The sequence below is a fragment of the Paenibacillus glycanilyticus NBRC 16618 genome (assembly GCF_004000805.1).
Taxonomy (GTDB): Bacteria; Bacillota; Bacilli; order Paenibacillales; family Paenibacillaceae; genus Pristimantibacillus; species Pristimantibacillus glycanilyticus.
The window spans coordinates 1-57,671 of record NZ_BILY01000026.1 but is presented as its reverse complement, the minus strand read 5'-3'; the positions used below and the strand labels follow the sequence as shown (position 1 = coordinate 57,671).

The following is a 57,671-nucleotide window of genomic DNA, read 5'->3' as shown; positions in this document are numbered from 1 at the left end:
CCATTTTTACCGATTGTTCCGGGAAAGCTTTGGCCAGTCGCCTTCTTCATTCGTGGAACGTTCACGCGTAGAGTATGCCGCTCAGCTATTGGCGCATTCAGATACTCCCATTACGAGCCTTGCTTTAAGTCTTGAATTCAAGACCAGCCAGCATTTCAGCACAGTGTTCAAAAAAGTGACCGGCATGACTCCCAGCAAATGGCGGGCTGCGCATCATAAACCAACCTAGCATTAAATGAATTTGATCAGCATGAGAATGGGACCGATTCCTTAATGACATGTCCAGGAGCGGGCTCAAACGGAACGAAGCCGGCCATATCCCGCGCCCGGCATTCGATTCGGCCATTCCGCCCTGCAAGCAGCACGTTCCGCGTTTCGGACGCCCGGTCAGTCGGCAGCATGTAAGCCGATACGTGAGTGAAAGATTCACGCAGCGTTGCGTGAAGGGCGCCAATCAGCCGGTCGCTAGGTCCTTTGCCGGTCACGTTCAGCAAAATCATCCCTCCGGAGTCGAGCTTCTCCGCGGCTGTCGCAAAGAAACGGTCCGTTGTCAAATGCCTCGGTACGCCAGTGTCCGTGAAGGCGTCCACGATGATGCCGTTGTACAACTCCGCTTCCTCGCCTTCCAAAATACGGCGTCCGTCACCGATCGCGATCAATTCCCCGGCGGAACCAAAATATTGTCGGCTGGCTTGGACAATTCGTTCGTCGAGCTCCGCGGTCTTGAACCGTTCGCCCCGGCAATGCCGGGCGATCGTCCCGATCCCGTGTCCGATTTGAAATACGTTCTCCAGCCCCGGTTGGTTATGTTCCAGCAGATGGAGGATCGCCCGTGGATATTCGAATACGATCCGCTGTGGATCGTCCAGATCTAGCGCTCCCTGCACGGCCGCATCCGAAAATTGCAGCACCCGGAAGTTTCCCTTTTTTCCAAAGAGCTCGTCTACGTCGCCCACGACAAATCCGTCGCGCTCTTCATCCATGGCTGCTTCATAAAGCACGCGCATGCCGCTGGCCTCCTTTCGTTATAACTTGCGGTACAATCCGATTACTCATTGCAGACTTGTTCCTATATTCTTTACTTCGTTAATACAAACTGGTCTAATAGCTTGCCGTCCACGTCATAAGCCTTGTAGCTCAAATTGTCCCCGCTTACACGGATGCCTGCAAACATCTGTTTATAGTTTTGGAAATGAACCTTCTGGTAGAACAGGTCTTCCTTCTTCTCGTTGAATTTTTGACCGGAAGTATTTGTCACCACATACACGGTTCCTTCGTTTTCGCTTACGATCTTGTTGTTTCTTAACGGATAAGAACGGGCATATTCATGATTATGGCCTTGCAGGACGAGATCAACCTTGTATTTGTCGAATAGCGGGACGAACTGCTTCAGCACCGACTCCTTCTGATTTCCCGCGTAAGGCCCTCGATGGAGGGAGACGATAAGCCACTTTTTGTTCGCAGCCTCAAGATCTTGCTCCAGCCACTTAGCCTGGTCTTTAAGTTTCGATTCCGTGTTTAACATGACGAAATGAGCTTCGCCATAATCGAAGGAATACGTTGTTCCGGCGATGGAGCTTTCCGAGCCGTTGTCGGGTACATTGAAATGGGAAACAAAGCGCTCAGCTTTATCATCAACTTCGTCATGGTTTCCGGTTACGGGCATGAACGGAAATGAAGCGACCCATTGTCCAGCTTCGCCGAATAGATTTTCCCAACCCGTTTCATCGTCGGGATTCTCTGTCAGATCCCCATTATGAACAATAAAGGAGGAATCGGGAAACGTTTGAAATGCTTTATTGAGCGTTTTACCCCATGCCTGGAAATCACTAAGGGTGATGCCCTGAGAGTCCGCTACGTTGATAAATGTAAAATCAGTTGTCCCCTCTTGCTCTGTCGTGAATTTATAGACTTCGCTCCAGTGCTCCTGCTTGCCATCCCCTACCCGATAAGCATACGTTGTTCCCGGAACTAGTCCTGTTGCTTCCGCTTTATGAACTCCTTGAATTCCGGTATCCCCGGTATCTATGGAGTCGCTTGTTCCCTTAAATGCAAGCACACCGGCCTCCTCGAAAGTAGGCGTATCTGTAGACAGGGACGGTACCACTTGGAGCACGGTCCCGAATCGGGGCTTTGCGTGTACCAGGTGAATGCCCGGCTTGTATGAGGATCCGACTTGAATGTCGTCACGAGCGAGACAGGCGACCAAGCGGAGGATGACGTTTTCGCCCCGCCTTCTCTTTGCTGACCGATCAATATCCCGAAACCAATGGCCGATAAAAGAATGATGAAAAAGATGGATATTTGCCGGATTTTTCGAGGTGGAATCATTGCAATATCCTCCTTTCCCGTAAAAAATAAAAAAGCCTAAAGTATACTTAAAGGTTAAGCATACGCAGGCCTAAATCCTATTTGTTGATCGGCAGACTCATTTCAACCATCGTTCCTTTCCCGACTTCACTCTCGATTCGCATCGTTCCTTTATGATTTTGGATAATCCTCATCGAAACCATTAATCCCAACCCTGTTCCTGTTTCTTTCGTAGTGAAAAATGGATTGCCGATCTTGGCTATGTCATCATTCGGTATTCCATACCCCGTGTCTTTAATTCGAATGTTTATATGATTCCCCATTTGCTTAGCTTGCAGAGTTACTTCTCCGCCTTTAGGCATGGATTCGATGGCATTTTTAAAAACATTAATAAAGACTTGATTGATACTGCTTTGACATTGAATCAACGGCAGATTGGCGTCGAATTCCTGCTTTATTTGAACATTGTATAGGTTGGCTTGTCCCTCGAATAATCTTGTAACGTGAGTTAATAGATGCACCAGGTCCCTTAACTCATAGACCTCATTCGACGGCTTGGCTAACACAAGAAGCTCGCTTACGATCTCATTGATTCGGTCGATTTCCGATATCATGACATCATTACGCAATTTCTTTGAACCATCCCTATCCTCTTTCAAATACATTTGCATAAATCCTCGCAGGCTGGTTAGCGGATTTCTAATTTCATGAGCGATCCCGGCCGCAAGCTCGCCGATTAAGGAGAGCTTCTCCGATCTCCGGATTAATTCTTCCGAATGAACCCGTTCGGTTACGTCGCGTCCCATGCTGATCACATGCTGAATTTCTCCCGCGGCATTTCTAATTTTTTTAGAGTGAGCTTCTTGCCAGATGTAATGGCCGCTTTTATGCCGAAGACGGTACACGAATATTCTGCTATCCGAATGGTCGGGATTGCCCCGCCTTAACCAGCCGCCGTTCAAATCATCCGGATGCCAATACTCATAGGCGTGCTTCCCTATTAGTTCTTCCGGTTCGTATCCGATCTGGTAACGGGCAGCTGGCGAGACATACGAGATAATTCCGTCGGGAGTTAATCGTAATATCACGTCTTGCGAGTGCTCCGAAATAAGCATGTGCAGCTCTTCAATCCTCTTGTACTCTTCTTCCTTCTTTTTTTGCTCCGATATATCTACGATTTGGGAAATGAAAACATGATTGCCATCAATCCCTTGTACATCCCTCTCGACAGTCACATTTAGAAGTCCCCAAATGATGGTCCCGGATTTATGAATATACCTTTTTTCGATTTGATCACCATCGATCTCACCCTGTACCATTCTACGCCATAATTCCAGATCTGCTTCTAAATCGTCAGGATGGGTGCCGGAAAAAGCGGTTTGATTTATTAATTCACTTTCGTTATATCCTAACATGCTGCATAAAGAAGGATTAGCTTTTAAATAACGTCCATCAAACGATAACAAAGCCATCCCAATTGGAGATTTCTCGAATGCATGCAAAAAAAGATTATGGCCGTTAAAATTTGGATACATCTAATCCTCCGTTGAAAAGCAGTTGATCCTCAATAAGGCATTATACCAGCCAATCTCATTTGCTTCCATATCTCTTGCTTTTCCATGCACGGATATTAGCCGGCAATATGAACGGAGCATTCCGCAAAACAGGAAAATTGTACCTGAAAGCGCTTAACTGTACCTTGTCCGGGACTCCTCGCAGCCACTATGATCGGAGCAAAGAAAGCGCTGTCTTGCAGGGTTTCTCCAACCGGAGAGCTACGTTTTCTTGACGACAATTTATCAATGCGAAGGAGAGGAATTCATGAAGGTACAGTACAAAGCAAGGTATGCCGCAAGGTTGTCCGAAGCATTCAAACCGGCTGGCGCGATTATCCTGGGACTCGCCCTGCTGCTGACCGCCGTCTTCGGCGGTTACGGCTTTCTGCCACCCCGAGTCGCGGAGGCTGCGAACAACGGATTGGCTCTAAAGCCGCTTATGGGCTGGAGCAGCTACAGCATGCAGGTGTATTCCGGCAACGGCGCTTGGATCACGGCGGCGCAGATCAAAGCGCAGTCGGACGCGATGCATCAGAAGCTGCAGTCGCATGGGTACGAGTATATTAACGTGGACGCGGGATGGAATGGCGGCCTTGACGGCTACGGACGGCCCGTGCCAAGCACGACGCTTTATCCGAACGGATTGACTGACGTCATTAATTACGTGCATGCCAACGGACAAAAATTCGGCCTCTATTTCATTCCGGGTCTCTCCCCTCAAGCTTATGACGCCGATCTGCCGATCTACGGCGCCCCGGGCTGCTCGATGCAGGACATCGCCGTCCAACCGCTGACAACCGCGGATTATTGGGGGTTGGACTACAAAATCAACTTCGGAAACGCATGCGCCCAAAAGTACATTGATTCTATCGCGGATCTTATCGATTCCTGGGGCGTCGATTTCGTGAAATTCGATAGCGTTACCCCCGGTTCCGGTCATAACGATACGTCGATTGACGCTCGCGGCGACGTGGCAGCCTGGTCGCAGGCGCTCAGCTCGCGCGGCATCTGGTTCGAGATCTCGTGGGCGCTCGACCATAACTACGTCGATTATTGGAAGCAATACGCCAACGGCTGGCGCGTTGACTGGGACGTAGAATGCTACTGCGTCAATACGGCGCTCACGAGCTGGCCGAACATCGCTCGACTCTTCCCGGACGCCGCTGTCTGGTGGCGGGATGCCGGGCCGGGCGGCTGGAACGACTTCGACTCGCTTAACGTTGGCAACGGAGCGATGGACGGCTTGACGCAGGATGAGCGGCAGACGGCAATGTCGCTGTGGGCGATGTCCTCGGCACAGCTGTATACGGGCAACGATCTGACCAACCTGGACGCTTTTGGTTTGTCGCTTTTAACGAACGATGAAGTCATTGCCGTCAATCAGGCCGGCCGGCCAGCCCATCCCGTATCGACCGCGTCTAATCAACAAGTCTGGTACGCCAATAACGGCGACGGAACGTATACCGTCGGATTGTTCAACCTTGGGTCCTCCGCCGCTACCGTGACGGTGAATTGGAACGACATAGGTCTGAACGGCGCCGCTGCAGTGCGCGATCTGTGGAGTCACAACGACCTTGGATCGTTCAACGCGGGATACAGCTCCGTTAATTTGCCGCCCCATGCATCGCGGCTGCTCAAGGTGACTGCTTCCGGCGGTTCCGTAACCGCAAACGACGATGATACCGGTGTCAAATACACAGGCTCCTGGCAGCGCAGTTACAACCGCGGGCTAGGCGACTATCAGGACGATGTGCATTTCACCCAGGCGAACAATGATTCTTTCGAATATACCTTCCAAGGTACCGGTATCGATCTGATTACCGAGAAATCTCCCGACCAAGGAAATGTGGATATCTATCTCGACAACGTATTAAAAGGAACAGTCAGTACGTATAACAGCGTGAGGCAGCTGCAGCAGACCGTGTACAGCGTCAGCGGATTGACGAACGGTACGCATACGCTAAAGGCAGTCAAAAAATCCGGTTCTTATATGCTGCTGGACAAGTTGCGCTTCTTTGTAGCATCACCACTCGCTGTAAACGATACGGACCCGGGTATTTCCTATTCGGGAGCATGGTCACTTAACAGCGCCAGGGGCTTCGGCGATTATCAGGATGACGTCCACTTCACGCAGACCAACAACGATTTCGTGCAATACACGTTCAATGGGACGGGAATAGACCTCGTCACGGAGAAGGATTCTGCCCAAGGCGACGTCGATATTTACATTGATAACGTGTTCAAGCAAACCGTAAACACCTACAGCCCTTCGCGCCTCGTCCAGCAAACCGTGTATAGCATAATGGGGCTGACAAGCGGTACTCATACGATCAAAGCCGTAAAAAAATCCGGCACGTACATGCTGATCGATCAATTCAAAATCAAAAGCCCGCGCATCCAGTATAACGATACCGATCCCGGCATCGTCTACACCGGTTCATGGTCGCTGAACGGCAATCGCGGCTTCGGCGATTACAACAACGACGTGCATTTCAGCCAGACGAACAACGATTCCTTGCAGTTCGCGTTCACGGGCACCGGCGTCGAGCTCATTACGGAGAAGGACGCGTCCCAAGGCAACGTTGATATCTACATCGACAACGTCTTGCAGGCAACGGTTAACACGGCGAGTACCACTCGGCAAGTTAACCAAGTCGTGTACCAGGCGACGGGCTTGACGAGCGGAAGCCATACGCTTAAGGCCGTTAAGAAGTCCGGCACGTATATGCTGCTGGATTCCATTCGGGTTACGCCGTAATCGTTTGCAACAAAAATAATAAGGCTGCCGGAATTGTCGGCAGCCTTGTCTGTTGTCTTATGCTTCTTTTATTTTTGTCCATCGGTAATATGTTTCTCCGTCGAAGCTTAACATTGCCACATATTTCTTGCTTTCCTTTCCCTTGATGCTGTAAAAGGTATTCCCGGGAGGTGCTGCACATTCCGGTACACTGCAGTCTACGGGGATATTTCCAATTTTCTCGCCAATTTGTTCTTTGGGTACTTGTACATCAGTAAGACCGTATGTTTTATCTTTAATGGTTACAGTGTATACGTAACGTACACGATCAGTGGAGTTTGCTTGGAATGAACATCCCGTTATGATGGACAAAGCCAATAGGACCACTAGCATTTTCTTCAAATCGTATCCCCCTTTCATTCGTATCTCCTTAAAAAATAGTATGACATGAATACGTTACCTACTTTTGGAAGTTGCGCTGTTCCCGGATCAAACTATTCACAACCTTCATATAAAATTAACTCTCCCGGTTTGAAGGAATTGACAGTTCTTCTCTCGAAAACAATGGCAAGCACTCACGAAAGGAACATCTCATGATCTCTCATTCCGACTTCATCCTCAACGCTTTTATTATTTTCCTGCCTTTGATTTTTTACGGACCTTTCAATAAACGTAAACACCCGCTTTTCGTTTACGTTTTATTTTTGATTCCCCTGATTATTACAATGACCTTTCCCGTCAAAATCTTCGATTCGGTGCTTGATCTCAGAGCTATTCCTCTCGTCATCGGTTCGCTCTACGGCGGCATTTATACGACCTTGCTTCTATTTGGCAGCATGCTGACGTACAGGCAGATCTTGGGCGGCATCGAGCTTTTTCATTACTTCCTTTCGCTGCTGCCGACAATCGTTCTGCTGCTGCTTCTCATCAGGACATACGAGAAAAGCGGCGCCAAAAAAAGAATGCTGCTTGCTTCCGGTATATGCTTTTTTTTGCGCGTGACGGTCGTCAATTTTTATGCCCTGCTCGAGGGCAAGGAGACTTTCTTTATGGCTTCGTTCATACCAAGTCTGCCTATTATCCTCGTTCAATGCGTCATGGCGGTCATGCTGGTATTCATGATTGAAACGATCCGCTCGCAGAATCGGATGCAAGAAGAAATTATCCAAGCGGAGAAAATGAAGGTTGTCAGCGAAATCGCAGCTTCGGTCGCGCATGAAGTCCGCAACCCGTTAACGTCCGTCCGCGGTTTCATCCAACTGCTGTCCAATCCGGCACTAAGCGAACATAAACGCAAAGAATTCTCCGCTATTACACTCGAGGAGCTGGACCGGGCGGAATCAATCATTTCCGATTATTTATCTCTTGCTAAACCTCAGATCGAGAGATTCGAATCCATCTGCCTGGATGAGGCACTCTCCAAGGCGGCACAAATCCTGAGCTCCTACGCGAATATGCAGAACGTAGAGATCATCACGAACATAAAGCATCCCGCAACGGTATACGGCAGCAAGTCCAAGTTCAGGCAGGCCATCATCAATATCGGCAAGAACGCAATCGAGGCGATGCCCGCCGGGGGGAAGCTATCTTTGTCTTATACGGTCAACGAACCCAGCAACAACGTCATCATTTCAATTTCCGATACCGGCATCGGCATGAACGAGGAGCAGCTTAACCGTCTGGGGGCGCCCTATTATACCACCAAAGACAAGGGTACCGGTCTTGGGACCATGGTTATCTTCAGCGTCATTCGGGGAATGAACGGCAAGATCGAGGTCCATAGCAAGGAAGGCGCCGGAACCACGTATCACATCACGCTTCCGTTGAATGAACAGGTATGATTTTTCGGAAAATCAAAAACCGGAAACGAATGTCGTTTCCGGTTTTTGATGACTTGTCATAAAAAAATGAATTAAAGTATGCTTTATTGAACCTAATTTATATCGTTGGCATGACGTTGCCGCCGCTAACCGGGATATAAGCCCCCGTAATGAAGCTGGCCAAATCCGAGGCAAGGAATGCGACCGCATTTGCGATCTCCTGGTCGGTGCCGCGTCTCTTGAGCGGAACGTTCTTGATGTAATTGGCGCTTTCATCCAAGCCATTCGTGCGCTCGCGCTCGCTGATTGTCCAGCCTGGAGCGACTTGATTGACCGTAATTTGATGTTCGCCTACTTCCTTCGCGAGCACCCGGTATACGCCATCCATGCCCCTTTTTCCGGCTACATAAGCCGATTGCGTTGGGAAGTTCTGCATTGAACACTCTGTGTTGATGCCGATGAAACGCCCGGACTTCTTCTCGATCATGGACGGAATGAAAGCTTTAGCTAAATATACGCTTTGCATGACGCAGGATTCGAATTGGCTCGCATAGTCCTCGGCCGGCTGCTCAAGTACGGAAGTCCATTTGTACTGCACGACCGCATTCGCTACAACGATATCCACATGACCCAAGCTCGATTCGACGGATTGCTTAAGCGCGCCAATGGAGTCCTGCTTCGTTACGTCTGCTTTAATAGCAACCGCACGCCTTCCGAGCGCTTCAATCGTGCTTTTTAGTTCAGCTGCCTTGGCTTCGTTGCTATGGTAATGCAAGGCGATATCCGCCCCGCACTCTGCGAGTGAACGTGCGATGACGCGGCCTAGTTCGCCTGTCGCCCCTGTGATCAAGGCTACTTTTCCAGATAGATCAATCCTCATGTTTCGCTCTCCTTGTCCATTAACTTGTTCATACGATAATATAATTCTTTGTTATCGAACAAATGCCTTCTTCTTTTTTATAAAAGACCATTCATGTTGCCGTCCCGGTCCGTATGTCCTTTGGATTGAAATAAAAGATTTTATTCGGCCGTATCCTTTAACTGTAGATGCAGGCCTTTCTCCTCCGTCCATTCAGCGTAATAGACGGCTTTTATGCGATTGATGCCATGCTCCTCCAGTTGAGTTAACAGCCATTCTTCGCTTCGGCCAATCTCCTTAAGCTCGCCGCTCTGCAGCTTGCCCTGCTCGATAAGAATGCGCGGAAGTGCTGCCTTAGGCTCCTCCACCTGAAGCTCTGCCCGAGTCGGAGATTCATGACTTGGCTTTTTCATTACGCTGAGACTTCCGTTGGGCTCGAATACCGCAAATGCTACTTCGCGAACGGAAAAGACGCCCTGCTCTCTTAGCAGCATGCCAACCTGATGCATATCCAGCCGATTCCGTTTCATTGCCTTCACGTCGATTTCGCCGTCGCGAATAATGATATCCGGTCTGCCGTTAAGAGGTATCGATAGGGCGGGTATAAGCTGAACTGCCTTCTCCAAGGCCAGCGATAACGCCATCCATAACGCGAGGGCATAGATGAGCATCGAAAAATGCGCATCGCGGTCATAGACCGTATTCCCCACAAGCTCGCTCAACATAAGCGATGAAACGAAATCGAACGGAGTAAGCTGCGATATTTCCTTCTTGCCGAGCAGCTTGGTCATGAACCACAGACCAAAGAAACCCGTGACGAGCTTCACCGATATCATTGCGTAATCCATAGAAAATCACACTCGCATTCTATTAAACGTGAATTTTTAGGATATATACCCTGCTCATGATAGAGTGAAGCACGTTTCAGGAAAATTAAAAAGCCGCGTTATACGCGGCATCAGATATGCAATCAAGGAGCAGCTATGATTTTATGATCTTTCATCGCGTAACTTCCATCGGGGCTATCATTTTTTAATAAGAGTTGAACACGTTCGCCGTCCGTCTTGCACAGCTCTACCGCTATTTCAAAATATTGAGCTCCGTGAATGGCGTCAACCGGGAGCGCGCGGCTTCTGTTCTTTTTAAGCGTAAAATGTTCATTGATCGAAATAATCCTCTCGCAATTAAACTGAGGATATTTTTCGTTGTAAATCATCTGCAGCGAGCTCTTGATCACGGGGTTTAATTCCTGCAGCATCGCTTTCTCAAGGACATCCGTACGTGGATTCGGATCAGCATTTGCATAAGCCCTTGAATAAACAATCAGGAAACAAACTAAAGGGATAACCACAATACGACGAAAATTCATCTTATTTCTCTCCTAGTCGTCAATTATTCAAGTAAAGTATTTCTTAACGTCTGGAAAAGAATGCAGAAAAACCCCCACCGTATGGTGAGGGCCTCCCTGTTGTAAATTCAATTATTTTGAAAAAGTTTCGGCACCGCGCATAATAGCGGCTACTCAAATTAATTAACGGGATTAACGAAGGTGGTCAGTGGCCTTTCTTGCGGATTTGCTTATCGTGATGCTCTCCCCATTCCTTGGCTTTGGCGGTAGCGATGGAAATCGCGCGGCCTTCGGAATAGCCATCCTTCAACAGCTCGTTAGCGATATCAATCGCCTTGTTGCGGATCGGAGCCATGAAGTTTTTGAGAGAATCCGGATAGTCGTCTTTGTTCCAGGGCATGTCCATTCCTCCTTGAACGTTGTTACTCCCTTTTAGACATTCAAGATGGGTTTGAAACAAGGATTTGAGCGGCTGATTCTCTCTTTTGCTGCGGTTGTATGGATGCCTTAAAGATCAGTAACCGCTCCTTTTGAAGCAGAGGACACCAGTCTGGCATACTTCACTAATACGCCTGAGCTTACTTTAAGCGGAGGCTGCACCCATGCTTTCGCTCGTGCGGACAATTCCTCTTCCGTCACTTGGAACATGATCTGCTGGGTTTCGCTGTCAATCGTGACGATATCCCCGTTCCTAAGCAGCGCAATTGGCCCGCCTACTTGCGCTTCCGGCGATACATGGCCAACTACGAACCCGTGTGAACCGCCGGAGAACCGACCATCCGTCAGCAGAGCAACCTCCCCTCCAAGGCCTTTGCCTACAATCAATGCGGTAACCGACAGCATTTCCGGCATGCCCGGCCCGCCTTTAGGTCCGCAATAGCGAATCACCAGCACGTCGCCTTTATGGATTTCATTTTTCAAAATAGCCTCGGTTGCTTCATCCTCGCTATCATACACCTTGGCCGGTCCAACAAACCGCAGCTTCTTCATGCCGGACATCTTGGCAACGGCGCCTTCCGGGGCTAGGTTTCCTTTAAGCACGACTAGAGGTCCATTTGGCTTCAGCGGATTGTCCAATGGACGAATAACGTCCTGGTCCTGTTGCAGCGGAGCAATGTCGTTTAAATTTTCCGCCAAGGTCTTACCGGTAACGGTTAAGCAATCCCCGTGAAGAAGGCCTTCGGCAAGCAATAACTTCATAACGCCCGGAACCCCGCCGATATCGTTTAAATCCTGCATCGCGTATCTGCCGCTTGGCTTCAGGTCTGCCAGATGAGGTACGCGAAGCCGGATCTGCTCAAAATCATCCAAGGTTAAATCAACGCCTACCGAGTGCGCAATGGCGAGCAAATGCAGGAAGGCATTGGTGGAACCACCCAAAGCCATAACAACCGTAATCGCATTCTCGAACGCTTTTCTTGTCATAATATCCTTAGGGTAAATTTCCTGTTCCAGCAGCGAAATAACCTGTTTCCCGGCTGCAGCGCATTCCGCAGCTTTGTCAGGCGATATAGCAGGCGTGGAAGATGAACCTGGGAGACACATGCCCATTGCTTCCGCCGCTGCAGCCATCGTATTAGCGGTATACATCCCGCCGCAAGAGCCCGGGCCCGGACATACGCTGCATTCGACCTTGTGAAGCTGCTCATCCGTCATTCTTCCGTCATGATATTGACCAACCGCTTCAAAAGCCGTAACGATATCAACTTGCTTCCCGTCCAGATTACCGGGTTGAATGGTCCCTCCATACACGTAAACGGCCGGGAGATTCATTCGACCGATTGCCATAAGACAAGCCGGAGTGTTTTTATCGCAGCCGCCGATCGCTACGATTCCGTCAAACCGCTCTGCTCCGGTTACAATTTCAATGGAATCCGCAATTGCTTCCCTGCTTGGCAGGGAAAACAACATGCCGCCATGACCCATGGATATACCGTCTGATACGGTGATGGTATTAAAAATCAAGGGAGCGCCGCCATGGTTGCGTACTCCTTGCTTAGCTTGGGCGGCTAAGTCGTTGATATGCATATTGCAAGGGGTAACTTCACTCCATGTACTGGCTACGCCAATCATTGGCTTCTTGAAATCCTCATCCGTAAAACCTACAGCGCGCAGCATCGCCCTGTTTGGTACCCGATTAACTCCCTCGCTAATTACCTTGCTGCGAATTCGAAGATCTTTTCCATTTGCCATGTTTCTCGCTCCTATCTCTTAAAGTAATTCATATAATTCCTGCATCGGGCGAATGAAGTTTTGCTTCATCACGTTATGAGCAAGCTCACTGTCCTTTTTCTCAAAGGCCGAAATAATTCGTGCATGCTCATCGACTGACGTTTGCGCAGCAGTAATCGGCTGTTTTAAGAACACATATTTAAAGCGCCGGATATGAATCTGAAGGGATGCGCTGAAGGTAGCGATATAAGGATTGTCCGACAGCTCCACGATTAAATTATGGAACTGTTCATCCGCCTCCATCGCTTGATAAGCTTGACCGCTCTTAATGGAATCAGCAAATTCCAGATTGATTGCTCTTAACTGCTCAATTTGATCGGGAACAATAATTTTCGCCGTAATGTCGGCTGCTAAAGCCTGGAGAACGGCCATCGTAGAATACATTTTAAAAATGTCGTCCTTCTCGATTTCCGTTACTTTCGTTTCTTTTCCCGGATGCGTGGATACAAGCCCTTGTACTTCGAGCAGCTGAAAGGCTTCACGTATCGGCGTGCGGCTGACGCCAAGCGATTCCGCCAATTCGGCGTCGATCAGTTTTTCTCCTGGCTGCAAAGTACCGTCGATAATCCATCGTTGGATTTGGGAAAAAGCTCTTTCTTTTGCGGACATTCGCGCAGGCGAGACGAAATTTTTAGGTACGGGCATGGCTTTAATCATCCTTACTCTTTATTATCGATTATCAATCTTATATGCAATATATCGCATACCTATATTTAATGCAAGCAACATATCCCATTTTTATCAGAATAAAAAAAGACGCCCCCTGCTGGGTTCGTCTTCCTACTCGGATTTGTTTGTCTCTTGCCTACTCCATTCCCGCGGCAAAAGCCTGGCATATTGGGGTTGCGCGTAACGGTCGTCAATCAGCATGAGCATTCCCCGGTCGCTTTCCGAACGGATCAGCCGCCCGCCGGCCTGCAGCACTTTGTTCATGCCGGGAAAGACGTATGCATATTCGAAGCCGTTTTTCCCTTGCCGGTCGAAATAGTCTTTAATAATGTTCCTTTCCAGCCCGACCTGAGGCAATCCTACTCCAACGACGGCCACGCCGGTAAGACGGTCCCCCACCAAATCGATCCCCTCCGAGAAAATGCCGCCCATAACGGCGAAGCCGACAAGCGTCTTTTTATTGTCCGGTGCAAAGGCGGCCAGATAGGCATCCCGCTCCTCCTCGGACATAGAAGGCTTTTGGACAATCGTCGTATAGGTTGTCGTCTCTTCGGAGGACGGCGACAGTTCCATTAAACGTTCATACACTCCGTTCATGTAGGCATATGACGGAAAAAACACAAAATTATTGCCCCGTCGCCGTTCGGCCATCGAATGCAGCAAACCCGCGACCCGGTCCATTGTCCGTACGCGATCCTGATAACGGGTCGACAGCTTTTCGATCCGGACATCAAGCTGCTCGGACGAGAATGGCGAGGGAATGGCGACCGAGTAATCCGTTTCAGCATCTCCGCCAAGCATGTCCATAAAATAATGAAGCGGAGACAGCGTAGCGGAAAACAGTATCTGTGCTTTGTAGCCTTTGGCAAATTGCCGAAGCAGATACGATGGATCGAGGCAGAACAGCTTGATGCGAACGTCATTCCTTTCCTTCTCGGCGTAGGTGACGTATCGCTCGTCATAAAGCTTGGCTATGCGCAAGAAATGCTGGCAACCGAAATAGACGTCCAGCAATAACGGATCTTGATCCCCTTGAGCCAATTGCTCTTCCGCCGCTTGGACAAGCGATTCCAATTGTTCAATCAATTGCTCAGGCAGGTAACGCTCCATGTTTGTGCCGGTTGCTTCTTTGCCGCTTTCCTCAATGGATTTGCGCAAAGCAATAAAATATTGGTTAACTGCTTTCGCCGATTGGTACACGAGCGGACGAATCGTTTTGCTTGCGCGCTGAAGCTCGAGGAAATCGGCTTTTTTAAGCTCCGCCGAATACATTTCCCGTGCCCGGTCGACAAGGTTATGCGCTTCGTCTACCAATAATGCCGTCTTCCGCTTCTGCTCCTCAAACAGTCTCTTCAGGTTTACGCGAGGATCAAAAATATAGTTATAATCGCAAATGACCGCATCCGCCGCATAAGCGGCATCAAGCGAAAACTCGAACGGGCAGACATGGTGCTTGTAAGCATACCGTTCAATGACTTCGCGCGTCATGGACGTCTCGCTGCCCAGCATGTCCAGGATGGCTCCATTTACGCGGTCGTAATACCCTTTTGCGAATTCGCAGTACTCGGGAGAACAGCGAACTTCGTCTTTCAGGCATACCTTTTCCTTTGCCGTCAACGTAACCGCATGCAGATGCAGACCGCCATCGCCGAGCATCTTAAGCGCGTCTTCGGCAGCCGTGCGCGTTGTCGTTCGGGCTGTTAAATAAAAGAGCCGCTCCAGCCGTTCCTCCCCAATCGCTTTCACAGCCGGAAAAAGTGTCGACATCGTCTTGCCTATTCCGGTTGGCGCCTTCGCAAACAGCTTGCGCCCATCCACGATCGTCTGGTACACGGAAGCTGCCAGCTTGCGCTGGCCAGCCCGATACGAGGAGAACGGGAAAGCCAGTTTCTTGATGCTGGCATCCCGTTTTGCGGCTTGAAGAATTTTCATAGCGGCATACGGATAATAGCTGCTAACCGTATCGAGCAAAAACTGCTCGAGTTCCGTTACTGTCATCGTCCGCACGAAGCGGCGGCATTCCCCGGTGTCTATATGCATGTAGGTGAGCTGAACGTTAATCGAAGCTAATTCCCGCTCCTTTGCTACCATATAGGCATAACAATACGCCTGCGCCCAATGTACGAAGTGCGTCTCTTCCATAAGGGCGGGGAGTCTGCCGGAGGTGGATTTGATCTCGTCGACCGTTAACCCGCCATCGGTCTGAAGAAGGCCGTCGCAACGGCCGTCAATGACAAACAGCAGATCCCGGAAAGCCATTTCTGCCGATACGTATACCTCTTTGGCATCCTGCTCGCCATATTGCCGCTGTATTTGCTGATGCGCCTTCGTTCCTTCCGTAAGCGCAACGGCCGATCGGAAAGCTGTATCGATATCCCCGCTCCTATAAGCGTATTCCACGAGCGCACGCACGGATAATTGCACAGTATTTGTCATAACGTTCTCCTCGCTCCTCGCTCTTCGCCGTTCAAGATTCCTTATTGAATCGACTATACCAAACGGATGTTCGGGAGTAAATAGAGCGATGCTGTTTCAATGATCGTTTTCCTGTTTATTTACTAACCAGAGTTCAATATTAATCTCGAGAGGAATGAATGTAGCATGACTACCAAAACAACCAAAACCGTCCAACAACACTTGAACCGCCAAATCGCCAACTGGAGCGTTCTCTATACGAAGCTTCACAACTATCACTGGTACGTCAAAGGCTCGCAGTTCTTTACGCTGCACGTTAAGTTCCAGGAGCTCTATGAAGAAGCGGCACTGCATGTCGACGAAATCGCGGAACGCTTACTCGCGGTAAAAGGCCAGCCGATCGCCACAATGAGCGACCACCTGAAGGAGTCCACCCTTAAGGAGGCCAGCGGCAAGGAGACAGCCGAACAAATGGTTGACCAGCTTATTAAAGATTTCTCGTTAGTGATAGATGAACTTAAGGAAGGAATGGGAGAAGCCGAGGAAGCCGGCGACGAAACAACGGCGGACATGCTGCTTGCCATCCATACCAAGCTCGAAAAACATGTTTGGATGCTTAGCGCGTTTAACGGTAAATAAGAAGTTTGCCCATTTAACAACAACAGCCCGCTTCTAATGAAGCGGGCTGTTTACATTTAACGCAATTGCAGCCATCCGGGAATAACCCTCACGTAATCCATCGTATCTTCCCATTCGATGAAGCGCTCCTCGCGCAATTTCTCAAGCGCCTTTCGGATCTGCCCCGTTTCCCTTTGAGCGAATCGCGCTAATTCCGGAATAACGATACGCGTATTCTGATGGCCATTTCGATTAAATAGAATCCTGAGCAATTTCCGCTCCGTATCGTTCAACAGGTTAAGCCCCTTCTTTCTTTCGCGCGATTTCAACATCTACGATTCCTTCGAGATTGAAAATACGAATGGCTTGAGCCTGAAAACAATACGCCTTCAGCCGACCGGCTTTAACCGATATAACGCGAACATCGCGTATGCTTACCTCGCGCTTTCGATCAATATAAATGAGCTGTACCACTTTGCCGATAAACCTCTCCATTCGAATTCACCCCGCCAGGAACATTTGTTCTTATTTATTATATACCAAACATACGTTCCCGATGCAAGATACCAAACGTAAAATGGAATAATTTAAGCGCCTGGCTAGCCCGCAACAAAAAACAGCAGCCGATTTGGCTGCTGTTCCCGTTATTTTTTCCGTCTCGAGGCTTATAGTTCTTTTTCGCTTAAAAATTCGTTTTGCACTTCTTCGCCATTCGGATTGCTATTTTTAATCTGGCTTAGACGTCCATTGCGGTTCTCTCCGCCGTGAACGCTATTTTGCCGCTGATCATTATTGTCGGTATGATCATGCTGGTTATGGTTGTAGTTACTGTTATCGGACATTTCCGGGCTCATCCTTTCTGCAAAAGCTAAATCTAGATTGTGTATTTCCGGTCAGATTTATGCAGTTCAATCGTTAGGACAAGATTTCGATATACCCTTCCGTTCCGTGCACCCGGATCCGCTGCCCGTCTTTAATCAAAGTCGTGGCATTCTCTACGGCAACTACCGCGGGTATCCCGTATTCGCGGGCAATAACCGCGCCATGCGTCATTAGTCCGCCTACTTCAGTGACCAAACCTTTGATGGATACAAACAAAGGGGTCCAGCTCGGGTCCGTAAAAGAGGTAACTAATATATCCCCTTCCTCCAAATTTGCTTCCCCCATGTCCAGAATGACGCGTGCCCGGCCCTCGATAACGCCGGAGGAAACCGCTAAACCCGCTATAGCCTCGGCGGGCAGATTTTCGCGTCTGTACTCGCCTGCAATGATTTCGCCGTCAGATGTAATGACGCGTGGCGGTGTTAGCTTTTCGTACCGCTTATAATCGTCTTTTCGTTTAATGATGAGCTGCTCATCCAACTGGTTCGAGCGTATAACCTCTTTAAGCTCTTCAAAAGCGAGATAGAACACATCTTCTTTTTCTTGTATGACGTTCTTGTGCACGAGTTGTTCGGCTTCCTTCAGAATGGCCTGCTTATAAACAAAATAACGGCTGACCATCCCGTATTTCGGATACTCCCGGTAACCGGCATAATTCCGGATCAGATCAATTCTTTTCTTAGTTTCGCTTGCTTTTTCCTCGCCATCGGGCAATTGCCTTAACCTTGCTAATATCTCTTGTTCCTTATCCAGAGCTTCCTGGCGTCTTTGCTCGAATTTAAGGGTGCTGGCATTGGGCTCGAAGTTTTTAATGTTTGTAAGTATAACGGGAATAAGCGCAGCCGGATTTTCGCTCCAGCGGGTTCTGGTCAAATCGATCTCTCCGGGACAACGCATGCCGTATTTCTCGAGATAATGATGAATCGCAGTTAGGGCTTGCTGTCCTCCCTCCACCGTGATTAGTCCCTCCAAATCATCTTTACCATTCTGCAAATATTCAATGACTTGCGGATATGGACGAATGACATCCGCGACATCCATAAGCGCTAATCCCATCTCCGAGGTAACGTTATTCGGAACCGATTGGGATAACGTATCCGCTGCGTTTTTCTCGCCTAACCATTCGTAAAGCTTCTCGTTGATCCAGGTTAAAGCATTCATGGAAGCCATAATCATTTGAATGCTTTGCGGGTTAAATAATACCCTTCCTCAGCTGCTGGATATCCTCCACGATAAAATCAAATAGCTCCGTGCTCGATTTCGTTAGGATCGTTCGTTTTAATTCCTCGATCGATGCTTCGCTATTCTTAATTAAATCAGCAACCATATGAGGCTCAAGCTCCGGTTCTGCTTGTGCATTTGCAGGCGGAGAAGCTTTTGGGCTGCGGTCGGGATGAGGTTCGCAAGCTTCCGTGGATACGGGCTGGATATAATCTCCACGCTTGATTACGGTCGTTAAGGCGTCCTTGATCAGCGGTTCGGATTGTCCGATTGTATTTAAAAGCCGTTCCCTGCTTTCCGGAGAAGCAAGCATTTGGGTAACATCAACAAACAACCATCCGCCTGCCCTCCGCATGGGTGCGGGAGTCGTCATTAGGTAGAAGGATAGACCGAGCGGTTTGATAGGGTCGGTCATCATTTGCTGGTGGGCAACGGATACGTAAACATGATTTCCTGCATCATTCGATTCTGGAATCGGGAACAAGGTTGTGATCGGCCGGCTCTGAACGATATGGAAAGTATCCTCCGCCAGGCACCATTCGATATCTTGCGGACAGCCAAAATAGGCTTCAATTCGTCTTCCGATCCGTGCCAGTCGCAAAATCTGTTCTTCCGTCAGCACTTGATTGTTCTGCCGGTCAGGATCCATTGGCTGCGTTACGGTTCCGCCATTTTCTTGGCTATAGATCGCGAGCTTTTTGGCTGCTATCCTCTTGTCGACAATGATTTCATCCCGCACTTTATAGCAATCGGCCGATACCACGCCGGAGACCAGCGCTTCTCCGAGTCCAAAGCCGGCATCAATGGACAACACCTTGCGGTTAGCCGTGACGGGATCCGCGGTAAATAAAATGCCCGATGCGTAAGGGAAGACCATCTTTTGGATGATGACGGATAAATGAACTTGACCGTGGTCGAATCCGTTCTGCATCCGGTAGATGACCGCGCGGTCCGTGAACAAGGATGCCCAGCATTTGCTGATATGCCTGAGTATCTCTTCCTTGCCGACGATATTGAGATAGGTATCCTGTTGTCCGGCAAAAGAGGCATGCGGCAAGTCCTCCGCCGTTGCGCTGGAGCGTACGGCATAGGCAGACTGCTCGCCATACCGCGAAAGGTAATGAGCAACGGCTGCTACAACCTCCGCCGGAATCTCGAGTCGTCTGATAGTCTGACGGATTTCGCTGCTGATTGAGCCGATCTCCCCTCGGTTCTCGGGCTTCAGCGACGTTAACCGGTTCACCAGAGCATGAAACGTTTGACTTGATTCAATGGCTTTTCGATAGCCTTCGGTGGTCACGCAAAATCCCTCAGGCACGTGTATGCCATTCATTTTTATTAATTCGCCAAGATTGGATCCTTTTCCGCCAACAAGCGAAATCTGAGTTTGGTCGGCTTCCTTCAAATCAAGCACCAATGAATTCATTCCGCATCTCTCCCGATCGTAAATTTAATAAAAACATTTGACAAGATTTGAATCGGCATGCTACAATTAAATTGTAAGATAAGATAACTATGACTTTTACCTATAAGACAGTCGTAAACCGATTATAACATTGCGTTTACGGATGCGCAATATAAAGAACCCGGGCTTTTGCCCAGGTTCTTTTTTTGTATATATATATATTTATTTATATACGTTCATCACAACAGGTGTAAATTGTCAGCCAGCTGCCGGAGCGCGGAAGGATCTATCGGCGACAGGTTGGATTTGTTGTACCGGACAGCCGATCCAAAGTGAACCTCCCCTACTCCGGTCCGCATTATAAAGTCTGCAACGCCTTCCGTCGTAAGACCGCTTCCCGCCAAAATCGCAAGATGGCTTCGTGTGGCTGCTGAAACAAGATCGGCCATTTCCTTCACCGATTCTATCGCCGGTCTTGGCCCGGCAGAAGTTAAGACTCGCGTAATTTGCGGATACTTCATCAAGGTTCGAAGTCCTTCATGCTGATCGGCCAGCTCGTCAAACGCTCGGTGAAACGTTACTTGCAAACCGCCGGTAAGCGGCAGAAGCCTCTCAAGCGCCTGTTCGTCGATTTTCCCCTCAGGCGTTAAAGCGCCTAGCACAATGCCTGCCGCTCCGGCATTTACAATCGCTTTTATTTCCGAAGCCATCGTATCGATATCATGCTCCGCGTACACAAACGAACGGCTGTGTGGACGCACCATTACAAATACCGGAATCCGGACGGCTTGTACCACCCGCTCCACTAGACCGATTCCTGGCGTTAAGCCTCCTTCCGTAATCGCCGTTATTAGCTCAAGACGGTCCGCTCCGTTCGCTTCCGCCGTCAAGGCATCGTCCATGCACGTTGCTATAACTTCCAATCTCATACCTATACCTTCTCTCTCCGGATGCTTATTTACCAGCCCGATCTTTTGAATGATTATGAATCGGCAGTCTGATTTCGATTCGGGTACCTATGTCTACTTTGCTGTCATAAATGATACGGCCGTGATATTGCTTAATTATTTTGTGACTAATCATGAGTCCTAGTCCCGTTCCCTTCTCTTTCAAGCTGTAGAAGGGCTGTCCCAAACGGTGAAGATGTTCCTCCGGAATGCCGCAGCCTTGATCTTGAATGGAAATTAAACACTCACCTGCTTCGTCCAATTGCATGCCGATATGAATTTTCCCTCCGTTAGACATGGATTCGATCGCATTTTTTAAAACATTGAGGAACACCTGCTTTAATTGATGTTTGGCGCATGTAACCGGGAAATAATCTCCTTCGTATTCGCGAATGAATTCAATATTGCTTAACAGCGTCTGCGGCGTCAGAAATTCAAGCGTTTGCTCAATGACGTCCTTGACGTTCACGACGGTATACATCGCCGCCTGCGGCTTAGCCATCGACAGAAGCTCGCTTGTAATGATTTCGATGCGTTCCAGCTCGTCCCGGAGCAAATCCCCATATTTCATAGTAGGGTTCTCTATTTTATATAATTGGAGAAATCCTTTGAGCGTAGTCAGCGGATTGCGAATCTCGTGGGCAACACCGGCGGCCAATTCCCCGACAATCGAGAGTTTCTCGGATTGCAGCAGAAACTCCTCTGCCTTTTTGCGTTCGGAGATATCCCGGCTGATAATGACGATATGCTCGATCCGGCCATCCTTGCCCTCAACCGGCTTGCATAACGAATCAAATGGTATCAATCGGCCGTCCGTATGCCTGAACCAAATTTCCATCGACAGCGATTTTTTCTGATTTATTATTTTCATTATCATCTGGTTAAACATCTTTGCATCATCCGGACTTATGATCCGGTCCAGCTCCGCGCGGTTCAAGGACAGACTAGAATATCCAAGCACAAACGCGTGGGACGGCGAGAAATACCGTATCGAGTGATCAGGATCCATCACCACAATGAGGTCGGACGTATTCTCGGCAATTAACCGGTACTGGTATTCACTCTCGAGAAGCGACAGCTCCATTTCGTTGCGTTCGGCGATGGTGCGGCGCAGACGTTCATGGGATTCAATTAACAGCGCGCCTAACAATACGCCCAATATGACAAAACAGACGTACTGCAGATGAAAGAGCGGTTCGTTCACCAGGATCCGGAAGGTAAATACCACGCATGCGTACAGCAGGACATAGGCGCCCGAAAATGCAAGGCTTCTCTTAATAGGCGGCAGCTGCCGGCGGGAGAAGTAAATATGCAGAAGGGAAAAAGCCAGCATAATAAAAGCCCAGCCTTCAATGGCGGGCATCCAATTGCCGCTTGAAAGCAAACGGACGGACAACGCGAATAACCCGGTGATAATGCCCGGTATGGGGCCGAGATAGGCAAACATCAAAATAACGGGAGAATATCGAATGTCGTAGACATAGCCTTGCTGCTTAACCGCTAATAAAACGAGGATGACGGAAACAACTCCCGCATAAAGACCTCCCCAGAGCGGATGCTTCAGCGGCTTGAAATTTATAAATGAACGGAAAATGAATGGAACGCTAACCAGCAGCGAAAAGATCGATAGATTCACAATATAATCAATAAGAAACAAAAAGGATCACCTACGCCTCTTAGTCTTGCTAAACGCCATCCTTCTAACCAAATAAATCCTACTGTGTAAATGAATACTATACGAATGTTCGAAATCCTTGTTACCTTCATCTAAAAGTTTTATTTGGTTTGGCAACAATCGATTTCCTACCCTTAGAAACACTCTATAGACGTTGGTATTATCGATTTGTTGCATCAACAAAAAAGAGATTGCCCTCTCATAAGCGGACAATCTCTTTTAAAGCAACATTAGAATAACTTCTCCGCAAACGGCTTAACGAGCGATTGATAAGCAGCTTGGCGTCCCTCTTCCAGCTTGCCGATATACCCTTCCCGCCATGCCGCGGCGGCTTGAACTTTCTGCGTCAGTTTGTCGGCCAATTGTCGGTCGTCCGAAGCAACAATCCAATCGGCCAAGTCCAGACCGTTCATCAGATCGAAGCCTTTGAACCGGTAGCCGATACATACAAAGGGAACGTTAGCCGCCGCAGATAGCAGATTGGCATGCAGCTTGAGGTTGATCGTCGTTTCGAATCCCGACAACTGCCGTACATAATCGGCAGCCGAATACACTTTAGGATCGAATGTTACGCGCTCGTCATGGCCTAACTTGCAGCAGACGGGCAAGCCCGTCGAAATATTCCTTCAGTTATTTCTCGTTTACGATAATTTTCATCGCTCCATCCTCCTTTTCCCTCTCTCGGAAACTATCAATCTCCATACTTACTAGCGTATACAGTTAGAGGGTTGAACGATTGAGTCATATCACCAGTCCTCTTGAAAATTTTTTCATAGAATGACAAAAAAGGACATCTTCTCCGACTGGGAAGATGTCCTTTTAATTAATCATGTGGCTAACGCAATAAAAAAACCTTATCTGCGATAAGCAAAATACAAGGTTTCATGCTCGATCTATGTAATTAAATTAAGAAACGAATCAACTTTCGTCCCTAAAAAAATTAAAAATCAATATTTTCCAATTCAGAGATATCCTCGATCTCCATAATAGTATTATAACCTGGATTTTATTATAAGTCTATACTTTATTAGAAAATATCGGTATATTTCTTTTCTGGACTTAAAATTCATTTAAGGAGGCGTCATTCCATGATTGCGCTGCAAGGTATTAATAAGTCATTTAAGGTTGCACGGCGGACAGCCGGGGTCCGGCAAGCGGTTAAAGCCCTGTTCGCCCGGGAGCATACGATTGTCGAGGCGCTCCACAATATCTCTTTTGAAATCTCCCCGGGTGAAATCGTAGGTTATATCGGCCCGAACGGTGCCGGTAAATCAACCACCATTAAAGTCATGAGCGGTATTCTCGTACCGGACAATGGAACATGCAAAATTTTAGGCTACACGCCTTGGCAAGACCGCGCGGCGTATGTCCGGAATATCGGCGTTGTTTTCGGTCAGCGAACCCAGCTGTGGTGGGATGTCCCCGTCATCGATTCCTTTGGACTCTTGCGCGATATTTACAAAATTCCCGGCGATGTATACCACGCCAACCTTGCAATGCTGACGGAATCGCTTGCGCTAACGGACATTGTGCAGACGCCTGTCCGGCAGCTTAGCCTGGGCCAGCGCATGCGCTGCGAAATTGCCGCTTCCCTTCTTCACGATCCTAAAATTCTATTCCTCGATGAACCGACAATCGGTCTTGATGCCGCCAGCAAAATCGCCGTTCGACAGTTTATCAAGCGAATCAATAAGGAGCGTGGCGTCACGGTCATCTTGACTACGCATGACATGAACGATATTGAAGCGCTCGCCGACCGGATCCTAATGATTGGCAAAGGTACTCTTCTCTATGATGGAACGTTGAACGATCTGCGCAGCCGATTCGGATCGAAGCGGATTGTTACGGTCGATTACCGCGAGCATTACGAACCGGTACCTATCGACGGGGTAACTTGTCTGTCGTGGTCGCCGGAGCGTGCCGTGTACAGCATGGATATCGAAGTCACTCCGGTAGCCAGCGTAATTGCCAGGCTATCCGAGCAAGTTGAGGTCGTTGACCTCGAGGTTGGCACAACGCCAGTCGAGGAGCTTGTGCTCGAGCTCTACAAGGAGCACCGGATATGAATACGTACCTGTCCGTCTGGAAGCTGCGTTTTGTAAGCGGACTGCAATATCGGACTGCCGCAATTGCCGGTATGGCTACCCAGCTGTTTTTCGGCTTTGTTTTTATCATGGTGTATGTCGCTTTCTATGCACACAGCTCGGCTCAGCCCTCTATGTCGCTTGAGCAATTGGCTACTTATATATGGCTGCAACAAATTTTCCTCGCTTTTGTCATGCTCTGGTTCAGAGACAATGAGATCTTTAATCTGATTACAAGCGGCAATATCGCGTATGAATTATGCAGGCCATGCGGGATCTACTCCTTTTGGTATGCCAAGCTGCTTGCCCAGCGTTTAGCGAGCGCTATCCTGCGTTGTATCCCAATTCTTCTGGTAGCTTTCCTGCTGCCGAAACCGTATAACTTAACCATGCCGCCTACGGCAGCAACCTTTGCCCTGTTTGTGGTGACTCTTCTGCTAGGACTCGCGGTCAATATCGCCATCTCCATGTTTATCTACATTTCCGTCTTTTGGACGATGTCCCCCGTCGGATCCACCCTGGTAATCGCCGTGATCGGAGAATTTCTGGCCGGGATGATTATTCCGGTTCCCTTGATGCCGTCTTGGATGCAGGCCATTACTTATGCGCTCCCCTTTCGCTGGACGGCCGATTTTCCGTTTCGCGTCTATTCCGGGCAAATTCCGCAATCCGAGGCGGTTTGGGGCATTCTCATTCAATTCGTGTGGCTTGCCGCATTAATCCTGCTTGGCCGATGGTGCTTGAAGCGGGCTCTTCGCCAGGTCGTTGTACAAGGAGGTTAATTCGCATGTATCTGTATCTGAAGTATATATCCATCTTATTCAAATCGCAGGCGCAATATCGTCTCTCCTTCTGGCTGCTGACTGTGGGGCAAGCGCTTACTCCGCTAACCGTGCTGGCCGGATTATACTTTATGTTCGCGCAGTTTGGACAGGTAAAGGGCTGGACTTTCTACGAAGCGGCTTTATGTTACGCGGTTATTGGACTTAGCTATGCCCTTAGCGAGACGTTCGCCCGCGGTTTCGATATGTTCTCAAGCCTGGTTGGCAGCGGCGACTTCGACCGTCTGCTTGTCCGGCCCAGAAGCACCATTCTGCAGGTGCTGGGTTCCAAATTCGAATTCGCCAGGCTTGGCCGGATGCTGCAGAGCTTGATCGTATTGTTCTGGTCGCTGAGCAAACTGCCGATTGAGCTTACTTTTCCGAAGCTTTTTACGCTTATGCTGATGATTGTTTGCGGGGTGCTGATCTTCTCGGGATTATTCGTTGCGACCGCCTCGCTGAGTTTCTGGACGATTCAAGGTATAGAAGTAGCCAACGTCTTTACCGATGGTGGCCGGGAGATGGCGAAATACCCGCTGTCGATCTACGAGAAATGGGTAACGAATTTCTTCACCTATGTCATTCCGTTAGGCTGCGTCAATTATTTGCCGCTCCTCTACGTGCTTGGCCGAACCGACGGACATCAGCTCCGGTATATGCTGTCTCCGCTCGCAGGCGTAGTCTTCATTCTCCCTTGCCTGCTGCTATGGCATATTGGCGTCCGGCATTATCGCTCGACGGGTTCGTAACTAGCGGACCTCCCTCTCTTCTTCCTCCTATATGATGAAACAGCCTCCGCGCAACATTGGGCGGAGGCTGTTTGGCATAAGGAACAAATCAGTGACGGAGTGTAGGGAGCAAACGGTTTGGGTATAGTATCAAGAAACACAAAACTTTTCCAGTGGCAGGTGCTGCAACTCCAATGTCATCCCATAACGAACGCACCGTTTCGCAAAGAAATGCCGCTAAAGCGGTTAGTCCTTCCCTCACGGAAAATGAACAAACGCTCCGTTCCATATTCGAGAACTGTTCCGATGTAGTCTTTCGGCGCATGACTATGCAAGGCAACATCTTCCTGCTGCTTGTGTACGTCGACGGCATGATCGATAAAGATCTCGTTCAAAACACGATCCTTAAGCCATTGCTGTATGAGGGAATTCCCCAAGGTCTCGGGACGCTTGGCAGCCTGGCGCAAATGCTGGATATGGAGCTTATTGCGGCTTTGCAGACCCAGAGGATTACCAAATTCGAAGAGGCCGCCGACCTTATTTTAAAAGGAAATGTTGCGTTTCTCGCAGACGGCGATCCCTTCGTTCTTCTTGCGGATGTCTCCCAATACGAGACGCGTTCCATTGAAGAGCCTTCCACCGAAGCGGCTCTGCGCGGCACCCGCGAAAGCTTCACCGAACTTCTTCGAACGAATACAACGCTGCTTAGACGGATTATCGTGACGCCCGATCTGAAGATGGAATCTTTTCAAATCGGCAAATTGACGAAAACCGAGGTTGTTCTTGCGTATATCGATGGTCTTTCCACCCCTGCTCTCGTTAATGAAGTAAGGACCAGAATCGGCGCAATCGACATTCAGAGCGTCCTGGAATCCGGTTATATCGAAGAATATATCGAAGACACAAGTTATTCTCCATTCCCTCAAATGCAAAGCACGGAACGGGCCGATGTTGTGTCCGCGGGTCTGCTGGAAGGAAGAATTGCCGTCTTCGTTAACGGATCACCGATCGTGCTTGTCGTTCCAATGACGTTCTGGGACGGTCTTCAGGCCCCGGATGATTATTACGAACGATTCCTGTATGTAACGATGAACCGGTGGATCCGCTATTTGTTCGCTCTTTTTTCGATTCTCTTCCCATCCATTTATATCGCGCTGACTACTTATCATCCCGAGATGATGCCTCCGAAACTTATGCTGAGCATAACGGGACTTAGGGAACAATCTCCTTTTCCAACGGTGATCGAGGTGTTCCTGATGGAATTCATGTTCGAAGGATTAAGGGAAGCCGGGATTCGCCTGCCGCAGCAAATCGGTCCGCTCGTCAGCATCGTTGGAGCTTTGGTTATCGGTCAAGCGGCCGTGCAAGCGGGAATCATTTCGGCTCCTATTGTTATCGTCGTATCGGCAGCCGGTATCTCGTCCTTTGTTATTCCGCGATACCGGTTTGGTTATCCGCTTCGAATGCTGAGATTCCCGCTGCTCGTTCTGTCCGGATTATTTGGTCTCTTTGGCGTTGCGCTTGGATTGATCATGATCCTGTCCCACCTGATTCAATTAAGCCCGCTTGGAACGCCGTATCTTGAACCGATCGCGCCGACCAGTAAAAGCAAGCTGAAAAATGTTTTTTTGAGAAGGCCCAGAAAGCGCATGAATTAAGGCGGGATCCATTCAATGAAAAAATACTTGATAACCATATGCTTATTGATTCTGTCAGCGGCAACGGCCGGCTGCTGGAATCTTAAAGAGCCTGACCAGCTGGCGATTGTTATCGGCGGAGGGCTGGATATAAATGCGGAAGGAAGGCTGGATGTCAGCTCCCAGATTGCCGTTCCGGCTGGTTTGGGAGGTCCGGATACCGGACCCAGCAAGAAAAAAAGCTTCGTAGTAGTCAGCGCTACCGGCAAGGACTTTATGGATGCGGGTCAGAATCTGCAGACGCAGCTATCCCGCACCTTGTTCTACGCGCATCGCCAGACGCTGCTGATTGGCCAGCGTATGGCCGAGCAAGGAATGGACAAATATTTGGATATGGTCGTGCGAAATCCGAAATCGGAGATGAGATCCGTCATTTTTGTCGTAAAAGACGGAACGGCGAAGGAAATCCTTGCCACGGAGCCTGTCTTTGATCCGTTGATCAGCACGGCATTGGGAAGCGTTCAGTTGGCGCTCGGGATGAAACCTTATTACTATAGGGAATTTCTGTGCGACTCGCGGACAAAAGGCGGAGCCGTATTGTTGCCGGCCATTAGTTACAATGCGAGTACAAAAAGGTTCATCTACGCGGGAGCAGCGATTCTGAATAAGGAAAATTCGCATAGGCTGGGCGGATTTCTGAAGCCGGACGAATCGTATTATGCGAATTGGATTAAGGGAAGGCAAAGAGCCCTTACCGTTTCAACCTCGGGAACTCAAAGCAATGGCAGTATCAGCTTAAGGGCGCAAGCTCTCAAGAGCCGGATCGGAGTGGTCAAAGACTCGAAAGGCATGCGCATACATATTCAATTAAGCGGAAAAGGAAACCTTGTGGAAAACAATACAATGCGGGACCCTTCCCAAGGCAAGGAGCTCCGAAAAATCGAAGAAAGCTTAAGCCGTGAAGCTGAACAGGCCGTAAACAAGCTGGTCCGTAAAGCTCAGGGGCAATATAAAGCAGATATTTTCGGAATCGGCAAACATGTGCACCGCAAGTTCCCCGGTGAATGGAAATCTTTGCAGAATAACTGGAACGAGACGTTCAGCAGGCTTCCAATCACGGTAGAGGTACAGCTTCGGTACGAGGATCCGGGACAAACGAATTCTTCGATATGATGTTCAGCAGGCATGCGGGAAAGGACGAAGGAAATGAAAATTACGGGATGGCAATTATTCTGGATTGTGGCAACCGCGGAAGTGGTGATGGCTGTCTGGCTTCGCATATCGCCTGCCGTGAAGATAGCCGAACAAGATGCTTGGCTGTCCATGCTCCTTGCATGCCTGCTAGGCGGGGCGATCACCGTTCTGGTTGTCAAAGTTGGCATGCTGCATCCTGGCCAAAGTCTGGCCCAATTCAGCCGGGAGCTTTTTGGGCCATGGCTGGGCAAAATTGTCATTCTTCCGTATTTTACGGCCTGGTTTATTTTATCCGGAGATGTCCTTCGTTCTTTTGCGGATTTCCTTCATCTGGTCCTCTTGGACAAAACGCCGGTATGGGTGCTGATGGCCATGATTCTGATTGCCGCCATTTACTTGGCGGGTACAAGCGGAATTAAGGGGATCGGTCGTTTTTGCGAAATCGCGGGACCTCTAACGATTCTTACCCTCTTGGTGAGTTTTCTTCTGAATGCAACAAACGCGAAATGGATTAATTTGCTGCCGGTGGTTGGCGATGCAAGCCTGACGGAAATCGTAAGCGCCTCCTTCGCGCCCACTTCGTTTCTGGCTGAATCTTTTATGGTGCTTGTTCTGTTGTCGTTTGTATCCAATCCCAAGCATATTGTGAGGAAGGCCTTGGCAAGCGTCTGGTTAACCGGGGGCATGCTTATCCTGTCAACGCTGATGGTTCTTATGGTGTTTGGTCCAACGGTTGCCCAAGAGCTTCGATTCCCTTATTTCATGCTGGTTCGGTCGATCAACATTTTGAATTTCATTCAGAATGTCGATATTCTTGTCATTTTTATTTGGATATTCGGAGTGTTTGCGAAAATGTCGCTTTACTTGTTCATTACCAGCTATGAAATGGCTCAGTCCTTCCGGATCAAGTCCTGGAAACGCCTATTCTGGTTCACCGCTCCTCTCATTTATATCATTGCGTTGGCCATCCCTAATGAAGCAGCCATAATGACGCTCCAGAAATTGTGGGAAACGATCGTTATTCCGGTATGCGCGATAGGTATACCGATAGGTCTGTGGATTATGACTTCCGCCAAAAGAAAATTAGTCAACACCAAATAAACAGAGTGAAGTTTAAAAAGAGCGTTCTATCCGCCAAATCGCGGAGAGAACGCTCTTGCTTCGCCTATACCTCTTATTTTTTGAAAGTCGAGGCGTCGTATGCTTTCTGCAAAATTTCCAGGTAACGGTCAAGCTTCAGATCTTTCAGGCCTTTCAAGTAGCTGTCCCAGTCCTTGTCAAGGCTCTTATGACCGGTAATGAATTGCAATTCGTTCTCGTCAATGTAAGTTTTGATGTTGGTTTGAAGCATGGTTGCTTCGTCTACTTCGGCAGGATCAAGCCAAATCGCCCACAGCGGGAACAATTCTTTCGGCTCATGTCCTTGGTAGAGCAGCGTTGCTTGATACAGACGACGTTCGTAGTTCGCGGAATCATAGATGTCCGAGCCTTGTACCCAGCTGTCGCGGTATTCTTTCGGCATATAGAAGTGCGCCATGCCGCTCCAGCCAGCGTTGCGCGGTGCTTCGCCTTCCGTCGTAGGAATTGGCGCTACCATCGGCTTGACGTTCTCTCCAAGCGCAAGATCGCCTTCCTTCGGATCTGTCCAGTCAATGCCTTTCATGCCGGATGCGCCGTTCGTTTGACCTTCAGGCGTAAACATGTAGTCTACCAGTTTGATGAGTGCGATTTGTTTTTCTTCGCTTGCTTTGCTCGTGATCGCGAACTTGGCTCCGGGAGATACGCCGCCGCCGTCATGCGTTGCCAGCGATACGCCGTTAGGACCGGTAAGCGGAGGAACCGGATTGTAGTCCTTCGAATTTTTGTTGCCATGGTCAATGTTCAGGAAGATCGCAGGGTGCATGCCGGCGCCGGCGCCAAGAATTTGAGCATCGCCGTTTTCGCCGATTTTTTTGAACGCTTCGGCATTTTGCGTAAACGCGCCCGGATCAATCAAGCCTTCGTCATACAACGATTTAATGTACGCCAGGCCTTGCTTCCATTCGTCCGTAACAGCGGCCGAGCCAACTTTGCCGTCTTGCAGCATCAGATGGTTGCGGTCGTCGTCGTAGACGAAAGCATTCATCAGGTAAGGAACAACGTGAACGCCGAACTCTTCGGTCGAACCGCTCAGAGGAACCTCGTCTTTTTTGCCGTTGCCGTTAGGATCCTGGTTTTTAAACGCTTCGAGTACCTTTTTGAAATCCTCGGTTGTTTTCGGCATTTCCAGGTTCAGCTTTTCCAGCCAGCCCGTATTCAGCCACAATTTGTTCGGGTACGAACAGTGGAAGCATTGCGAGTAAGCGGGAAGGCCGTAAATGTTGCCATCCGGCGCCACGCTGAACGCTTTGAAGTCCGCGTTGGTTTCAAGGGCTTGCTTGATGTTTGGCGCGTATTTATCGATCAAGTCGTTCAGCGGGATAAGTACGCCTTGCTTGCCGTATTTGATCAGGTCCGCTTGCGAGAACTGATCGATGTAGGCTGTCAGCATGTAGGCATCCGGGAAATCGCCGCTCGCCAGGGAAATTTGGCGTTTTTCCTTGGCGCCGTCCGATGGGATAGCTTCAAAATTAAACTTGATGTTGAATTTCTCTTCTACGAATTTCGTAAATTTGTTCGTTGCCAGGTCGATGTTAGGCTCTTGTACCGCGAACAGCTTAATATCTACCGGTGCGGCTGGTTTTTCGGTTTCGGTGTTTGTTGAAGCGCTGTTAGCGGGTTTGTTGCTGGCTGGCGCATTGCTGCCTGCATTGTTTTTCGAGCAGGCCGATACGACCAAGCTGACCATTAAGACTGTCACGAGCAGAATGACCATTCTCTGTTTTAACACGTGCAATCGCTCCCTTTTAATGAATTCCGGTAAGTTTTGCTAGCTGTATTGAAGATGTGCTTCATGCTGCGCTTTGAACGGCATTCCCCCTTTCCATGTCCACGGAATTACCCCTTGACGGAACCAACAAGCATCCCTTGCACGAAATACCGCTGCACGAACGGGTAGATAATGAGCACGGGAAGCGTTGCCACCACAATCAAAGAGTATTTGAGAAGCTCCGCCAGCTGCTGGCGCTCAACCTGCTTCAAGGCGTCCATATTGGCGCTGCCGCTGTTATTCTGGATAATGATGCTGCGCAAAATAAGCTGCAGCGGATACTTGGTGTCCGATTTCAAATAAATCAAGGCATCGAAGTAGGCGTTCCACTGCCCTACCGCATACATGATGATAAGTACGGCGATAATCGGCTTGGACAGCGACAACACGACGCTGCGCATGAAGCGCAGATCGCTGCAGCCGTCGATTTCGCTTGCCTCAACAAGCTCGGACGGAATCGATTGCTGGAAGAACGACCTTGCGATAATAACCTGCCACACCCAGACCGCATTCGGGATAATGAGCGCCCATCTTGTATCGATGAGGCCCAGGCTCTTCACAACCATGTAGGTTGGAATCAAGCCGCCGCTGAACAGCATCGTAAACGTGATAATCATCATAATGGCGTTTCTTCCGAAGAAGGTTGACCGCGACAGCGGATACGCCAGCATAATGGTCAACGTGACGCTGACGAGCGTGCCCGATACCGTATACAGCAGCGAGTTGCCGTAACCCGTCAACACCTGCGAGTTTTTGAATAATGCTTCGTATCCCTTCAGCGAGACGTCAACCGGCCACAACCAGACCTTGCCTGCCGAAACGGCGGACGGACTGCTGAATGAGCTGCTCAAAATATAGATAAGCGGATAGAGTACGGCGACAAGCACAAGCGCAAGAATGATATAAATGGTGATGAGAAATACTTTATCGCCCGATGATTCTCTGATTTTATTCCTTACCTTCGCTACATTAGCCATGCAAACACCTCTTCATTACCAGATGCTGGATTTCAAAAACCGTCGTGCCAGTGCGTTAACCGTAAATAGGAGAACAAGATTGATAACCGAGTTGAACAAGCCGACAGCCGTTGCGAAGCTGTAATTCGCGTTCAGCAAGCCGATCTTATACACGTAAGTAGCGATAATCTCCGAGTTGGCGATATTCAGCTTGTTCTGGAGCAAGTACACTTTCTCGAAGCCAATCGCCATAACGTTCCCGACGTTCAGAATGAGAATGATGGAGATCGTTGGCAGAATACCGGGCAGATCAACGTTCCAAATCTTCTGGTAACGCGAAGCGCCATCCACTCTTGCGGCTTCGTACAGGGTTGGGTCGATACCCGATAATGCGGCCAAATAAATGACGGCGGAATAGCCGGCCGTCTGCCAAATGTCGGACCAGACATAGATCGACGAGAACATGCCGGGATTACCGAGAAAATTGACCGATTCCATCCCCAGATGATTCATAAGCACATTTACGAAACCAAGCCTTGGCGCCAGGAACAGCATGATAATCGACACCATAACAACCGTGGAGATAAAGTAAGGCGCGAAGGTCACGAGCTGCACGAACCGTTTGAATTTCTGGGCTCGCACTTCGTTCAGCATCAATGCGAGCAGAATCGGAATCGGGAATCCGGCAAGCAGCAGATAGAAGCTGAGCATCAGCGTGTTTTTCACAAGCGAGCCGAATATCGGATTCTCGAAAAACAACCTGAAGTTGTGGAATCCGACCCAAGGGCTTCCCCATATGCCTTTCGTGACGTAATAGTCTTTGAAGGCCAGCACCGCGTTCAGCATCGGGTAGTATTTGAAAATGATAAAGAACAACAGCGGCGGTGCTACGATAAGATACAATTGCCAGTGTCTAGCGAAGCTCTTTCTTGCGCTGAGACGTTTGCCGGCGGCTTCCAAACGAATCCCCCCTATTAAATTGAGTAAACCGCGTCTTGATGGATGACAGCGCTTTCTACAGGTTTGATCATAGGGGATTTCAAGGGTGCCGGAATAGGTACAATTGCGTCATTCAGCGTACAAATCTCCCGAAAATCGAGGGACAATTCCGCGTGGTACGGCCATTTAGGCCTTGCGGCACCGTACAATTACATCAAAAAGGCCGGCCGCGTGCGCCGCGGCCGGCCTAAAGCTTTATTTTGTATTTTTTTCCTGCAGCCATGTATCGTACGCTTGCTGCATGATCTCGATATAGCGGTCGGATCCAAGTGATTCCAATCGGGTTACATAGGAAGTCCAATCCTTATCCAGATCCATCTGGCCGGTAATGAACTCCATGGCGCTCTCATCGATCTCGTTTTTAAGATTGGACTGCAAGAGACTTGCTTCATCCGCGCTTTCGGGATCAAGCCATACGGACCACATCGGAAAGTATTCCTCCGGTTCATGCCCTTCGTATAATTTCGTCGCTTGAAACAGCCTTCTCTCATAACCGCCGGGAGCGTAAATATCCATGTCCTGAACCCAGCTGTTCCGGTAGGATTTCGGCATATAGAAATGCCCCATCCCGCTCCATCTCGTATTATGCGGAGGATCCCCTTCTTTGGGCGCAATGCTGGCGAACGCTGCCGGGATATCCGGATCGAGCGCTTGCTCCCCTTGCACGGGCTTCCTCCAGTCCACGCCTTCCTTGCCAATCTCCGCATTCGCCTGACCTTCCGGCGTGAAGAGATAATCGGCCATGCGGATGAGCGCGATTCGCGCCTCGGGACTAGCTTTGTCCGTAATGACGAATTTGGCGCCCGGCATGATGCCGGACGGATAATATACCGCGTAGGAGGCATGCGGTCCACTTATAGGCGGAACCGGCACGTAATCGCTCCCTCTCTTGTTGCCAGGCCCGGTATTTACGAATATCGCCGGGTGCATGGCCGTACCCGCCCCCAATATCTGAGCTTCGGCATTCTCGCCAAGCTTGTAGAACGCGTCGGAATTTTGCGTAAAAGCGCCTACGTCGATAAGCCCTTGATCATACAAGGACTTGACGTACCTCAATCCTTCCTGCCATTCGGGCTTGACTGCCGCCAGACTGACTTTTCCGTTAGCCACGTTCAAATAGGTCCGGTCGTCATCGTACACGAATCCGTTCATTAAATAAGGAAGCACGCGTACGCCAAACTCCTCGGTAGAACCGCTGAGCGGTATTTCATCCGGCAAGCCGTTGCCGTTCGGATCGCCATCCTTGAATGCCAGAAGCACCTCGCGCAGCTGCTCCGTTGTTGCCGGCATTTCCAGTCCAAGCTTTTTGAGCCACTTAACGTTTATCCAAAGCTTGTACGGATACGAGCAATGGAAGCAATCGCTATAGGCGCCAAGACCGTAAATGTTGCCGTCCGGGGCCGTATTAAGCGCGCGCAGCCCGGGCTCTTGTTCAAAAGCCGCCTTAATATGAGGCGCATACTGTTCTATAAGATCGTTTAACGGATAAAAGATTCCTTGCTTGCCGTAGCGGATGACGTCCGCTTGCGAGAACTGGTCAATGTAGCTGGTCAGAATATAAGCGTCGGGATAATGACCGTTAGCCAGCGAGATTTGCCGTTTCTCCTTGGCTCCTTCGTACGGAATCGTCTGCCAGTCGAAGGTTACGTTAAACTTCTGTTCCAATAATCTCGAGAATTCGTTAGTCTTCAGGTTCTGGCCGGCGTCTTGCTGCGCAAAGACGCTGATCCGAAGCGGTTTATTCGTTTCGGCACCATGCTGCTCCGCCGTATTGCAAGAGGAGAGCGCCAGGAGAACCGAGCAAACGCAGAGAACGGTGCATGCTATACGAATAAGCTTGTTCAACGCATTTCCTCCCTTCACCCTTCCACCGTTTGCCTGTAAGAGCTTGGCGAAACACCGGTTACGCGTTTGAAAGCCCGACGGAACGAATGAGAGCTGTTGTAGCCGACACGGGATGATATTTCGTCAACCGTATACCGGTTTTCGCGGAGCAGCGCGATCGCGTTCTCCATCCGTACCTGCTCCAGATAATCGGACAGGTTCGAGCCCGTTACTTCTTTGAAGAGCTGGGAAATATATTTTTCCGGTCGCTCCACGGCTTCGGCTACCCGGTACAAGGTCAGGTCGGAATCCGAGAAATGACCGGAAATATACGTTTTTATTGCTTCAATAATCCTTGTATGTCCGTCATTCTTGCGGCTGACGACGATCGAGCACATTACGCCCGTAATTTCTTCGATTTCAGCCTGGAAGGATCGTTTATCGGTAGCGTGCAGCGCAATGATCCGGTCTTTCAGTTGTTCGAACATGCCGGATTCCATAAAGGACTTCTGATCGAGCAGCTTCAGCAAAGTCCCCTTTAATTCGCCCGCCAGCTGCTGCCACATCTCTACGGACAGCTCGCGCTGCTCGGTGTTGAGCGACATTACCGTACGGACGATTCGGCTTGTTTCCTCCGTTTCTCCTGCCCGGATCGTACCGATCAAACGCAGCTCCATCTCAAGCGGATAGTAATAGGTTGCGCTCTCGAGCCTGGTTTCCTCAAACCAGACGATCCCTTTGCGGTCGGCATGAAGCGCTTGATCCATGGTCTGCTTCGCCTGCTCATAGGAGACGCTGACTTCCGTCTCCGATGCGAACGCTTCGCCAAGCGCCGCGATAAACGTAATCCGGTATTCGGCGAACGCATGCTTGGACAGCTGATCGAGCAGACTGGCAATCTCGTCCCTTCCTATCGTATTGCCGGTTTCCGCTTCCTTCGACGCGAATACGATAACAATCCGGTCGGAGCCCCAATCGGTGGTCAACGTAAAACCTGCGATGTCGAGGAGTGCCTGCTTCAGCAGCAGCCTTGCGGCATGAAGCTCATTCAGCACCTCCACGCTGTCCATGCCCGTATAGCCTTGCACCTGTAAAATGCATACGAATCCGGAATTCCCGTAAATGCCCGTATTCGCTTGAGAAGCGGCCGCGAATATTTCTTCTCGCGTCTGCAGTTCTCCGGAAAGAAGCCGTTTCAGGAAAGCATCCCGAATGAGCGGAAGCTGCCTTCGCAGCTCGGATTCCAGCTGATTGCTGCTGCGGATCATCTCCGCGATGTTCCCGTGCAGGAAGTCGTATTCGTTTCTTTCCGTCGTGTCGTCTTTTCCGAACTGTTCCTTAACGACAGACACCAGCTTATGGATTGGCATGCTGTTGCGGTAAGCCAGCATCAAACCAACGAATAGACCAACGGCGATGGCAATGCCTGTAATCGTCCAGGTAATGAATTTGATCTGGTTCGCATACTCAAGCAAAGCATGTCTCGGTATGCCGGAGCGGTATACCCAGCCGTTCGTATTGGAATGAATCGTGATGACTAGATCGTCCTTGTAGAACTGGCTGGTTTTATCCGCGTCAAAGCTCGCATCCTTGGCTAACGCCTGCATGTCGGGCACGCCGGTCCCGAGCGAAGCAATGGTTCGGCCGCTGGCATCGCTAATTTGCGTCCAGCCGCCGTATTTGTCCGTGATGCCCGTTAATAGATTGGTAATCGTCTTCTCGTCGATCGTAACAACCACTATGGCGGGAGACGAACCGCTGAAGCTGTCCAGCGGCAAAGACTGCATATAGGTGACGACCGAAGTAATGGTTCCCCTATTGTTGTATTGGCGCAGCGGCATAATTTCGCTCCGGTGCGTCTGTCCGAGAATGGACTGTCTCCATTCCGCCAATGACTGGTCTTCGTAGCGGAAGCTTTCATAGAAATGCTCGGGTCTAACGTAAGCGGAGCCTGGCGTCAGAATGACGTTGTAATTTCCCAGATAAATATAAAATTGCTGCAGAAAATCATTGGTCTGTCCAAACGTCAGCACGCTGCGCAAGATCCGCCAGATGCCGTACACATTCGTCTGCTCTCCGGAGCTCTTCTCGTTCATCAGTACATTTATATCCGGATTGATGGCAAGCTGTCTCGTAAATCCTTCAACCTCTGCCATTCTTCGCTCCAGCAGCTCTTTGCTCTTCTGCAGCTGCATGACGCTGTTCTCAATGGACAGCTTCTCCGTGACCGAGATGGAAGTGTGATAGGATAGGAAGCCGGCGATGCTCGGAATAATCAGAATAACGATGTACGATACGAGGAATCTCCTAAAAACGCTGTTAAACTTTTTCATTCGCCACCCCCTCCCTGATATGCTGGCAGCGCTTACACGCTCTTTCTCTATTATCCTATAAAAATCGTTTCCCCGCACTTCATTTTCCCGGGCATAAGCAGACCTTTCGTTTATCGTAACATTGAAGAATCTATTCGTATTTGCATATGCGTCCTTTGATTTGACGATTAATCCGGTGGAAAAAGAAGAACCGCAAGCAGCCATAGCGCTGCTTGCGGTTCTTTGTAGGATTCCGTTATTGAATTGGGGCAAGGTTGGCCCCGTCGATTACGGTATAAGAAGAGCTGCCCGGCGTCTTCCAGCCTACCGCGACATGATCGTCTCCTCCTTCTTCCTTATGCAGGACTTCAACATAGTAACGCTGGCCGGCCGTTAACGTAATCTGTCCGGATTGCTGGCCCGTGTTTTGAGTGAAGTTCAGCGGATATACCCAATCGACAACTTCCCCGATCTGCGCTTTGTTGGCAGGATTCGCATCCGTACTGAGATACAATACGCTGTTATTATCTCCCGCGATTGAGAATTGATAGATACCCGTTACAGAAGGGACAATATAGCCGCGGATCCGCGTGCCGTAATTATCGCCCCAGTTGGACGGCGCCTGGAAGCTTGTTAACGAACTGGTTCCGGTAGGTGCCGTACCGGTCGGGATGCTGGCAATCGTACTGCCCGTAATATTCGTCCAGTATTCGCGTGTGATGGAGCCCGTAGGCGTCTGGCCGCCGGAGGAGTTTGTCGTAACGTTCAGCGCAGCGCTTGCTGCCGACACGTTGCCGGCGGCGTCTTTCGCTTTCACCGTAAAACTGTAGGTCGAGCTTGGAGACAAGCCCGTTACATTAAGCGACGTGGCTCCCGTTGTTGTGCCCGCAAGCGTTGCTCCGTTGTAGACTTCGTATCCGGTTACGCCCACGTTGTCCGTCGAAGCCGACCAAGACAGGCTTATGCTTGTGGACGTCTTCGATGGCGAAGTAAGCCCTGTTGGCGCCGTTGGAGCTTGCGTATCGCCAGCCGGAGCATTCGTCGTTATGCTTAGCGGGGTGCTTGCGGCAGATACGTTGCCGGCGGCATCCTTCGCCTTCACCGTGAATGAATAGGTTGTGCTTGGAGATAGTGAGGTTACGTTAAAGGAAGTGGCGCCCGTGGTTGATCCGGCGAGGGTACTTCCGTTATAAATGTCGTAGCCCGTAACACCCACGTTGTCCGTCGATGCCGACCAAGTCAGATTAACGCTTGACGATGTCTTCGAAGGAGTAGACAATCCGGTTGGAGCCGTAGGCGCCTGTGTATCGCTTCCGCCACCGCCGGCAGCCATGTTTACGTCGCAGGTTTTATATTGTCCGGGAGCCGGATCGCCAAATATGTTGTTTGCGCACATGACGCCATTTGTATACGTGCCGTAATTGTATAGACCTGCGGCGCCGTAGCGGACTTCCTTCGTTCCCGTGAAGCTGCACATATTGTTCTCGCCCGCGCATGCTACCCATACGGGTGTCGGAATCGAGCTGGTCGTCACGCTGATGGCGCTGCTCAGCCCGGAGGTATTGCCGGATGCGTCCTTCGCTTTGACGGCAAAGCTGTAAGCCGTGTTGGAGGTCAAGCCGTTAACCGTAAAGGAAGTCGTGGTTGGGCCAACCGTCGAACCCGCCAGCACGCCGTCCTTGTAAACGTCGTAGCCGGCAATGCCGATGTTGTCCGTAGATGCCGTCCAAGTCAGCGTAACGCTTGTATCGGTCTTCGATGGAGACGTCAAATTGGTTGGCGTAGTAGGAGCCGTTGTATCCGGCGGCCCCGCGATAACGGTAACGGACTGTTCCTTTACGCTGGCGCGTCCGCCATTATCCCAAACGCCAAGAATAACTTGATAAGTACCGGGCTTCTGATAAGTATAGGTTGGACTGACTGTCGTAACCGGCAGTCCTTCGCCGAGATCCCACAAATTCTCGACGATGGTACCGTTATCGGTCGATGTATTCGTGAACGTCACGGATTGACCGAGCTGCACGGTAAGCGGAGCTGTGAAGTTCGCTACCGGCTTCGGATCGCTGAAGCCCCTGCTTGTAAGCTGCGTGTTATTGCCATTGCCGCTGACCGTATTGTTGCTCCACTCCAGGTCCGCTGCCGAGGAAGGATATTGGTCGATGGATGGCCCGGCGTTGTTTGTAATGATGTTATTAATGAAGCTTAGTCGATCGGTACCGCCCGCGGTAGTAATTTCGATTGCTTTTCGTCCGTTATTCGTAATCGTATTGCTGTCGAACGTCACGTTTTTCGTATTGCCGTGAATGCGGACCGCGTTGCCGTCGTAACCGGGATAAGCTGCTTTCGGATTGCCGGCGGCACCGTCTTTAAACGTATTTTTGTAAAAATATTGGTATTGCTCCGTTTGTCCCGTGCCTTCGCCTTGCAGCTGCATGCCCCACATCACCATATTCTGGACCGTGTTGTAGTTCCAGAGCTGATAGCCGGTACCCGGCGATTGTTGAATGCCGACCTGCTGGCCGCCGTCAACCATATTGCCGGAAGTGACGCCGTGGTCAACCATCACCTCAAGCCCCATATTCCCCACGGTTGTGCTGGAGCCGACATAGTTGTTGCGAACCGCGATATAAGCCGACCGAACCGTGCTGATCCAATGATCGACCGTATTGTTCTCAACCAGGGAATAATCTACGTTGGTATGGAGCTCGATGCCGAGTCCTTCCATTTTCTTCCCTGTGCCGGCGACCGTATTCCCCCGAACAATTGCGTAAGGGCTGTCGTCGTTTATAAAGATGCCGCCGCGTCCGGTTTCCGCAACATAGTTATTCTCGACAAGCGCATGATCCGAGCCCCAGCCAACGCGTACGCCGCCGCCCCAGTCCGAATTGACTCCGATATTGGTTACCACGCTGTCCGCGATGGTCAGATTATCCGTGTTGACACCGTATAGGGCAAACGGGCCGAACCCGGAAGACATGCCGAAATCCTTGACCTTCAAATTGAGCATTTTATTGCCGCTGCCGTTTTCCGATACAACGGCGGATTGCGGGACCGCGCTGCTGCCCGCGTCAAGCGTCATGGACGACACTTCGGCGCCCGACAAGTTGTAGAGCGAGAAAAACGTATTAGCGGAGGTCGAATTGTATTTAATAATCGTGTTGTCCCTGCTTTGTCCCGTAATTTTGACGCCGGATTTTCCGCTAACCGCGGTTCCCAGATAATACGTGCCATCGGGAATAAAGACCGTATCGCCGCTGACAGCCGCGTTAACGGCCGCTTGAATAGCCGCGCTGTCGTCGCCCGTGTCCGTGCCGTTCGCGCCGTACGAAGCGACATTCAAGGTTGCGGCGTAAGCAGGCATCGCGGGTATGACGGGAAGCAGCAAGGCTGTCGCGCATAAAAGGCTTGCGATTTTTTTGTCGGTCCTGGAAGTCCGTATCGACTTGGCTAATCTCATAAGTTCACTCTCTCTTTCGTTACTGGAATAATGGCATACAGATGCTTCCGGCTTCTTCTCCCCTGTTATGATTGCTAAGAAGTTCCTCTCTCTGCTGCTAACCGCTCTGAATCAGTCTTCACCTCCCTTATCCACTCCTTCATCGTGCCTGATCACGAATCAGATGGAAACTGTTCAATTCTCGAATAGCAGCACATTAAAGCTGTATTTGGCGTTAAATACTGTATTAATCGTTTTGTATTGGACTGTACAAAACAAAAAAGCCCGCAGTTTCTCTGCGGGCCACGCTAACGTTATTTTTTGCGATCTGAAAGCTCTCGAATCCATTTTTCGATTTGATTCTCATTTTTTCAGTGCGGCTTGAATGTGTTGGTTCAGCGCTGCTATATCGATAGAAGACGTTGGCTGATCCGATAATTTGAAGCTTTGCTTAAGCTTGACGATGCGATACACGCTGGCATCCAGAACAGACGGAGAGATTTCTCCGTTCTGCGCAGCTGCAGTCAGTGCATCGATAACGGTTTGCTGCTGAATGGGGTCATGCCCGACAAGAATGATATCCGCGCCGGCTTGCACGGCTTGTACGGAGGCTGGCCCGATTGGTTTAACCTTTCCTACGGCTCCCATTGTCATATCGTCCGTAATAACGACTCCGCCGAACTTAAGCTCCCCTCTCAAATAATCCTGGATAACCTTTTTTGACATAGAGGCTGGTGTGTTCGGATCAAGCTTGGTCATTAAAATATGCGCAACCATTACCATTGGCGCACCTTCCTTAATTGCCGAGCTGAACGGTACAAACTCAATGGAGCGGAGCCGTTCCAGATCATGATCGACAACAGGCAGACCGAGATGCGAATCAACGGAAGTGTCGCCATGTCCGGGAAAATGCTTGACCACCGGTATAACCCCTTCCGATTGGATGCCAAGCATCTCCTGCACGCCCATGCTGCTGACCAATTCTGCCGTGGTTCCGAAAGCGCGGTTGCCGATGACCGGATTTTTGGGATTTGTGTTGATATCCAGTACGGGTGCGAAATCGGTATTCAAGCCAATCGCTTTCACCGCTTCGCCTAATGCCATGCCCACCTGATGGGCATAGTGGGGATCGTTAGTCTTGCCGATCGTTCTGCTTGCCGGAAATGCCTTGATTTGCTTCGGCAACCGGGAGACCCGGCCTCCCTCCTGGTCCGTGCTCAAGAGAAGCGGAAGCTTTGCTCCGTTATCTTTATTCAATTGCTTTAGATCGTTAACCAGCTTAATTGTCTGAGATGCCGACGCGATATTATTGCTGTATAGAATAATTCCGCCAACATGGCTATCCTTGACTAGCTTGCTTATTTCGGGCTGTATTTCCATACCGTCCATCCCGACTAATATCATTTGCCCGATTTTTTCGGACAAGCTCATGGATGCTACAAGCTCGGCTATCGGATCGACAGGCTTTGGCGTCTCGCTGATTTCAGGCTGCTGTTGCTCTGCCGTCCCGCATCCGGTTAGAACGAGGAGCGTAAAAATTGTCGCGTAAAGCGTAAACATTCGAAAATATCGCATAGGATCCTCCTTTGGGCTTCTTAAGCAGTCGTCTTGAGGAACTTTAAATATGTACGCAAAACCGTTCGGAAACCGATTAGAAAGAGAAGCTAAGTTGTTTAGCTGCAACTTAGCTTCTTCCGATTATATCATGGCCGCTTGCCTGGCACGAATCTGTTCCCTGGCCTTTGGTATCATGTAAAATACTCGATCTTGGCTTCCGGAAAATGCTCGTTGATCCGTTTATAAAGAAATTCCTTGAGCGCGTTAGCTTGCTCATCGGGGTAAACGTATTTCCCCTGTCCCCAGCGGCCCCATTTGTATTTCCGCTTCTCTTCGTCCATTTCCAGCTTGGATTTGGGATAGCGCTGCTGAATGATATTTTTGGCTGTTTTCGTATAGCGATGCTGAATTAGCTCGAATGTCAGATCGGTGCATGCTTCCGGAGGAAGCGCTTGTTTTAATTGACTAATAAGTTCGGCGTAACCGTCTTCCCATCCTTCATGCCAAATGATCGGCGCAATAATAAATCCAAGCGGATAGCCCGCATGGGCAACCTTGCCAGCTGCGGTAATTCGCTCGTAGAACTTCGACGTGCCCGGTTCGAAATGCTTGATGACGTAGTCGGCGTTTACGCTGAAGCGAAACCGGGTATGCTTGTTATGCTTCGCATCCAGGAGCGGCTCGACATGATGGTATTTCGTGACAAAACGCAGCCGTCCAAGAGGCTGCTGCCCCATAAATTCGATGTATTCCTTCAGTGAGCCGGAAATATGCTCAAGGCCAACGGGATCGGAGGTACATGCTGCCTCGAAGCGGGTAATCTCCGGAGAGCGCTCCTCGATATATTGTTTAGCCTGGTTAAGAATATCGTCGGTGTTTACGTAGACGCGAATATACGGTTTCGCTCCAAGCGTTGTCTGCAGGTAGCAATAATGGCAATGCCCCATGCATCCCGTAGCAATCGGAATGGCATACTCGGCCGATGGCTTGGATTGGTCGAATTTTAACGTCTTCCGAATGCCCACGACGAGAGTACGCTTCGCAATCCTGTATTTCTCCAGATCGCTCTCCCCCGGCAAGTTCGTTATCCGGTTATGCGAGGTCGTCATTTGAATAGGAAGCCCTTGTTCTTTGGCCCATTCATGTATTCGTTGGCCTTTCGGATAGTTCAGCGCATCAGGCTCAAAATAAACAAGCTCCGGAACGAATACCTTCGTATCGCGTGCCGGCGGAGTCAATAACCCGGTTGAATTGGACAAATCAGCTCACCCCACTGTACGATTCATTTCGCGATCAACTTTAGGGTGGACGAAATCTTCAATTTCATACGAGTAAGCGCGTATCCGGTAACCTATAGTGCATAGATCTAAGGCTATACGCGCAAGATACAGCGTGGAACCTGATTAATGATTACGCAGAACCGGGGGATTGCCATGGCGGAAAAAAATATTCTCGCTTATTTCAAAAGTCCCGAGCAAGCAGAAAAAGCACTCGAGCAAATAAAAGCGTTAAAGCTTGTAGACAGCTCCATTAACCGGTTTGACGGATATCCGGGCGACGGATCGGACCGGATTCGCAACCCGATAACAGGCGATTTCCCCGGACTTGGTTACTTGACTCTGGGAGGGGATTTCTCTGATCGGGATGCCGCCATCCTTGCGGCAGCCAACGTTAGCGCAAGCGGCATGAGTTCCGGGGGACAGTCTGATGAAACAGCCGGACGCGACATTCTTCTCACTGTCGTTATCGATGAAGACGATTATGAACAAGCGGTAGCTATCGCGGAGAAGGCTGGCGCCCTTGTATAACGTGCAATAAAGGGATATTCCCGGTTGAGGAATATCCCTTTTTCCCGTTCAAATATGCAATACTTCTTGATTCAACGGTGACAGCGCATGCGACTCCTCGATGTGAATAAACGCATTGTATCTGTGAGGCAGAACAGATGGAACGTAATTCCCCCGCTCTCGCCGAGGATTATAGACAACACCTATCGCGCGGTGCCCAATCGGCTCCGATAGAGATAAATCTTGCTCATCGAACAGCAGGATTTTGTCAAAAGCGCCCGCTTGATGCATCAGGTCTTCCCAGCTGTCCTTACGGGCATCCGGCACGCTCATTGTTATCATCTCTCCGCCCCACTCATCCGAAGCAATAACGGTTCCCCTATGCGTGCCGAAACCGATGGCATAAACACGGTCTTCCCCGTATTTCTCCCGAACCAGCTGGCCGACGTTCACCATACCGTCTTCGAGCATATCCGTTGCGCGGGCGTCGCCGATATGAGTATTATGCTCCCACACAATAGCCTTGGCCCCTTGGCCGTGAAAGGCTTTGATTCTGTTCAGCGCTTCCACCATGTGCTGATCCCGAACGTTCCAGGATTCGGGTCCTCCACGCACCATCGACTGATAGTAACGCTCGGCGTTTACGGCTACGAGTGCGTTCAGCTCATCGCTGAGGAGCGCTTCGTCACGGTTGTCGCTCAGCTGTCTTTTCCTTTGAAGGTCTCTCAATAACTGCACAACTTCTTCTTCGCAGCTTTCGGATAAAAATGCAGCGGAAACCCCGTAGTTTTGCGGTTCGCGGTTATAAGGATCAAAGCAGGCAAACGCCTTGCGCGCCGTCTCCAGCTCCGGCGAGCCCGTTTGCTCCAAATGCTTCAAAATTTCGTCCATGGATTCCCACAAGCTGTATACGTCAATGCCATAAAAGCCAATCTTCGACTTCGAAGATAGAGAACGATTGTAATCATGAAGCCATTCCGTTAATTGCAAAATTTCTTCGTTAGCCCACATCCAGGTCGGCCAACGGTTATAGTCGCGGAGCGCCTCTCTCGGATTTGGAGCAGCGCCGTTGTACTGTTTTACATATCGATTGAGGGTATAACAGGAGGGCCAGTCCCCCTCCACCGCAATAAAAGAGAAACCTCTCTCGGCAATAAGTCTCTTGGACAACTCCGCTCTCCATGTATAAAACTCGGACGTCCCGTGAGAGGCTTCGCCCAATAATACAAAATCCGCATCTCCAATGGCTTGGATTAATGGGTCAAGATCCGCTGCGCTTCTTAGCGGGATTGAGGATTCTTTTATTTTATCCACTACACTTTCGCTGTTCGCCATGTTCGTTTATTCTCCTAACCCTAGAAATCGCAATAAGGTGCTATCTCATAGCGTTACCCGAAATGCGGTCATTATGTATCCCGGGCATAGGGTGCCAAACAAGCCAATCTATGAATTTTGCCTATCTTTAAAATCAGTAAAAAGCTACAGATCGTTAATCTGCAGCTTTTTGGCTAACGGTTTATTTTATGTTGATCAGGCAACGACCGTTATCGTTCCGTGGTACATGTACATTCCGCAATCAAATGGATACGACCCGGGCGATAAATGATCCAGCGTCGTGTAATTCTCCCCTTTTTTCAAATAAAGATCGAATCCGAGCTCATCCGAATCCACGCTTGTTATGCAGGTAAAAGAGGTATTCTTGACAAAGTTCAGCTTTACGGGAACTCCAGCCTTCACTTCAATTTTTGAAGGGTAAAAACCGTCCTTCTTGACTTGGATCGTAACCACCTGATAACCTTCCTGCATAGAAACGGCGGGTGCCTCCGCATTTGTTTTCGTGTTTGATGAGGAGAAGAAGAAGAAAAATAAAGCACATATCATAATTATCGCTACAACGAGCCACATGGTCGGGGATTTTAATATGCTGTTTTTCATAGAATGCACTCCTTTCCTTAGGTCGATTATACACGTTCAACATGACTTCATATGGCTGGCCATGTGGCTGTTCATTGAAGGAATCGTGAATATTTCATTACAAAAAAGCAGCTTCCGAAAAAAATCGGCAGCTGCTTTCCGTTATCGTCTGCTTATTAAGAGCAAGATAAACGAGATCACAATGATGGAGCCTGTCCATGCCCATGCCAGCGTTGTATTGCCGGAATCAACGGCTACATAGATGGCGGTAGGTATCGTTTGCGTCTTGCCCGGAATGTTCCCTGCTATCATCAGCGTAGCGCCAAACTCGCCTAATCCGCGTGCAAAACCAAGTATATATGCCGAAACAAGCGATCGGAATGCCAGCGGCAATGTTATGTGCCGGAAAACCTGCCATTCATTCGCCCCGATTGACCGTCCAGCCTCTTCCAATTTTTTATCGACGGATTGAAAGCCAACTTTCATGGTTTGATACACCAGCGGAAAAGAAACGACAACCGCGGCAATAACCGCTGCCCACCACGTGAAAATAACCGGAGCCGAGAACAGCCATTCGATCGCCCGCCCCAACCAGCTTCTCCTTCCCAATATCACAAGTAATAAAAAACCAACAACTGTTGGCGGAAGGACCAACGGCAGCATAAATACGGTTTCGATGAGTATCTTGCCTTTTAGCTTTGTCCGGGATATCCACCATGCTGCAGCTACCCCAAGAAACAGCACAAAAAGGCTCGAGAACAAGGCTACTTGTATGGATAGCCGGATAGGAAGCCAAAAATCATGCGCGCTAATCAACCTTCTCCTCCACTTTCTTTTATATCTAATCATAACGAAATCAATTTAAGTAGAACATTACCTAATATAAACGGTTCCACCGGGGATAGCAATAAACAGAGGTGATGGAGTCATCCATTCAAAGAACTCGAGAAATATTGGAGCAAATAAAAAGAAAGGAGACCCGTCGCTATGCCGGATCTCCTTCTATTTATTCAATTCTGTCGCTAAACCTGGTGCCAAGCTTCGATTAGTTCAAGCCGGCTTTTGTCAAGCCAAACGCAGCATCGGCGGAGCCGGGCTCTGTTCTGAAAGCAACGTTTGCACGGTTCCAGGCATTGATTGCCATGATCGAGTAAGTCAGGTCGGAGATTTCCTTCTCCGTGAATTGTTCGCGAACAAGGTTGTAGATCTCGTCGGATACGCCATGCTCCGGCAGTTTCGTCAAAACCTCGGTCCAAGCAAGCGCAGCTCTTTCCCGAGCGTCAAACAAGGTGGATTCTCTCCAGATAGCAAGATGGTAGAGACGCAATTCTCTCTCGCCGTGAATCTTAGCTTCTTTCACATGCATATCCAGGCAGAATCCGCAGCCGTTCATTTGGGAAGCTCTGATATGAACGAGATGGATAATCTTCGTTTCAATGGAGCTGGATTTCTCCGCATAGCTGAGCTCCATCATTTTTTTGGTAAACTCCGGCGACTGCTGCATATAATTTACGCGTTGTGTCATTTTGTGTTCCTCCTCAAATTTGTTGTGACGTTATTAAGACAATCGGAGGTTTTGTTTTGTGACAGCTCAAGCGAAAAAGTTTTAAGTGATGTGATATCAGATGGCCTTTGCTGTTACAAACCTAAATTTTCGATCCGGTTAAGCAAGCCCGTTATATCCGTAATCGTTTGTAGGATAGGCGAATTTTGAAGCTGGTCCAATGCGAGATGGCCATTAACCAGGGCGTCGTTGATCTCCTGCAGCAATACTTGATTTTTCTCGATTATTTGTTGATGCAAATCCTTTGCCATGGCGGGGGCGTCCATCAAATTAAACTGCTCAATATCCTCTTTTAACGCAACTAGCCGTTCCTCCAGCTGCCGCTTCGTTTCGGGATTAGTCGCCGCGTCTTGGATCATTTGCGGTGCTTGCTCCGCGAAATCCGTTAATCTATTGATATGCTCCTGTGCTGAATCCGCGTATTGAACGGTTTGGTTGGCGCTTTCAAACAAAGAACAAGCGCTTAGCGTCATGGATGAAACGACGAATAAGAGAATCATCAGCGTTCTCATTCAGCTGCCTCTTCCTTCCTGCATGTTTGATTTTTTTACTTTTTACGAATATGGAGGAAGAGGGTTTCATGAAACAGCCTCAAGGCGCGAATCCCGCGTCTTGAGGCTGTTAGCAGCTTTTAATTAATTCAAAATCACATCGCAAACCCACATAAGGACGCCTGCCGCGATATTGAACCACCCGATGAACCTCGAAATCTTCCATTCCTTTTTCTTCTTTTTATCCTTACCCAGATCACTTGCATCAATGTAAATGATAAGCAGCCCGCTTATGATATACAATGTGATTGCGTAGTACAGATAGCCTATCGTGTAACCGCCAAGCATCCGTAATCCCTTCCTCGCCAATCAGGATATTAAACGCCTTTCATTCCGATCCTGCGCACCTTCAACGTTACTTTGATATCAAAAGTACAGTTCCGGTACATTTTGCCCCATTCCTCTGCCGTCTTGATCCGTTTATTCCAATAATGAGGCTTTTTGGCCCTTACGATTTCGCCGAATCCGAAATAATCCGAACCTTTCTCTTGCGAATCCTTGATGAGCTTGTAATAGGATTTGACGGCATCTTCGGTTTGCTTCTCCTCAATCATTCTCAGAACTTCCGGATTATTGATCTGAATTTCGTCGCTTAGCTTTCCTTCCACGTTAAGCTCAATTCCCATATCAATGGTGAAATGGGGAATACCGTCCTTGATTTGCACCTTTATTTTTGAACGGCGGTGTGTTGCGGTCGTCATGATCGTCTGTTCCGGATTGCTCAGTTGAACAAATACTCTGTAGCCCGCGGGATTTATCCCTTTAATCCCCAGATAACCCGCAATTTCCAGGGGTTTGGTAACCCCGACCATTTGGTCTCCTACAAAATAAGCTAAACCTTTAATCTCCACATTCTCTTCTTTTTTGATCTCGACATAGGGTAAAAAGCCTTCCTGTCCCTTCTTGGAAACGTTGCTCCAGAAAATGCCGATATAATCCTTCGGAAATTTCCCCATTCGAATGCCTTCATCCAGCGTTGACATTAAATAAAGGGTTGGAACCCGCTCTAGTGGCGGAGCAGCTAGCATAAGCTTTCGTGCTTGTCCTTTCGCCACCATCATCCACGCCATTCGGCGGACTTCGGAATTGCGGCGAAAATAATCATTTATATTTTCAAGACCATTTCTTGCCACGGCTTCGGATATAACAATAACGCGAAGATGACCGAAAAAGAGCTTGCTGGATACCTGCTGCTGCAAATTCATAATCGCATCGTCCAAGCTATGTCCAACAACGTCGATCACCCATACCGTTTTTCCAACGGAGCCTCCTCCGCCTCCTCCGCTCTCGCCGGGACCTAACGGAATTCTTCCGGGTAGCGCAATCTGAACAGCAACGCGCACCATCCCTTTCTCCGGGGTCGGAATCGTTCCGCGTAAATGGGAGATTTCGTCTTCTTCTTTTTCCGCCGTTTCCATGTTTACCTTATCGATAGATACCCCAAGTACAACGGCCCGTTCCTCGATTTCCAGCCTGTCCCAGCATCCGGTAAGAAACGGCACAGCAAGCATAATCGCACAAAGGGTTCTAATGATTTTGATCCACATTCTTGTTGTCAGCAACAGGGTTCCCCCTCTTCTTGCGAAGAATCGAAACGATCAGCAATAAACCCGGATACGCAATGGTAATAATCAATCCAATGCGGCCGACATTCTCTATAATCTCGTACATTTGAATAATGTTCTGAGGCACCATGGCCATTACAAAAACAAAAGGCAAAATGAAATAGGAAAAGAGCTTATGCTCTTTCAAGCGGAACAGATGACTCATTGAATAAATCGTAAAGAAATAACTGGAGAACAGCGTTGTAAACACGGCCGTCACCCATACGGCGAGAAAAGCGGCATCCATCCGCTCCAAAATGTTAGCGGGCAATGACGTTGCCTTGGCAAGCTCCAAAGTCGGCCATAGAAGCTTTTTTATCTCCTCCGAACCAAACACGCTTATCGTGGCCGCCACGATAATAACATAGAGGCCTCCGGCAACCAGCATGCCCCAAAAGCTAGCCTTCATCGCCTTCCCCGGGTGCTTCATACTCGGGATTACGGCCGTCAATACGAACGCCCCCTGGAAAAGGGCGGCAATCGTTAGCGTCCCCTTTAGCATTCCGCCAGGCTCATTGCCCCAGATTGGCAGCAGATTAATCACTTCCGCATTTTTTAGGGACAAAGCGGCAATGACGAGAGCAGGGACTAACAAAAACGGAAAGTAAAACGTATGGATATGGGCGAAGGTGGTAATTCCGTGCCGAGTAGATATAGCTGCGAGAAGCAGCATGACGATAACCGTAACTTCAACCGGAGTTGATTTTAAAACCGATGTAACGACGACTTCACCAAATTCCCGTGCGGTTAACGAGGTTAGTACCGCAAAGAAGATAATGATAAACAGGCTCCCTATCCAGGCGAGCCACTTGCCGATAATCCTTTCGCTATAGTGAATAATTGTCTCATTGGGGAACCGCATGCCAAGCCAAGTCACTAGACTTAACCCGACAAAAGCAAGCAGCATAGCCATAAAGGTGACAAGAGGCCCTCCAGAGTCGGCAGCGCGTACCGCAAATAGCGGCAGCGCGAGCACGCCTACGCCAATAATGGTGCTGACTAGAACTGCGGCTGCCTGTATGACTGTAATCTGGCGGGTCTCCATCTAACGATTCCTCCTACTCACTCTTATCATTTAAAGGATCCAACACGTTCTTTGACGTTTTTTTGAGCTCGTCAAACTTTGACTCCGATACCCTTGTTTCTTCGACCGGATCCAGAAAAGCAGGTCGTTTGTTCATCAGCCACAACGGCCCTCTGATCAATAGATCCTTCAAGCCTTGAAAGTCAACCGGAATAAGCGGGCTGAGGTATGGAACGCCGAAAGACTTCAGGGACAAGAGATGGTTTGCAATTAAGATCAATCCGATCATTACCCCGTAAAGTCCAAAGGTCCCGGCTAATATAATGAGCGGAAAACGAAGCAGCCGCAGCGCAAGGGCTGCGTTATAGGCCGGTGTAGCAAATGATCCTATTGTCGTTAAAGCAATGATAACTACCGTAATAGGGCTCGCGAATCCGGCCGCTACGGCGGCTTGACCAACAACCAATACGCCGACAATCGAAAGGGCTCCGCCAACTTGCTGCGGTAATCGGATCGTGGCCTCCCTAAGGACTTCCATGGAAATCTCGATAATGATGACCTCGATAACGGCCGGAAACGGTACGCCTGCTCGTCCTCCCGCTACGGCTACCGCAAAATCGGTCGGAATGAGCTCCGGATTGTAAGAAATAATCGAGACGTACAAGGACGGAAAAACCAACGAAAAAACAAGGGCGATCAGTCTGGCAAAACGGATCGAGCTCATCAGTAGAAATCGTTCCGTGTAATCCTCAACCGTCTGATAAAACTGGTTGAACACCGTAGGCACAACCAACGCCAATGGCGAACCGTCTACAAGAATAGAAACCCTTCCTTCTGCCAAATTTGCAACCACTTTATCCGGCCTTTCGGTATATTGAACTTGAGGGAACGGTGAATAATGATTATCTTCGATAAACTGCTCCAGATAGCCGGAATCCAGCACCGTATCGATATCGATTTTGGAAAGACGATTATGAACCTCTTCCACCAATGCCGGATTGGTAATACCATCCATGTAACAGACGGCTACCTTTGATTTGGTTCTGCGGCCAATCTCCATGGTCTGTATGCGGAGATCCGGAGACTGGAGCCGGTAGCGGATTAAGGAGATATTGGTGCCAAGCGGCTCTATGAAGCCTTCGCGGGGCCCTCTGATAACCTGCTCGGTTGCAGGCTGTTCGATGGAACGTTTTTCAACGGATCGCGTCGTAATGATGATGGATTCCTTCATCCCGTCAACGGCAATGACCGTATCCCCCCGCAAAATGCATTCTACAAGCGCGGTTAATTCGCCCTGCAGGCTGCTTTTGCTGTGATAGAGAGAGTCATTCATGATTACGTCGGATAACTGATTAGTTTCGATGGATCTCCCAATAAGATGCGGCGGCGTATACATCAGCGCTTTCATAATATCCGAATTGACGCTGTCTTGATTGACCATGCAGGAAAAGAACATAATGGCAGCGGGAAACTGGCCAAATACGTTGAATTTACGGACCGTAAAATCTTCGTTTATACCCAAAATTCCGTCTAAAAAAGCAATGGTGTCGCCTAAGCTTCCGGATACTTGTTGTCCCTTGTATTTATCCATCGTTGTGCTTGGGCTTGGCATAAGCAGCTTCGCGTTTAATCTTCTGACTTTTCTTGTTGGCATTCCATCACCTGCTACTCACCATAATCTGACTTTATGCTTTCTCAGGTTTTACCAATGCGATGGAAATTATGCGTGTCCTTATCGTTCAGGCGGCATACATAAAGAAAGCAGCCGCCAATGCTTGGCAGCTGCTTCTACGAGATTAATGCTGTTCTAGCCTACATCCCAACGATGTCTAAACTTGGTCAGATTCGGATGTGCATCCGGAGGCGGTTCCGTGATGATCAAGCGAATCTTGCCGATCCATTCCTCGAAGGAATGATACGAAGCAAAAGCGTTGGCCGTCTCCGGCGAAACGTACAGGAAGAGCGGCGGCGGATATGCTTCCATCAGATGACGGATAGCCGCTTCGATAGGCGTATATTTCTTGCGCTTTCCTTCCCAATTCTCAATCGCAATCATACCTTCTTCCCCGTGTTCCCTTCTCCAGTCGAATAGGAAGTCCTCCCGCTTGTAATAAGGCTCGATAGGACGTTTCCACATGCGTCTTGCCGTTTCTTCATGGAGCGGATAGAGGACAAGCTTGGCAAACGACCTTGCCTTAGCTAACGCAGCCGCTTGTTCCAGCTGCCGTTCAGACACATCCTGGAACGTGTCGTAATACGCCAGCGTCCCCTTTCGGGTGTCCGGCTCTTCAACGTGGCCAAATGGCACCGTTCGGTTCCCTCGATCCATCGACATCCTCCCTAGTCTTCATTTTGTATCATAGTATTGGTTTATTGATCCTTTTTCATTTCCTGCTGCTTCGTTAACAAGTTTGTTTCTTCCTCAATGCGGCTCACGTCAATCCGTTCAAACAAGATACTCAGATCCTTGATTTTGCGGTTTGCGGGAACGGAAGCCGGCGTCCATCCCGGTTGATCAAGCGTCAGGAAGTTTCTTATTTTGTCGCAGGCAAAAGGAATAAAAGGGTTTAACAATTGAGCCAGATTGGCAATGATCTGAACCGATGCATGAAGCGTATTCCCGCATGCCGCTTTATCTTCCTTGATTTGAAGCCATGGCTTCTGTTCGTCGAAATACTTATTGGCCCGGCGTACGCAAGCGAATATCAGCTCAATGGCTTCTTTCATATGCCCTTCTTCTATTAAAGCTCCGCTTCTAGTATAACAGTCGCCGATCGTCTGCTTCCATTCATCGTTTAGATGACCCTCCGGAACAAGGCCTTCAAACGATTTCTCGATAAAAGACAACGTACGATTGACGAAATTCCCAAATGCGCCAAGCAATTCGCCGTTATGGCTATGAATGAATTCCCGCCAAGAGAAGTCCGTATCCCGGTTCTCGGGTCCATTGGCAATCAGAAAGTAACGGATGGAATCCGGCTGATACCGGCTTAGAATGTCCGGAACCCAGACTGCCCAGTTGTTGCTCGTGGAGAACTTCTTTCCTTCCAAGGTCATATATTCGCAGGAAATAATCCGGTCCGGCAGATGCAGACCGCGTGCACCCATCAGCAACGCCGGCCAAATGACCGTATGGAAAGGTACATTGTCTTTGCCGTGCACGTAATAGGCCGTGATAGGCTCCTCGCCTTCCTGCCAGAACAACTCCCAACTTCCTCCCGTTTGCTCAGCCCACTGCTTGCTTGCCGACAGATAGCCGCTGACGGCTTCTATCCAGACGTAGATTTTTTTATCCTCGAAGCCTTGGACGGGAACATCCACTCCCCAGGTTAAATCCCTCGTAACCGCACGGTCTTGCAGTCCTTCCTTCAGATACCTTCCGGTTATCCGAACCGCATTGTCTTTCCAGCCGCGAGCCTGCTCTACATACTCCGTCAGAATATCCTGAAAGCGGGAAAGCTCCAAATAATAATGCTCGGTGGGACGTTCTACCGGGGGATTGCCGCATATCTTACAGGTCTTATCCGTCAGGTCGGCAGGATCCAATAAAGTGGAGCAATAATCGCATTGATCTCCCCGCGCTCGGTTTCCGCAAACCGGGCAAGTGCCTTCTACATAACGGTCGGGCAAAAATCTGCGGTCCGTCTCGCAATAGGTTTGTAGAATCGTTTTCTTGTACAAGTATCCGTTCTCCAATAAGCTTAAAAACAACTCTTTTACAACCTTATGATGAAACTCCTGGTCCGTTCTCGTATACAGGTCATACGTAAACCCCAGCTTCCGAAAGCATTCCGTAAATTCCCGGTGATACCGATCCGCTATATCCCCCGGCGATACGCCTTCCTTTAGCGCTTGCACCGCAACCGGCGTGCCATGGCAGTCACTGCCCGAAACATACAGAACCGGATTGCCTTTCGCCCGGTAATAGCGGGCCAGCACATCTCCCGGCAGCAAGCTTGCGAGCCGACCCAGATGCAGCGATCCATTCGCATACGGCCAGGCGCCGCCAATAAAAATAGGGTTCATGATGCTTCCTCCTTCATTCATTTATAAAGAAATGAATACAAAAAAGCTCCCATCCCGAAGGGACGAGAGTTATCCTCGCGCGATTATCTGAATATTCAAGTTATTCGAATTATATTGGATATCATTACCACTGTCAATCATTCCCCGCAAGCTAGTCTGGTATTGTCACTATAGTTACGATATGGTAAGTTAATACAACTACCCGAGACCGGCAGCTATGCTGATTGTCAAGAAAGGATGAATCTCATGTTCAAGCTGCTCAGTAGAAGCATCCGCGACTTCCGCGCAGCGTATCCGCAGCTCTTATTGTTTGAATATTTATTTATGCTGGTAACCAGCGTTATCATTATTCCCATTATTACCCTAATCTTCAGCCGTATCCTGACCGTTCTAGGATCCGGTTCGCTTATGAACGACGATGTCGTTCAGCTCGGCTTAAGCTGGCAGAGCATGGTTGGACTTACCGCAATTGCCCTAGTCGCATCCTATGCGATATTTATCGAGCTGTGCGTTCTTATTATTCTGGTTCAACAACGTTATTTCGGCAACCGAATTGCTATTACGGACGCCCTTCTTACCGCGCTTCGTCAGACGCCGAGTCTACTCGGCTTCGGTACCGTGCAGCTGCTAGTCTTGCTGCTCGTGCTGATTCCGTTCGTCGATTCGCCGATGTCGGAATCGTTCTATGCGTTGTTTAATGTCCCCATCGTACTCGAACGCAGCGTCATGAACCTGTCCGTCGTCATGTCCATTGTCTACGTGCTTATCTTGATTGCTGCCATCTATTTGGTGCTTAGATGGATTTTTGTGCTGCATTATATCGTACTCGAGGGACATTCGATCAGCCGCGCAATCCGGAGCAGTCTGGATCTGACAAGGGGCAAGCATTTCAAGGTGCTCACCTCGTTATTCTTAATAAATGCGATTGTTATCGGTACAGGCTTTGCGACGCTTTCGTCAGTCTCCTTATTGCCTCATTGGCTGAATCACAATGTGCTGAAGGCGTTCTCCGATCATTATTCGTTAACGCTGTCCACTATTCTTACGTACATGTTGACGCTGGCAATCATGCCTCTCAACATTATCGTTCTGACCCGGTTATTCTACGTGCTCAAACGCGAAAACGGACAGCATTTGCAAGATAATCTGAAGTTGTATCGCAGCACAATCGGACGATTCGAAGACGCGGTTTCCGGGATGATGAAGCGGTTCACTCACAAACGGGCCTTATTCGCCTTTTTAGCCGTTGTTTATGTAAGCCTTGCCTTATTTGTTGGTCTAAAAGCTAGCAGCCATTTGGTCTATGCCAAATGGAGCGTCCTTATCTCCGCGCATCGCGGCGACACGGAGAACGCTCCTGAAAACTCGCTGCCGGGCATTCATAGTGCCATCAACAAGGGGATTCAATCGGTTGAAATCGACATACAATTAACCAAAGACAACGTTGCCGTCTTGAATCACGATGCTACTCTTAACCGGATGGCCGGTGTGAACAAGTCCGTTAATGAATTAACTTACGAGGAAATAAGCAAGCTATCCATCGGACAAGATGCGGATGGCGTCCCAATTCCCGTCGTTACGCTAGAGCAGGTATTAACGGAAGCAAAAGGAAGGATTAAGCTGCTGCTGGATTTGAAGCCCCATGGAGCAAGCGAACCTCTCGTACGGGAAGTGATCCGCTTGATCCATGCCAACGAGATGGAGAATGAAGTCTATATCCAATCATTCGACAGCAACATGCTGCGGCAAATCCGCGAGCTGTCTCCGGATATCCGCATCGGGCAGATCATGTATTTCGCCGTTGGCAATCTCTCTTCGTTAGACGTTGACTTCTATACGGTTGAACAGGTAATGGTAACGAAACAGCTCGTCGACCGAGCGCATGCTTCCGGACGGGAGGTATGGGTGTGGACGGTAAACGGTCGTCACAACTTGAAGGAAATGCTTAAATTTCAGGTGGACGGTCTGATTACGGATACCCCTACTCTTGCGCAATCCATGATTGGCCTCGATTTATAACTCGATTTTCAATACAAGAAAAAGCCGCGATA

48 protein-coding genes and 1 pseudogene (1 of these 49 running past the window's edge) are annotated in these 57,671 nt (G+C 49.3%); 12 read left to right on the top strand and 37 right to left on the bottom strand.

Annotated elements, in window-relative coordinates; translation table 11 throughout:
* On the top strand, window positions 1–229 hold the final stretch of the coding sequence (locus PGL01S_RS19845) for an AraC family transcriptional regulator (RefSeq protein ID WP_127496315.1). It extends 662 nt beyond the left edge of the window; 229 of the gene's 891 nt are visible here — the last part of the coding sequence; its start codon lies beyond the left edge, outside the window; the stop codon is at window positions 227–229.
* A gap of 16 nt (window positions 230–245) precedes the next feature.
* Here PGL01S_RS19845 and PGL01S_RS19840 read toward each other — a convergent pair whose 3' ends face one another.
* The 3 genes from PGL01S_RS19840 to PGL01S_RS19830 all read right to left on the bottom strand — a co-directional run bounded on the left by PGL01S_RS19840 (window position 246) and on the right by PGL01S_RS19830 (window position 3,845).
* Window positions 246–1,007: a spermidine synthase gene (locus PGL01S_RS19840; protein ID WP_127496314.1), complete on the bottom strand. Its 762-nt coding sequence runs from the start codon at window positions 1,005–1,007 to the stop codon at window positions 246–248.
* Window positions 1,008–1,078: 71 nt separating this feature from the next.
* Window positions 1,079–2,059 (bottom strand): purple acid phosphatase family protein, encoded by a 981-nt coding sequence (locus PGL01S_RS19835; protein ID WP_244935666.1) that lies wholly within the window; start codon window positions 2,057–2,059, stop codon window positions 1,079–1,081.
* Window positions 2,060–2,408: 349 nt separating this feature from the next.
* Window positions 2,409–3,845 carry a PAS domain S-box protein gene (locus PGL01S_RS19830; protein WP_127496313.1) on the bottom strand — a complete coding sequence of 479 codons (1,437 nt, stop codon included), beginning with the start codon at window positions 3,843–3,845 and terminating at the stop codon, window positions 2,409–2,411.
* A gap of 286 nt (window positions 3,846–4,131) precedes the next feature.
* Here PGL01S_RS19830 and PGL01S_RS19825 point away from each other — a divergent pair, with 286 nt between their 5' ends.
* A complete protein-coding gene (locus tag PGL01S_RS19825) occupies window positions 4,132–6,624 on the top strand; it encodes a glycoside hydrolase family 27 protein (protein WP_127496312.1) in 2,493 nt (830 codons plus the stop codon).
* A gap of 57 nt (window positions 6,625–6,681) precedes the next feature.
* Here the strand turns inward: PGL01S_RS19825 and PGL01S_RS19820 are convergent, their stop codons facing one another.
* Complete coding sequence (locus tag PGL01S_RS19820) at window positions 6,682–7,005, bottom strand: hypothetical protein (protein ID WP_127496311.1); 324 nt, start codon at window positions 7,003–7,005, stop codon at window positions 6,682–6,684.
* Window positions 7,006–7,196: 191 nt separating this feature from the next.
* On the opposite strand from PGL01S_RS19820, the gene PGL01S_RS19815 reads away from it, so the two are divergent.
* Window positions 7,197–8,444, top strand: coding sequence for an ATP-binding protein (locus tag PGL01S_RS19815; protein WP_127496310.1), 1,248 nt, complete (start codon window positions 7,197–7,199; stop codon window positions 8,442–8,444).
* A 97-nt stretch (window positions 8,445–8,541) separates the two neighbouring features.
* Here PGL01S_RS19815 and PGL01S_RS19810 read toward each other — a convergent pair whose 3' ends face one another.
* The 7 genes from PGL01S_RS19810 to PGL01S_RS19780 all read right to left on the bottom strand — a co-directional run bounded on the left by PGL01S_RS19810 (window position 8,542) and on the right by PGL01S_RS19780 (window position 15,967).
* Window positions 8,542–9,303, bottom strand: a complete 762-nt coding sequence (locus tag PGL01S_RS19810; RefSeq protein WP_127496309.1) for an SDR family NAD(P)-dependent oxidoreductase — start codon at window positions 9,301–9,303, stop codon at window positions 8,542–8,544.
* A 140-nt stretch (window positions 9,304–9,443) separates the two neighbouring features.
* Window positions 9,444–10,130, bottom strand: coding sequence for a YetF domain-containing protein (locus tag PGL01S_RS19805; protein WP_127496308.1), 687 nt, complete (start codon window positions 10,128–10,130; stop codon window positions 9,444–9,446).
* A 122-nt stretch (window positions 10,131–10,252) separates the two neighbouring features.
* On the bottom strand, window positions 10,253–10,651 hold the full coding sequence (locus PGL01S_RS19800) for a hypothetical protein (RefSeq protein WP_127496307.1): 399 nt from the start codon (window positions 10,649–10,651) through the stop codon (window positions 10,253–10,255).
* 184 nt (window positions 10,652–10,835) lie between these two features.
* On the bottom strand, window positions 10,836–11,030 hold the full coding sequence (locus PGL01S_RS19795) for a DUF2188 domain-containing protein (protein WP_127496306.1): 195 nt from the start codon (window positions 11,028–11,030) through the stop codon (window positions 10,836–10,838).
* A gap of 107 nt (window positions 11,031–11,137) precedes the next feature.
* Window positions 11,138–12,823: a dihydroxy-acid dehydratase gene (gene ilvD, locus PGL01S_RS19790; protein WP_127496305.1), complete on the bottom strand. Its 1,686-nt coding sequence runs from the start codon at window positions 12,821–12,823 to the stop codon at window positions 11,138–11,140.
* An 18-nt stretch (window positions 12,824–12,841) separates the two neighbouring features.
* On the bottom strand, window positions 12,842–13,507 hold the full coding sequence (locus PGL01S_RS19785; protein ID WP_127496304.1) for a GntR family transcriptional regulator: 666 nt from the start codon (window positions 13,505–13,507) through the stop codon (window positions 12,842–12,844).
* A gap of 135 nt (window positions 13,508–13,642) precedes the next feature.
* The gene (locus PGL01S_RS19780; RefSeq protein ID WP_127496303.1) at window positions 13,643–15,967 is read right to left on the bottom strand and encodes an ATP-dependent DNA helicase; all 2,325 of its coding nucleotides are present in this window, start codon (window positions 15,965–15,967) and stop codon (window positions 13,643–13,645) included.
* A gap of 165 nt (window positions 15,968–16,132) precedes the next feature.
* Between PGL01S_RS19780 and PGL01S_RS19775 the strand changes: the two genes are divergently transcribed.
* Window positions 16,133–16,585 (top strand): Dps family protein, encoded by a 453-nt coding sequence (locus tag PGL01S_RS19775; RefSeq protein ID WP_127496302.1) that lies wholly within the window; start codon window positions 16,133–16,135, stop codon window positions 16,583–16,585.
* Window positions 16,586–16,641: 56 nt separating this feature from the next.
* On the opposite strand, the gene PGL01S_RS19770 is transcribed toward PGL01S_RS19775, so the two are convergent.
* The 7 genes and pseudogenes from PGL01S_RS19770 to PGL01S_RS19745 all read right to left on the bottom strand — a co-directional run bounded on the left by PGL01S_RS19770 (window position 16,642) and on the right by PGL01S_RS19745 (window position 23,302).
* Window positions 16,642–16,896: a hypothetical protein gene (locus tag PGL01S_RS19770; RefSeq protein ID WP_127496301.1), complete on the bottom strand. Its 255-nt coding sequence runs from the start codon at window positions 16,894–16,896 to the stop codon at window positions 16,642–16,644.
* Window positions 16,862–17,059 carry a WYL domain-containing protein gene (locus tag PGL01S_RS19765; protein WP_127496300.1) on the bottom strand — a complete coding sequence of 66 codons (198 nt, stop codon included), beginning with the start codon at window positions 17,057–17,059 and terminating at the stop codon, window positions 16,862–16,864. Before PGL01S_RS19765 ends, PGL01S_RS19770 begins: the two co-directional genes overlap by 35 nt.
* Before the next feature lie 170 nt (window positions 17,060–17,229).
* Complete coding sequence (locus tag PGL01S_RS30910) at window positions 17,230–17,406, bottom strand: hypothetical protein (protein ID WP_164775524.1); 177 nt, start codon at window positions 17,404–17,406, stop codon at window positions 17,230–17,232.
* Between the two features lie 73 nt (window positions 17,407–17,479).
* Window positions 17,480–20,093 (bottom strand): annotated as a pseudogene (ppsA, locus tag PGL01S_RS19760) (phosphoenolpyruvate synthase).
* 218 nt (window positions 20,094–20,311) lie between these two features.
* Window positions 20,312–21,001 carry a copper homeostasis protein CutC gene (locus tag PGL01S_RS19755; RefSeq protein ID WP_127496299.1) on the bottom strand — a complete coding sequence of 230 codons (690 nt, stop codon included), beginning with the start codon at window positions 20,999–21,001 and terminating at the stop codon, window positions 20,312–20,314.
* Window positions 21,002–21,026: 25 nt separating this feature from the next.
* The gene (locus tag PGL01S_RS19750) at window positions 21,027–22,676 is read right to left on the bottom strand and encodes an ATP-binding protein (protein WP_127496298.1); all 1,650 of its coding nucleotides are present in this window, start codon (window positions 22,674–22,676) and stop codon (window positions 21,027–21,029) included.
* 248 nt (window positions 22,677–22,924) lie between these two features.
* Entirely contained in the window at window positions 22,925–23,302 is a 378-nt protein-coding gene (locus PGL01S_RS19745; protein WP_164775523.1) for a polysaccharide pyruvyl transferase family protein, read from the bottom strand.
* Between the two features lie 480 nt (window positions 23,303–23,782).
* On the opposite strand from PGL01S_RS19745, the gene PGL01S_RS19740 reads away from it, so the two are divergent.
* The 6 genes from PGL01S_RS19740 to PGL01S_RS19715 all read left to right on the top strand — a co-directional run bounded on the left by PGL01S_RS19740 (window position 23,783) and on the right by PGL01S_RS19715 (window position 30,259).
* Entirely contained in the window at window positions 23,783–24,760 is a 978-nt protein-coding gene (locus tag PGL01S_RS19740; protein WP_127496296.1) for an ABC transporter ATP-binding protein, read from the top strand.
* Window positions 24,757–25,560 carry an ABC transporter permease gene (locus PGL01S_RS19735; protein WP_127496295.1) on the top strand — a complete coding sequence of 268 codons (804 nt, stop codon included), beginning with the start codon at window positions 24,757–24,759 and terminating at the stop codon, window positions 25,558–25,560. Before PGL01S_RS19740 ends, PGL01S_RS19735 begins: the two co-directional genes overlap by 4 nt.
* A 5-nt stretch (window positions 25,561–25,565) precedes the next feature.
* A complete protein-coding gene (locus PGL01S_RS19730; RefSeq protein ID WP_127496294.1) occupies window positions 25,566–26,348 on the top strand; it encodes an ABC transporter permease in 783 nt (260 codons plus the stop codon).
* A 173-nt stretch (window positions 26,349–26,521) separates the two neighbouring features.
* Window positions 26,522–27,985: a spore germination protein gene (locus PGL01S_RS19725; RefSeq protein WP_127496293.1), complete on the top strand. Its 1,464-nt coding sequence runs from the start codon at window positions 26,522–26,524 to the stop codon at window positions 27,983–27,985.
* Between the two features lie 15 nt (window positions 27,986–28,000).
* Entirely contained in the window at window positions 28,001–29,137 is a 1,137-nt protein-coding gene (locus PGL01S_RS19720) for a Ger(x)C family spore germination protein (RefSeq protein WP_127496292.1), read from the top strand.
* A gap of 33 nt (window positions 29,138–29,170) precedes the next feature.
* A complete protein-coding gene (locus tag PGL01S_RS19715; RefSeq protein WP_164775522.1) occupies window positions 29,171–30,259 on the top strand; it encodes a GerAB/ArcD/ProY family transporter in 1,089 nt (362 codons plus the stop codon).
* A 73-nt stretch (window positions 30,260–30,332) separates the two neighbouring features.
* Here the strand turns inward: PGL01S_RS19715 and PGL01S_RS19710 are convergent, their stop codons facing one another.
* From PGL01S_RS19710 to splB, 8 genes are all read right to left on the bottom strand, one after another.
* Window positions 30,333–32,012 (bottom strand): extracellular solute-binding protein, encoded by a 1,680-nt coding sequence (locus PGL01S_RS19710; RefSeq protein ID WP_127496347.1) that lies wholly within the window; start codon window positions 32,010–32,012, stop codon window positions 30,333–30,335.
* 122 nt (window positions 32,013–32,134) lie between these two features.
* Complete coding sequence (locus tag PGL01S_RS19705; RefSeq protein WP_127496290.1) at window positions 32,135–33,043, bottom strand: carbohydrate ABC transporter permease; 909 nt, start codon at window positions 33,041–33,043, stop codon at window positions 32,135–32,137.
* A gap of 15 nt (window positions 33,044–33,058) precedes the next feature.
* Window positions 33,059–33,982, bottom strand: coding sequence for an ABC transporter permease (locus PGL01S_RS19700; protein WP_127496289.1), 924 nt, complete (start codon window positions 33,980–33,982; stop codon window positions 33,059–33,061).
* A gap of 234 nt (window positions 33,983–34,216) precedes the next feature.
* On the bottom strand, window positions 34,217–35,866 hold the full coding sequence (locus PGL01S_RS19695) for a type 2 periplasmic-binding domain-containing protein (protein WP_127496288.1): 1,650 nt from the start codon (window positions 35,864–35,866) through the stop codon (window positions 34,217–34,219).
* Window positions 35,867–35,880: 14 nt separating this feature from the next.
* Window positions 35,881–38,178, bottom strand: a complete 2,298-nt coding sequence (locus PGL01S_RS19690) for a helix-turn-helix domain-containing protein (protein ID WP_127496287.1) — start codon at window positions 38,176–38,178, stop codon at window positions 35,881–35,883.
* Window positions 38,179–38,413: 235 nt separating this feature from the next.
* Complete coding sequence (locus PGL01S_RS31550) at window positions 38,414–41,614, bottom strand: fibronectin type III domain-containing protein (protein WP_218032375.1); 3,201 nt, start codon at window positions 41,612–41,614, stop codon at window positions 38,414–38,416.
* A gap of 342 nt (window positions 41,615–41,956) precedes the next feature.
* Complete coding sequence (gene nagZ, locus PGL01S_RS19670; RefSeq protein ID WP_127496286.1) at window positions 41,957–43,168, bottom strand: beta-N-acetylhexosaminidase; 1,212 nt, start codon at window positions 43,166–43,168, stop codon at window positions 41,957–41,959.
* 173 nt (window positions 43,169–43,341) lie between these two features.
* Window positions 43,342–44,409 carry a spore photoproduct lyase gene (gene splB / locus PGL01S_RS19665; RefSeq protein ID WP_127496285.1) on the bottom strand — a complete coding sequence of 356 codons (1,068 nt, stop codon included), beginning with the start codon at window positions 44,407–44,409 and terminating at the stop codon, window positions 43,342–43,344.
* Between the two features lie 174 nt (window positions 44,410–44,583).
* Between splB and PGL01S_RS19660 the strand changes: the two genes are divergently transcribed.
* Complete coding sequence (locus tag PGL01S_RS19660) at window positions 44,584–44,958, top strand: hypothetical protein (RefSeq protein WP_127496284.1); 375 nt, start codon at window positions 44,584–44,586, stop codon at window positions 44,956–44,958.
* 48 nt (window positions 44,959–45,006) lie between these two features.
* On the opposite strand, the gene PGL01S_RS19655 is transcribed toward PGL01S_RS19660, so the two are convergent.
* The 11 genes from PGL01S_RS19655 to metG form a co-directional block, all read right to left on the bottom strand.
* Window positions 45,007–46,272, bottom strand: a complete 1,266-nt coding sequence (locus PGL01S_RS19655; protein WP_127496283.1) for an erythromycin esterase family protein — start codon at window positions 46,270–46,272, stop codon at window positions 45,007–45,009.
* A gap of 195 nt (window positions 46,273–46,467) precedes the next feature.
* Window positions 46,468–46,818, bottom strand: a complete 351-nt coding sequence (locus PGL01S_RS19650; RefSeq protein ID WP_244935673.1) for a cupredoxin domain-containing protein — start codon at window positions 46,816–46,818, stop codon at window positions 46,468–46,470.
* A gap of 195 nt (window positions 46,819–47,013) precedes the next feature.
* Entirely contained in the window at window positions 47,014–47,700 is a 687-nt protein-coding gene (gene modB, locus PGL01S_RS19645; RefSeq protein ID WP_127496281.1) for a molybdate ABC transporter permease subunit, read from the bottom strand.
* 196 nt (window positions 47,701–47,896) lie between these two features.
* A complete protein-coding gene (locus PGL01S_RS19640) occupies window positions 47,897–48,376 on the bottom strand; it encodes a carboxymuconolactone decarboxylase family protein (RefSeq protein ID WP_127496280.1) in 480 nt (159 codons plus the stop codon).
* Window positions 48,377–48,489: 113 nt separating this feature from the next.
* Window positions 48,490–48,927, bottom strand: a complete 438-nt coding sequence (locus PGL01S_RS19635; protein WP_127496279.1) for a DUF6376 family protein — start codon at window positions 48,925–48,927, stop codon at window positions 48,490–48,492.
* A 123-nt stretch (window positions 48,928–49,050) separates the two neighbouring features.
* Complete coding sequence (locus tag PGL01S_RS19630; protein WP_127496278.1) at window positions 49,051–49,254, bottom strand: CLC_0170 family protein; 204 nt, start codon at window positions 49,252–49,254, stop codon at window positions 49,051–49,053.
* 29 nt (window positions 49,255–49,283) lie between these two features.
* Window positions 49,284–50,528: a Ger(x)C family spore germination protein gene (locus tag PGL01S_RS19625; RefSeq protein ID WP_127496277.1), complete on the bottom strand. Its 1,245-nt coding sequence runs from the start codon at window positions 50,526–50,528 to the stop codon at window positions 49,284–49,286.
* Window positions 50,494–51,615, bottom strand: coding sequence for a GerAB/ArcD/ProY family transporter (locus PGL01S_RS19620; protein WP_127496276.1), 1,122 nt, complete (start codon window positions 51,613–51,615; stop codon window positions 50,494–50,496). The genes PGL01S_RS19625 and PGL01S_RS19620 overlap by 35 nt, the downstream gene beginning before the upstream one ends.
* A gap of 13 nt (window positions 51,616–51,628) precedes the next feature.
* On the bottom strand, window positions 51,629–53,248 hold the full coding sequence (locus tag PGL01S_RS19615; protein ID WP_127496275.1) for a spore germination protein: 1,620 nt from the start codon (window positions 53,246–53,248) through the stop codon (window positions 51,629–51,631).
* Between the two features lie 153 nt (window positions 53,249–53,401).
* The gene (locus PGL01S_RS19610) at window positions 53,402–53,923 is read right to left on the bottom strand and encodes a hypothetical protein (protein WP_127496273.1); all 522 of its coding nucleotides are present in this window, start codon (window positions 53,921–53,923) and stop codon (window positions 53,402–53,404) included.
* A 41-nt stretch (window positions 53,924–53,964) separates the two neighbouring features.
* The gene (gene metG, locus PGL01S_RS19605; protein WP_127496272.1) at window positions 53,965–55,620 is read right to left on the bottom strand and encodes a methionine--tRNA ligase; all 1,656 of its coding nucleotides are present in this window, start codon (window positions 55,618–55,620) and stop codon (window positions 53,965–53,967) included.
* 246 nt (window positions 55,621–55,866) lie between these two features.
* On the opposite strand from metG, the gene PGL01S_RS19600 reads away from it, so the two are divergent.
* Entirely contained in the window at window positions 55,867–57,639 is a 1,773-nt protein-coding gene (locus tag PGL01S_RS19600) for a glycerophosphodiester phosphodiesterase (RefSeq protein ID WP_127496271.1), read from the top strand.
* The last annotated feature ends 32 nt before the right edge of the window (window positions 57,640–57,671 follow it).

What these genes read in the sequence shown, in the direction of transcription:
- PGL01S_RS19840 (WP_127496314.1), bottom strand. Translation starts at nt 1,007, where the DNA reads ATGCGCGTGCTTTATGAAGCAGCCATGGATGAAGAGCGCGACGGATTT.
- PGL01S_RS19830 (WP_127496313.1), bottom strand. Translation starts at nt 3,845, where the DNA reads ATGTATCCAAATTTTAACGGCCATAATCTTTTTTTGCATGCATTCGAG.
- PGL01S_RS19825 (WP_127496312.1), top strand. Translation starts at nt 4,132, where the DNA reads ATGAAGGTACAGTACAAAGCAAGGTATGCCGCAAGGTTGTCCGAAGCA.
- PGL01S_RS19815 (WP_127496310.1), top strand. Translation starts at nt 7,197, where the DNA reads ATGATCTCTCATTCCGACTTCATCCTCAACGCTTTTATTATTTTCCTG.
- PGL01S_RS19810 (WP_127496309.1), bottom strand. Translation starts at nt 9,303, where the DNA reads ATGAGGATTGATCTATCTGGAAAAGTAGCCTTGATCACAGGGGCGACA.
- PGL01S_RS19805 (WP_127496308.1), bottom strand. Translation starts at nt 10,130, where the DNA reads ATGGATTACGCAATGATATCGGTGAAGCTCGTCACGGGTTTCTTTGGT.
- PGL01S_RS19800 (WP_127496307.1), bottom strand. Translation starts at nt 10,651, where the DNA reads ATGAATTTTCGTCGTATTGTGGTTATCCCTTTAGTTTGTTTCCTGATT.
- PGL01S_RS19795 (WP_127496306.1), bottom strand. Translation starts at nt 11,030, where the DNA reads ATGCCCTGGAACAAAGACGACTATCCGGATTCTCTCAAAAACTTCATG.
- ilvD (WP_127496305.1), bottom strand. Translation starts at nt 12,823, where the DNA reads ATGGCAAATGGAAAAGATCTTCGAATTCGCAGCAAGGTAATTAGCGAG.
- PGL01S_RS19785 (WP_127496304.1), bottom strand. Translation starts at nt 13,507, where the DNA reads ATGCCCGTACCTAAAAATTTCGTCTCGCCTGCGCGAATGTCCGCAAAA.
- PGL01S_RS19780 (WP_127496303.1), bottom strand. Translation starts at nt 15,967, where the DNA reads ATGACAAATACTGTGCAATTATCCGTGCGTGCGCTCGTGGAATACGCT.
- PGL01S_RS19775 (WP_127496302.1), top strand. Translation starts at nt 16,133, where the DNA reads ATGACTACCAAAACAACCAAAACCGTCCAACAACACTTGAACCGCCAA.
- PGL01S_RS19770 (WP_127496301.1), bottom strand. Translation starts at nt 16,896, where the DNA reads ATGTTGAAATCGCGCGAAAGAAAGAAGGGGCTTAACCTGTTGAACGAT.
- PGL01S_RS19765 (WP_127496300.1), bottom strand. Translation starts at nt 17,059, where the DNA reads ATGGAGAGGTTTATCGGCAAAGTGGTACAGCTCATTTATATTGATCGA.
- PGL01S_RS30910 (WP_164775524.1), bottom strand. Translation starts at nt 17,406, where the DNA reads ATGTCCGATAACAGTAACTACAACCATAACCAGCATGATCATACCGAC.
- PGL01S_RS19755 (WP_127496299.1), bottom strand. Translation starts at nt 21,001, where the DNA reads ATGAGATTGGAAGTTATAGCAACGTGCATGGACGATGCCTTGACGGCG.
- PGL01S_RS19740 (WP_127496296.1), top strand. Translation starts at nt 23,783, where the DNA reads ATGATTGCGCTGCAAGGTATTAATAAGTCATTTAAGGTTGCACGGCGG.
- PGL01S_RS19735 (WP_127496295.1), top strand. Translation starts at nt 24,757, where the DNA reads ATGAATACGTACCTGTCCGTCTGGAAGCTGCGTTTTGTAAGCGGACTG.
- PGL01S_RS19730 (WP_127496294.1), top strand. Translation starts at nt 25,566, where the DNA reads ATGTATCTGTATCTGAAGTATATATCCATCTTATTCAAATCGCAGGCG.
- PGL01S_RS19725 (WP_127496293.1), top strand. Translation starts at nt 26,522, where the DNA reads ATGTCATCCCATAACGAACGCACCGTTTCGCAAAGAAATGCCGCTAAA.
- PGL01S_RS19720 (WP_127496292.1), top strand. Translation starts at nt 28,001, where the DNA reads ATGAAAAAATACTTGATAACCATATGCTTATTGATTCTGTCAGCGGCA.
- PGL01S_RS19715 (WP_164775522.1), top strand. Translation starts at nt 29,171, where the DNA reads ATGAAAATTACGGGATGGCAATTATTCTGGATTGTGGCAACCGCGGAA.
- PGL01S_RS19710 (WP_127496347.1), bottom strand. Translation starts at nt 32,012, where the DNA reads ATGGTCATTCTGCTCGTGACAGTCTTAATGGTCAGCTTGGTCGTATCG.
- PGL01S_RS19705 (WP_127496290.1), bottom strand. Translation starts at nt 33,043, where the DNA reads ATGGCTAATGTAGCGAAGGTAAGGAATAAAATCAGAGAATCATCGGGC.
- PGL01S_RS19690 (WP_127496287.1), bottom strand. Translation starts at nt 38,178, where the DNA reads ATGAAAAAGTTTAACAGCGTTTTTAGGAGATTCCTCGTATCGTACATC.
- PGL01S_RS31550 (WP_218032375.1), bottom strand. Translation starts at nt 41,614, where the DNA reads ATGAGATTAGCCAAGTCGATACGGACTTCCAGGACCGACAAAAAAATC.
- nagZ (WP_127496286.1), bottom strand. Translation starts at nt 43,168, where the DNA reads ATGCGATATTTTCGAATGTTTACGCTTTACGCGACAATTTTTACGCTC.
- PGL01S_RS19660 (WP_127496284.1), top strand. Translation starts at nt 44,584, where the DNA reads ATGGCGGAAAAAAATATTCTCGCTTATTTCAAAAGTCCCGAGCAAGCA.
- PGL01S_RS19655 (WP_127496283.1), bottom strand. Translation starts at nt 46,272, where the DNA reads ATGGCGAACAGCGAAAGTGTAGTGGATAAAATAAAAGAATCCTCAATC.
- PGL01S_RS19650 (WP_244935673.1), bottom strand. Translation starts at nt 46,818, where the DNA reads ATGATATGTGCTTTATTTTTCTTCTTCTTCTCCTCATCAAACACGAAA.
- modB (WP_127496281.1), bottom strand. Translation starts at nt 47,700, where the DNA reads ATGATTAGATATAAAAGAAAGTGGAGGAGAAGGTTGATTAGCGCGCAT.
- PGL01S_RS19640 (WP_127496280.1), bottom strand. Translation starts at nt 48,376, where the DNA reads ATGACACAACGCGTAAATTATATGCAGCAGTCGCCGGAGTTTACCAAA.
- PGL01S_RS19635 (WP_127496279.1), bottom strand. Translation starts at nt 48,927, where the DNA reads ATGAGAACGCTGATGATTCTCTTATTCGTCGTTTCATCCATGACGCTA.
- PGL01S_RS19630 (WP_127496278.1), bottom strand. Translation starts at nt 49,254, where the DNA reads ATGCTTGGCGGTTACACGATAGGCTATCTGTACTACGCAATCACATTG.
- PGL01S_RS19620 (WP_127496276.1), bottom strand. Translation starts at nt 51,615, where the DNA reads ATGGAGACCCGCCAGATTACAGTCATACAGGCAGCCGCAGTTCTAGTC.
- PGL01S_RS19615 (WP_127496275.1), bottom strand. Translation starts at nt 53,248, where the DNA reads ATGCCAACAAGAAAAGTCAGAAGATTAAACGCGAAGCTGCTTATGCCA.
- PGL01S_RS19610 (WP_127496273.1), bottom strand. Translation starts at nt 53,923, where the DNA reads ATGGATCGAGGGAACCGAACGGTGCCATTTGGCCACGTTGAAGAGCCG.
- metG (WP_127496272.1), bottom strand. Translation starts at nt 55,620, where the DNA reads ATGAACCCTATTTTTATTGGCGGCGCCTGGCCGTATGCGAATGGATCG.
- PGL01S_RS19600 (WP_127496271.1), top strand. Translation starts at nt 55,867, where the DNA reads ATGTTCAAGCTGCTCAGTAGAAGCATCCGCGACTTCCGCGCAGCGTAT.